At 76.9% G+C, this 55,279-nt stretch carries 59 protein-coding genes, 1 pseudogene and 1 riboswitch (2 of these 61 running past the window's edge); of the genes and pseudogenes, 31 read left to right on the forward strand and 29 right to left on the reverse strand.

Annotated features, from left to right (window positions below; translation table 11 throughout):
* On the reverse strand, positions 1-1,033 hold the 5' portion of the coding sequence (locus ACI79Z_RS06235) for an ABC transporter ATP-binding protein (protein ID WP_456902064.1). It extends 815 nt beyond the left edge of the window; 1,033 of the gene's 1,848 nt are visible here — the first part of the coding sequence; its start codon is at positions 1,031-1,033; its stop codon lies off the left edge, out of view.
* A 63-nt stretch (positions 1,034-1,096) separates the two neighbouring features.
* On the opposite strand from ACI79Z_RS06235, the gene ACI79Z_RS06240 reads away from it, so the two are divergent.
* Both ACI79Z_RS06240 and ACI79Z_RS06245 read left to right on the forward strand, forming a co-directional pair.
* Complete coding sequence (locus ACI79Z_RS06240) at positions 1,097-1,510, forward strand: MarR family winged helix-turn-helix transcriptional regulator (RefSeq protein WP_456902065.1); 414 nt, start codon at positions 1,097-1,099, stop codon at positions 1,508-1,510.
* A gap of 56 nt (positions 1,511-1,566) precedes the next feature.
* Complete coding sequence (locus ACI79Z_RS06245; protein WP_456902066.1) at positions 1,567-1,995, forward strand: DUF1707 SHOCT-like domain-containing protein; 429 nt, start codon at positions 1,567-1,569, stop codon at positions 1,993-1,995.
* A 64-nt stretch (positions 1,996-2,059) separates the two neighbouring features.
* Here the strand turns inward: ACI79Z_RS06245 and ACI79Z_RS06250 are convergent, their stop codons facing one another.
* A complete protein-coding gene (locus ACI79Z_RS06250) occupies positions 2,060-2,920 on the reverse strand; it encodes a GGDEF domain-containing protein (RefSeq protein WP_387991205.1) in 861 nt (286 codons plus the stop codon).
* Between the two features lie 255 nt (positions 2,921-3,175).
* Here ACI79Z_RS06250 and ACI79Z_RS06255 point away from each other — a divergent pair, with 255 nt between their 5' ends.
* Both ACI79Z_RS06255 and ACI79Z_RS06260 read left to right on the forward strand, forming a co-directional pair.
* On the forward strand, positions 3,176-5,251 hold the full coding sequence (locus ACI79Z_RS06255; RefSeq protein ID WP_456902067.1) for a hydantoinase/oxoprolinase family protein: 2,076 nt from the start codon (positions 3,176-3,178) through the stop codon (positions 5,249-5,251).
* The gene (locus ACI79Z_RS06260) at positions 5,248-7,125 is read left to right on the forward strand and encodes a hydantoinase B/oxoprolinase family protein (protein WP_456902068.1); all 1,878 of its coding nucleotides are present in this window, start codon (positions 5,248-5,250) and stop codon (positions 7,123-7,125) included. Before ACI79Z_RS06255 ends, ACI79Z_RS06260 begins: the two co-directional genes overlap by 4 nt.
* 47 nt (positions 7,126-7,172) lie before the next feature.
* Here ACI79Z_RS06260 and ACI79Z_RS06265 read toward each other — a convergent pair whose 3' ends face one another.
* Both ACI79Z_RS06265 and ACI79Z_RS06270 read right to left on the reverse strand, forming a co-directional pair.
* Positions 7,173-7,340 (reverse strand): hypothetical protein, encoded by a 168-nt coding sequence (locus ACI79Z_RS06265; protein ID WP_387991213.1) that lies wholly within the window; start codon positions 7,338-7,340, stop codon positions 7,173-7,175.
* Positions 7,341-7,376: 36 nt separating this feature from the next.
* Positions 7,377-8,192: a helix-turn-helix domain-containing protein gene (locus ACI79Z_RS06270; RefSeq protein WP_456902069.1), complete on the reverse strand. Its 816-nt coding sequence runs from the start codon at positions 8,190-8,192 to the stop codon at positions 7,377-7,379.
* Between the two features lie 102 nt (positions 8,193-8,294).
* Between ACI79Z_RS06270 and ACI79Z_RS06275 the strand changes: the two genes are divergently transcribed.
* Together ACI79Z_RS06275 and ACI79Z_RS06280 are read left to right on the forward strand one after the other, a co-directional pair.
* Positions 8,295-8,693 (forward strand): hypothetical protein, encoded by a 399-nt coding sequence (locus ACI79Z_RS06275; protein WP_456902070.1) that lies wholly within the window; start codon positions 8,295-8,297, stop codon positions 8,691-8,693.
* A gap of 21 nt (positions 8,694-8,714) precedes the next feature.
* Positions 8,715-9,074 (forward strand): nuclear transport factor 2 family protein, encoded by a 360-nt coding sequence (locus ACI79Z_RS06280; protein ID WP_387991221.1) that lies wholly within the window; start codon positions 8,715-8,717, stop codon positions 9,072-9,074.
* 13 nt (positions 9,075-9,087) lie between these two features.
* On the opposite strand, the gene ACI79Z_RS06285 is transcribed toward ACI79Z_RS06280, so the two are convergent.
* Entirely contained in the window at positions 9,088-9,573 is a 486-nt protein-coding gene (locus ACI79Z_RS06285; RefSeq protein WP_387991224.1) for a DnaJ family domain-containing protein, read from the reverse strand.
* A gap of 46 nt (positions 9,574-9,619) precedes the next feature.
* On the opposite strand from ACI79Z_RS06285, the gene ACI79Z_RS06290 reads away from it, so the two are divergent.
* Complete coding sequence (locus tag ACI79Z_RS06290) at positions 9,620-10,147, forward strand: NUDIX domain-containing protein (RefSeq protein WP_387991226.1); 528 nt, start codon at positions 9,620-9,622, stop codon at positions 10,145-10,147.
* 64 nt (positions 10,148-10,211) lie between these two features.
* Here ACI79Z_RS06290 and ACI79Z_RS06295 read toward each other — a convergent pair whose 3' ends face one another.
* Positions 10,212-10,784, reverse strand: coding sequence for an NADPH-dependent FMN reductase (locus tag ACI79Z_RS06295; RefSeq protein WP_456902071.1), 573 nt, complete (start codon positions 10,782-10,784; stop codon positions 10,212-10,214).
* Between the two features lie 206 nt (positions 10,785-10,990).
* On the opposite strand from ACI79Z_RS06295, the gene ACI79Z_RS06300 reads away from it, so the two are divergent.
* The 3 genes from ACI79Z_RS06300 to ACI79Z_RS06310 all read left to right on the forward strand — a co-directional run bounded on the left by ACI79Z_RS06300 (position 10,991) and on the right by ACI79Z_RS06310 (position 14,004).
* Positions 10,991-12,466, forward strand: a complete 1,476-nt coding sequence (locus tag ACI79Z_RS06300) for a SulP family inorganic anion transporter (protein ID WP_456902072.1) — start codon at positions 10,991-10,993, stop codon at positions 12,464-12,466.
* Positions 12,466-12,846: a MerR family transcriptional regulator gene (locus ACI79Z_RS06305; protein WP_456902073.1), complete on the forward strand. Its 381-nt coding sequence runs from the start codon at positions 12,466-12,468 to the stop codon at positions 12,844-12,846. The genes ACI79Z_RS06300 and ACI79Z_RS06305 overlap by 1 nt, the downstream gene beginning before the upstream one ends.
* Positions 12,847-12,990: 144 nt before the next feature.
* Positions 12,991-14,004 carry an ATP-dependent DNA ligase gene (locus ACI79Z_RS06310; RefSeq protein WP_456902074.1) on the forward strand — a complete coding sequence of 338 codons (1,014 nt, stop codon included), beginning with the start codon at positions 12,991-12,993 and terminating at the stop codon, positions 14,002-14,004.
* Here the strand turns inward: ACI79Z_RS06310 and ACI79Z_RS06315 are convergent.
* From ACI79Z_RS06315 to aceB, 5 genes are all read right to left on the reverse strand, one after another.
* The gene (locus ACI79Z_RS06315) at positions 14,001-14,504 is read right to left on the reverse strand and encodes a MarR family winged helix-turn-helix transcriptional regulator (protein ID WP_387991241.1); all 504 of its coding nucleotides are present in this window, start codon (positions 14,502-14,504) and stop codon (positions 14,001-14,003) included. The genes ACI79Z_RS06310 and ACI79Z_RS06315 overlap by 4 nt on opposite strands.
* A 32-nt stretch (positions 14,505-14,536) precedes the next feature.
* The gene (locus tag ACI79Z_RS06320) at positions 14,537-15,502 is read right to left on the reverse strand and encodes an anti-sigma factor RsbA family regulatory protein (RefSeq protein WP_387991244.1); all 966 of its coding nucleotides are present in this window, start codon (positions 15,500-15,502) and stop codon (positions 14,537-14,539) included.
* Positions 15,503-15,690: 188 nt separating this feature from the next.
* Entirely contained in the window at positions 15,691-20,739 is a 5,049-nt protein-coding gene (locus ACI79Z_RS06325) for a SpoIIE family protein phosphatase (protein ID WP_456902075.1), read from the reverse strand.
* 21 nt (positions 20,740-20,760) lie between these two features.
* Positions 20,761-21,987 (reverse strand): DUF6986 family protein, encoded by a 1,227-nt coding sequence (locus tag ACI79Z_RS06330; RefSeq protein ID WP_456902077.1) that lies wholly within the window; start codon positions 21,985-21,987, stop codon positions 20,761-20,763.
* Positions 21,988-22,063: 76 nt separating this feature from the next.
* Entirely contained in the window at positions 22,064-23,647 is a 1,584-nt protein-coding gene (gene aceB / locus ACI79Z_RS06335; protein WP_456902078.1) for a malate synthase A, read from the reverse strand.
* Between the two features lie 45 nt (positions 23,648-23,692).
* On the opposite strand from aceB, the gene uraD reads away from it, so the two are divergent.
* The 4 genes from uraD (at position 23,693) to ACI79Z_RS06355 (ending at position 26,033) form a co-directional block, all read left to right on the forward strand.
* Positions 23,693-24,190, forward strand: coding sequence for a 2-oxo-4-hydroxy-4-carboxy-5-ureidoimidazoline decarboxylase (gene uraD, locus ACI79Z_RS06340; protein ID WP_456902079.1), 498 nt, complete (start codon positions 23,693-23,695; stop codon positions 24,188-24,190).
* Positions 24,187-24,504, forward strand: coding sequence for a hydroxyisourate hydrolase (gene uraH / locus ACI79Z_RS06345; protein WP_387991258.1), 318 nt, complete (start codon positions 24,187-24,189; stop codon positions 24,502-24,504). The genes uraD and uraH overlap by 4 nt, the downstream gene beginning before the upstream one ends.
* 104 nt (positions 24,505-24,608) lie before the next feature.
* Positions 24,609-25,529, forward strand: a complete 921-nt coding sequence (pucL, locus tag ACI79Z_RS06350) for a factor-independent urate hydroxylase (protein ID WP_456902080.1) — start codon at positions 24,609-24,611, stop codon at positions 25,527-25,529.
* Positions 25,530-25,538: 9 nt separating this feature from the next.
* The gene (locus ACI79Z_RS06355) at positions 25,539-26,033 is read left to right on the forward strand and encodes a phosphoribosyltransferase (protein ID WP_387991264.1); all 495 of its coding nucleotides are present in this window, start codon (positions 25,539-25,541) and stop codon (positions 26,031-26,033) included.
* 86 nt (positions 26,034-26,119) lie between these two features.
* Here the strand turns inward: ACI79Z_RS06355 and ACI79Z_RS06360 are convergent, their stop codons facing one another.
* From ACI79Z_RS06360 to msrA, 3 genes are read right to left on the reverse strand one after another with little or no spacing between them, the layout of a single operon-like run.
* Entirely contained in the window at positions 26,120-27,229 is a 1,110-nt protein-coding gene (locus ACI79Z_RS06360) for a class I SAM-dependent methyltransferase (protein WP_456902081.1), read from the reverse strand.
* Positions 27,226-28,134 (reverse strand): haloalkane dehalogenase, encoded by a 909-nt coding sequence (locus ACI79Z_RS06365; protein WP_456902082.1) that lies wholly within the window; start codon positions 28,132-28,134, stop codon positions 27,226-27,228. The genes ACI79Z_RS06360 and ACI79Z_RS06365 overlap by 4 nt, the downstream gene beginning before the upstream one ends.
* 15 nt (positions 28,135-28,149) lie before the next feature.
* Entirely contained in the window at positions 28,150-28,803 is a 654-nt protein-coding gene (gene msrA, locus ACI79Z_RS06370) for a peptide-methionine (S)-S-oxide reductase MsrA (protein ID WP_456902083.1), read from the reverse strand.
* Positions 28,804-28,902: 99 nt separating this feature from the next.
* Between msrA and ACI79Z_RS06375 the strand changes: the two genes are divergently transcribed.
* The 6 genes from ACI79Z_RS06375 to ACI79Z_RS06400 all read left to right on the forward strand — a co-directional run bounded on the left by ACI79Z_RS06375 (position 28,903) and on the right by ACI79Z_RS06400 (position 31,849).
* On the forward strand, positions 28,903-29,925 hold the full coding sequence (locus ACI79Z_RS06375; RefSeq protein ID WP_456902084.1) for an NADP-dependent oxidoreductase: 1,023 nt from the start codon (positions 28,903-28,905) through the stop codon (positions 29,923-29,925).
* A gap of 29 nt (positions 29,926-29,954) precedes the next feature.
* On the forward strand, positions 29,955-30,161 hold the full coding sequence (locus ACI79Z_RS06380; RefSeq protein WP_387991279.1) for a hypothetical protein: 207 nt from the start codon (positions 29,955-29,957) through the stop codon (positions 30,159-30,161).
* Positions 30,158-30,856: a serine aminopeptidase domain-containing protein gene (locus tag ACI79Z_RS06385; RefSeq protein WP_387991281.1), complete on the forward strand. Its 699-nt coding sequence runs from the start codon at positions 30,158-30,160 to the stop codon at positions 30,854-30,856. Before ACI79Z_RS06380 ends, ACI79Z_RS06385 begins: the two co-directional genes overlap by 4 nt.
* 142 nt (positions 30,857-30,998) lie before the next feature.
* A complete protein-coding gene (locus tag ACI79Z_RS06390; protein WP_456902085.1) occupies positions 30,999-31,286 on the forward strand; it encodes a DUF1622 domain-containing protein in 288 nt (95 codons plus the stop codon).
* Positions 31,283-31,579 (forward strand): DUF1622 domain-containing protein, encoded by a 297-nt coding sequence (locus ACI79Z_RS06395; RefSeq protein ID WP_387991287.1) that lies wholly within the window; start codon positions 31,283-31,285, stop codon positions 31,577-31,579. The genes ACI79Z_RS06390 and ACI79Z_RS06395 overlap by 4 nt, the downstream gene beginning before the upstream one ends.
* A gap of 72 nt (positions 31,580-31,651) precedes the next feature.
* Complete coding sequence (locus ACI79Z_RS06400) at positions 31,652-31,849, forward strand: hypothetical protein (protein WP_456902086.1); 198 nt, start codon at positions 31,652-31,654, stop codon at positions 31,847-31,849.
* Here ACI79Z_RS06400 and ACI79Z_RS06405 read toward each other — a convergent pair.
* Entirely contained in the window at positions 31,821-32,843 is a 1,023-nt protein-coding gene (locus ACI79Z_RS06405) for a 1-aminocyclopropane-1-carboxylate deaminase (protein ID WP_456902087.1), read from the reverse strand. The two genes, ACI79Z_RS06400 and ACI79Z_RS06405, sit on opposite strands and share 29 nt — an antisense overlap.
* Positions 32,827-33,492, reverse strand: coding sequence for a GntR family transcriptional regulator (locus ACI79Z_RS06410; RefSeq protein WP_456902088.1), 666 nt, complete (start codon positions 33,490-33,492; stop codon positions 32,827-32,829). Before ACI79Z_RS06410 ends, ACI79Z_RS06405 begins: the two co-directional genes overlap by 17 nt.
* A 133-nt stretch (positions 33,493-33,625) precedes the next feature.
* Between ACI79Z_RS06410 and ACI79Z_RS06415 the strand changes: the two genes are divergently transcribed.
* A complete protein-coding gene (locus ACI79Z_RS06415) occupies positions 33,626-34,060 on the forward strand; it encodes a rhodanese-like domain-containing protein (protein WP_387991298.1) in 435 nt (144 codons plus the stop codon).
* Here ACI79Z_RS06415 and ACI79Z_RS06420 read toward each other — a convergent pair.
* The 3 genes from ACI79Z_RS06420 to ACI79Z_RS06430 form a co-directional block, all read right to left on the reverse strand.
* Positions 34,044-34,619: a GNAT family N-acetyltransferase gene (locus ACI79Z_RS06420; protein ID WP_387991301.1), complete on the reverse strand. Its 576-nt coding sequence runs from the start codon at positions 34,617-34,619 to the stop codon at positions 34,044-34,046. The two genes, ACI79Z_RS06415 and ACI79Z_RS06420, sit on opposite strands and share 17 nt — an antisense overlap.
* 22 nt (positions 34,620-34,641) lie before the next feature.
* Entirely contained in the window at positions 34,642-35,445 is an 804-nt protein-coding gene (locus ACI79Z_RS06425; protein WP_456902089.1) for an SDR family NAD(P)-dependent oxidoreductase, read from the reverse strand.
* Between the two features lie 75 nt (positions 35,446-35,520).
* Positions 35,521-36,033, reverse strand: coding sequence for a VOC family protein (locus ACI79Z_RS06430; protein WP_387991307.1), 513 nt, complete (start codon positions 36,031-36,033; stop codon positions 35,521-35,523).
* Positions 36,034-36,153: 120 nt separating this feature from the next.
* Here ACI79Z_RS06430 and ACI79Z_RS06435 point away from each other — a divergent pair, with 120 nt between their 5' ends.
* The 3 genes from ACI79Z_RS06435 (at position 36,154) to ACI79Z_RS06445 (ending at position 39,895) form a co-directional block, all read left to right on the forward strand.
* A complete protein-coding gene (locus tag ACI79Z_RS06435; protein WP_456902090.1) occupies positions 36,154-37,614 on the forward strand; it encodes an aminotransferase class I/II-fold pyridoxal phosphate-dependent enzyme in 1,461 nt (486 codons plus the stop codon).
* A gap of 150 nt (positions 37,615-37,764) precedes the next feature.
* Entirely contained in the window at positions 37,765-38,490 is a 726-nt protein-coding gene (locus ACI79Z_RS06440) for a Mut7-C RNAse domain-containing protein (RefSeq protein WP_387991312.1), read from the forward strand.
* A gap of 112 nt (positions 38,491-38,602) precedes the next feature.
* A complete protein-coding gene (locus ACI79Z_RS06445) occupies positions 38,603-39,895 on the forward strand; it encodes an Nramp family divalent metal transporter (protein ID WP_456902091.1) in 1,293 nt (430 codons plus the stop codon).
* A 342-nt stretch (positions 39,896-40,237) separates the two neighbouring features.
* Here the strand turns inward: ACI79Z_RS06445 and ACI79Z_RS06450 are convergent, their stop codons facing one another.
* The 7 genes from ACI79Z_RS06450 to ACI79Z_RS06480 form a co-directional block, all read right to left on the reverse strand.
* Positions 40,238-40,873, reverse strand: a complete 636-nt coding sequence (locus ACI79Z_RS06450; protein ID WP_456902092.1) for a class I SAM-dependent methyltransferase — start codon at positions 40,871-40,873, stop codon at positions 40,238-40,240.
* A 31-nt stretch (positions 40,874-40,904) separates the two neighbouring features.
* The gene (locus ACI79Z_RS06455) at positions 40,905-41,906 is read right to left on the reverse strand and encodes a GNAT family N-acetyltransferase (RefSeq protein ID WP_456902093.1); all 1,002 of its coding nucleotides are present in this window, start codon (positions 41,904-41,906) and stop codon (positions 40,905-40,907) included.
* Positions 41,907-41,955: 49 nt separating this feature from the next.
* The gene (gene thiD, locus ACI79Z_RS06460) at positions 41,956-42,762 is read right to left on the reverse strand and encodes a bifunctional hydroxymethylpyrimidine kinase/phosphomethylpyrimidine kinase (protein WP_456902094.1); all 807 of its coding nucleotides are present in this window, start codon (positions 42,760-42,762) and stop codon (positions 41,956-41,958) included.
* A gap of 20 nt (positions 42,763-42,782) precedes the next feature.
* Complete coding sequence (gene thiE, locus ACI79Z_RS06465; protein WP_456902095.1) at positions 42,783-43,418, reverse strand: thiamine phosphate synthase; 636 nt, start codon at positions 43,416-43,418, stop codon at positions 42,783-42,785.
* Complete coding sequence (thiM, locus tag ACI79Z_RS06470; RefSeq protein ID WP_456902096.1) at positions 43,415-44,200, reverse strand: hydroxyethylthiazole kinase; 786 nt, start codon at positions 44,198-44,200, stop codon at positions 43,415-43,417. The genes thiE and thiM overlap by 4 nt, the downstream gene beginning before the upstream one ends.
* Positions 44,193-44,289: riboswitch (TPP riboswitch) on the reverse strand. It overlaps the preceding gene by 8 nt.
* Positions 44,282-44,917, reverse strand: coding sequence for a TenA family protein (locus ACI79Z_RS06475; RefSeq protein WP_387991332.1), 636 nt, complete (start codon positions 44,915-44,917; stop codon positions 44,282-44,284). Its footprint overlaps the riboswitch before it by 8 nt.
* A complete protein-coding gene (locus ACI79Z_RS06480) occupies positions 44,914-45,495 on the reverse strand; it encodes a thiaminase II/PqqC family protein (protein WP_387991335.1) in 582 nt (193 codons plus the stop codon). Before ACI79Z_RS06480 ends, ACI79Z_RS06475 begins: the two co-directional genes overlap by 4 nt.
* 134 nt (positions 45,496-45,629) lie before the next feature.
* Here ACI79Z_RS06480 and ACI79Z_RS06485 point away from each other — a divergent pair, with 134 nt between their 5' ends.
* From ACI79Z_RS06485 to ACI79Z_RS06505, 5 genes are read left to right on the forward strand one after another with little or no spacing between them, the layout of a single operon-like run.
* Positions 45,630-46,961: a purine-cytosine permease family protein gene (locus tag ACI79Z_RS06485; RefSeq protein WP_387991338.1), complete on the forward strand. Its 1,332-nt coding sequence runs from the start codon at positions 45,630-45,632 to the stop codon at positions 46,959-46,961.
* Positions 46,958-48,070, forward strand: a complete 1,113-nt coding sequence (gene thiO / locus ACI79Z_RS06490) for a glycine oxidase ThiO (protein ID WP_387991340.1) — start codon at positions 46,958-46,960, stop codon at positions 48,068-48,070. The genes ACI79Z_RS06485 and thiO overlap by 4 nt, the downstream gene beginning before the upstream one ends.
* A 1-nt stretch (position 48,071) precedes the next feature.
* Positions 48,072-48,272, forward strand: a complete 201-nt coding sequence (thiS, locus tag ACI79Z_RS06495; protein ID WP_387991343.1) for a sulfur carrier protein ThiS — start codon at positions 48,072-48,074, stop codon at positions 48,270-48,272.
* Positions 48,273-49,127 (forward strand): thiazole synthase, encoded by an 855-nt coding sequence (locus ACI79Z_RS06500; protein ID WP_456902097.1) that lies wholly within the window; start codon positions 48,273-48,275, stop codon positions 49,125-49,127. It abuts the gene before it with no gap.
* On the forward strand, positions 49,124-49,705 hold the full coding sequence (locus ACI79Z_RS06505; protein ID WP_387991346.1) for a thiamine phosphate synthase: 582 nt from the start codon (positions 49,124-49,126) through the stop codon (positions 49,703-49,705). The genes ACI79Z_RS06500 and ACI79Z_RS06505 overlap by 4 nt, the downstream gene beginning before the upstream one ends.
* A 108-nt stretch (positions 49,706-49,813) precedes the next feature.
* Here ACI79Z_RS06505 and ACI79Z_RS06510 read toward each other — a convergent pair.
* Positions 49,814-50,089: pseudogene (locus tag ACI79Z_RS06510) on the reverse strand (solute carrier family 23 protein); the annotation flags it as partial.
* Between the two features lie 338 nt (positions 50,090-50,427).
* Between ACI79Z_RS06510 and ACI79Z_RS06515 the strand changes: the two are divergent.
* On the forward strand, positions 50,428-50,853 hold the full coding sequence (locus tag ACI79Z_RS06515; RefSeq protein ID WP_387991349.1) for an ATP-binding protein: 426 nt from the start codon (positions 50,428-50,430) through the stop codon (positions 50,851-50,853).
* Between the two features lie 69 nt (positions 50,854-50,922).
* Here the strand turns inward: ACI79Z_RS06515 and ACI79Z_RS06520 are convergent, their stop codons facing one another.
* Complete coding sequence (locus ACI79Z_RS06520) at positions 50,923-52,947, reverse strand: SpoIIE family protein phosphatase (protein ID WP_456902098.1); 2,025 nt, start codon at positions 52,945-52,947, stop codon at positions 50,923-50,925.
* 879 nt (positions 52,948-53,826) lie between these two features.
* Positions 53,827-54,699 (reverse strand): hypothetical protein, encoded by an 873-nt coding sequence (locus tag ACI79Z_RS06525; RefSeq protein ID WP_456902099.1) that lies wholly within the window; start codon positions 54,697-54,699, stop codon positions 53,827-53,829.
* Positions 54,700-55,048: 349 nt separating this feature from the next.
* On the opposite strand from ACI79Z_RS06525, the gene ACI79Z_RS06530 reads away from it, so the two are divergent.
* Positions 55,049-55,279 carry the beginning of an APC family permease gene (locus ACI79Z_RS06530; RefSeq protein WP_456902100.1) on the forward strand. It continues 1,122 nt past the right edge of the window, so the window shows 231 of its 1,353 coding nt (coding positions 1-231); it begins with the start codon at positions 55,049-55,051; its stop codon lies beyond the right edge, outside the window.

A 55,279-nucleotide genomic window follows, 5' to 3' on the forward strand; every position in this document is an offset into this window, starting at 1 on the left:
ACTCGAACACCCGGCTGAACAGCGCCATCGAGCTGGTGACCGAGACGCCGACGTCGAGCAGGCCCATGAGCGGGCGGAACAGCGTCCCCTGCAGCGCGGTGAAGGCGACCAGCGTGCCGATGGTCATGCCGCCCGAGGTCGCCGGCAGCCCGGCGAACAGGTAGACCAGCGCGGGGATCCCGGCGAACACGACGCTCATCGAGGCCATCCGCCAGCGGCCGGCCAGCTGCGAGCGCACCTCGAGGCCGACCAGGTCCGCCGACGTCGCGGCGAACCGGCGCGAGGCGGCGGGGCCGGCGCCGAGGGTCTTGCCCAGCAGCACGCCGCTCACGGACAGCCCCTCCTCGACCTGGCCGTGGAGGTCGGCGAGGTGCCGCTGCCGCTGGGCGGTGACCGCGCGGCGCATCCGCGCCACCTTGCGGGTCAGCGCGATCGCCGGCGGCAGCACGACCAGGGAGAGCAGGGACAGCCGCCAGGACAGCGCCACCATGGCGGCCACCGTGCCGACGACGGTGGTGGCGTTGGCCGCCAGCGACGTCGCCGTCGAGGTGACCACCGACTGCATGCCGCCGATGTCGTTCGTCAGCCGCGACTGCACCTCTCCCCCGCGGGTGCGGGTGAAGAAGCCCAGCGACTGGCGCTGCAGGTGGCTGAAGACGGCGGTGCGCAGGCCGTGCATGACCCGCTGCCCGACGGTCGTGGACAGCCACGTCTGCACGACGCCGAGGACGGCGGTCACCCCGGTGACGGCCACCATGCCGGCGACCGCCCGGACCAGCAGCCGCACGTCCTGCCGGGGCAGGGCCTCGTCGATGACCAGCCGGACGAGGAACGGCGTCGCCAGCGCGACGACCGAGGAGGCGACGATGAGCGCCACCACGGTCCCGACCTGCCAGCGGTACGGGCGGAACAGCGCCGCGACCCGGCGCAGCGAGACCGGCGCGCGCTCCAGCTGCGCCCGGTCCGCGGGATCGACGGTCCGCCCGGACCCGCCCCTCCCGCGTCCACTCCCCGTCTCCTCGATGGTGACCACCTCCGTGGTTGCTGAGGCTACCTCACGTTCCGGTAACCATACTGTCATCGGTAGCATTCCCCCGTGGACGACGAGGGCGCCGAGCTCGGCGAGCTGGTGATGCGCGCCGCCCGCACCCAGCGCCGGCGCTGGCGGGACGTCCTGGCCCCGTGGGCGCTGTCCCCTCACCAGGCGCGGGCCCTGCGCGTGGTGGTCCTCCAGGAGGGCGTGCGGCTGTCCGACCTGGCCGAGGCGCTGCACATCGCGCCCCGCTCGGCGACCGAGGTGGCCGACGCCCTGCAGGAGCGGGGCCTGGTGGAGCGCACGCCGGACCCGACCGACCGCCGCGCCGTGCTGCTGCGGGCGACCGCCGGCGGGCGCCGGGTGCAGGGCGAGGTGGACGCCGCCCGCCGCGCGGACACCCGTGAGCTGTTCGCCCGGCTGTCCGCCGCCGAGCGCGCGGAGCTGGCCCGCCTGCTGCGCGCCGTCGCGGAGTGAACCGTCCACCGCTCGACGGACCCCGCGGGGCGTCCGGCGGTGCCACGATCGGGCGCATGGGCGAGCCGGTGCGGGCCGAGGAACTGCGGGTCTCCGACGTCGAGCGGAGGGCGGTGCAGGACCGGCTGCACCGGGCGGTCGGCGCCGGCCAGCTCGACCTGCACGAGTTCGACGAGCGGGTGGCGGCGGTCTGGGCCGCCCGCACCCGCGGCGAGCTGGAGCGGACCACCCGCGACCTGCCCGAGCCGCCGCCCCCGCCGCCCCCGGCGCCGCGGCACCGGGTGTTCTCCGACACCGGCGGAGGGACGGCGATGCGGGTGCTCACCACCGTGTGGGCCGCCGCCGTGGCGGTGAACGTCGTCGTCTGGCTGCTGGTCTCCCTCGGCAACGGCGACCCCGCCTACCCCTGGTTCATCTGGTTCGCCCCGTCCGGCGCGGTCCTCGCCGTCCTCTACGCCACCGGGATCGGCCGGCCCAGGGGATAGGGCTCGTCCGGCCCCGCCCGGAGGCTCGCCGCGGGCCTGCGAGTGGCGGGAGGGACGGTGTCCCTCACCGCTCCGAGCGGCGGCGCTGGCGGGTCTTGGCGCCGTACATCGCGCGGTCGGCCCGGGCGATGACCTCGTCCGGCGCGGCGCCGGGCCGGCCCAGCGCCCCGCCGACGCTGACGCCGACCACCACCGGGCCGGCCGCGGTGGGCACCGGCGCGCCGACCCGCTCGCGCACCGCGGCGGCGAGGTCGTCGAGCGCGGTCTCGTCGCAGCCGGGGCGCAGGACCACGAACTCGTCCCCGCCGAACCGGGCGACGACCCCGTCGGGTCCGGCCTCCGCACACAGCCGGGCGGCGACCTCGACCAGCACCGCGTCGCCCACGGCGTGCCCGTGCACGTCGTTGACCACCTTGAACCCGTCGAGGTCGCAGAACAGGACCCCGCAGTCGCGGTCGGCCGCCGGCTCCAGGCGGGCGGTCAGCTCCTCGAAGAACGCGCCCCGGTTGAGGATCCCGGTGAGCCGGTCGGTGCGTGCCCGCTCCGACAGCACCGCCTCCCGCCGCCGCTGGTCGGTCACGTCGATGCCGACGCACGCGACCGCGTAGGGGCGGCCGTCGGCGCCGGTGAGCACGTTGTTCTGCATCGAGATCAGGCGGCGGGTGCCGTCCGCGGTCAGCCAGTCGCCCTCCTGCGGGAACGCCCGGCCGGTGGCGACGGCCCGCCCGACGGCGTCCACGGCCAGGGCGCGGTGCTCCGGCACCACCCACACGTCGGCGAACGAGCGTCCCACCAGCTCGTCGAGGGTCCGCCCGGTGAACCGCTGCAGCGCCGGGTTGGCGAGCAGGATGCGGCCCTCCCCGTCCACGACGCAGACGAGGGCGTCGGTGCCCTCCACGAACTCGTGCGCCAGCCGGGCGTCCACCCGGTCGCTACCGGACCCCGGAGGAGCCGTCCCCGCAGCCGCCGTGCACCCCGGGCCCCTCCCTCCCCGCGCCGGCGGGACCGGGCGCCCCGCACAGGCGATCACAGCACGACCTGCCGACAACCGTCGATCGGTACGGTCCCGGACCGTCCGGTTCCGTGACCGCCCCGGATCGCTCACCGTCCCCCGACACGGTCTCCCGACCCGCCGCGCGTCCCTTCCCGCCGAGATCCCTCAGCGCTAAGGTATCGACCCATGGCAGCGGCGCGCCGGGTGCGGATCGGGATCGACACCGGGGGCACGTTCACCGACGTCGTCGCCGTCGACGAGGAGACCGGCCGGACGACGACCACCAAGACGCCGTCCACCCCGGCCGACCCCGCCGAGGGCTTCCTGGCCGGCGTCCGCAAGGTGCTCGGCCTCATGGGCCTGGACGGCTCCGCGGTGACGGCGGTCAGCCACGGGACGACGGTCGCCACCAACCAGCTGCTCGAGGGCCGGCTCGACCGGATCGGGTTCGTCACCACCGAGGGCTACGAGTCGGTGCTCGAGATCGCCCGCCAGTCGGTGCCCGACGGCTACGGCAACAGCTACTTCTGGGTCAAGCCGCCGCGGATCGTCCCGGCCGACCTGGTGCGCACCGTGCGCGGGCGGCTGGACCACACCGGCGCCGAGGTCCGGCCGTTCGACGAGGACGACGCCCGCGCCGCCGCCCGCTTCTTCCGCGACGCCGGCATCACCACCATCGGCGTCTGCTTCCTGCACGCCTACGCGGACGACGCCCACGAGCGCCGCATGCTCGACGTGATCCGCGAGGAGCACCCGGACGCCGTCGTCAGCATCAGCTCGCAGGTGCTGCGCGAGTACCGCGAGTACGAGCGCTCGGTGACCACGCTCGTCGACGCCGCCGTGAAGCCGAGGGTCGGCGCCTACGTCACCAACATCCGCACCCGGCTCGACGAGATCGCGCCGGGCGTGCCCTTCTACGTCATGAAGAGCAACGGCGGCGTGCTGTCGGCCGGCGAGGTCGTGCACCAGCCGATCACCACGATGCTGTCCGGCCCCGCGGCCGGCGCCCTGGGTGCCGCGCTCATCGCCGGGACGGCGGGCTTCGACCGGGTGCTCACCTGCGACGGCGGCGGCACCTCCACCGACGTCACGGTGGTCGTCGACGGCGAGCCGGCGCTGACCACCGAGGGCTCGGTCGGCGACTACCCGAGCAAGATCCCGATGATCGACGTCGTCACCGTCGGCGCGGGCGGCGGCTCGATCGCCTGGCTGTCGCCCGAGGGCACGCTCAAGGTCGGGCCGAGGTCGGCCGGCGCCGACCCCGGCCCGATGTGCTACCCCGGTGGCGGTGACCAGCCGACGGTGACCGACGCCCACGTCGTCCTCGGCCGGATCCCCCCACACCTGCTCGGCGGCGAGATCCCGTTGTCGGTCGAGGCCGCGCGCGAGGGCCTCCAGCGGCTCGGCGGGAAGCTCGACATGGACCTCGAGCGCACCGCGACCGGGATCCTGGAGATCTCCGCCTGGAACCAGGCCAACGCGCTGCGCCAGGTGACCGTCGCCAGGGGCCTCGACGTCCGCGACTTCACGCTCACCACGTTCGGCGGCTCGGGCTCGCTGCTGGCCTGCCGGCTCATGGACGTCCTCAACCTGCCCCGCACGCTGGTGCCGCCGAACCCGGGCAACGTCAGCGCGTTCGGCCTGCTCACCGTCGACGTCCGCAACGACTACGTGCAGACCGTCGTCTCCAAGCACCTCGACCTGGACCTGGCGCGCGTGCTGGCGGTCTTCGGCGACCTCGAGGCGCAGGCGCGGACCGCCCTGGACGGTGAGGGCTTCGGGCGCGACCAGCAGCGGATGCAGCGGACCGCCGACCTGCGCTACGTGGGCCAGGCGTTCGAGGTCCGCGTCCCGGTGGCCGACGGCGAGCTCGACCGCGCCGCCGCGGAGGACGTCGCGCAGGCCTTCCACGCCGCGCACCGCCGGCTCTACGGCTACGACTTCGCCGACGACCCGCGCCAGGCCGTCGAGTGGGTCAACCTGCGCGTCAGCGGCATCGGGCCGATCCGCCGCCCGGACATCGTCCGGCTGCCCGAGCGGGAGGGCGGGACGGACCGGGCCGTCACGGGGTCGCGCCGCGTGTTCTTCGACGCCTGGGTGGACACCCCGACCTACGACCGCACCCGGCTGGGCGCCGGCGACGTGGTCAGCGGCCCGGCGATCGTCGAGGAGTTCGGCTCCACCGTCCCGGTCCACCCCGGCTTCGCCGCCACCGTCGACGCCTACGGCAACCTGCTGCTCACCAAGGAGTCGGACCGATGAGCCTCCAGAACGGCACGGTCGAGGCCGACCCGGTCCTCGTCGAGATCGTCGCCGGCACGCTGGCCGCGATCGAGAAGGAGGTCGAGACCTCCATCGGGCGCACGTCGCGCTCGCCGATGATCCGCGACGCCCACGACTTCCGCGCCGGCATCCACGACCGGCAGCTGCGCAAGCTCACCGGCCGCTCGTACTCGGCGCTCGTGCACCCGGTGGTGCGCGACTACCCGATCGAGACCATGAACGTCGGCGACGTCTTCTTCCACAACGACGTCTACCTGTCCGAGGGCGGGATCGGCCACCTGCCCGACCTGTGCGTGACCGTCCCGGTGTTCGCGGCCTCCCCGGAGACCGGCGAGCCCCGGGTGGTCGCCTTCATCCAGGCGTTCGGCCACCACGACGACATCGGCGGCGCGGTGCCCGGCTCCATGCCGAGCGCGGCCACCAGCGTGTACGAGGAGGGCCTGATGGTCCCCCCGATCAAGCTGTGGGACCGCGGCGTGCCGAACGAGTCGGCCCTGAAGATCATGACCCGCAACTCGCGGATGCCCGACTCGCTGGCCGCCGACCTCGACGCCGAGTGCTCCGCGTGCCTGGCCGGCGCCCGGCGCCTGGGCGAGCTGTTCGACCGGTACGGCGTGGCCGCCGTCGAGGCCTGCTTCGACGCGATCCTGGCCAACTCCACCGAGGTCTACCGGCGGGAGATCCTCTCGCAGATCCCCGACGGCACCTACGTCTGGGAGGACTACGCCGAGCACGACGGCGTCGAGGAGCCCAAGCTCCACCGCCAGCGGATCACGCTGACCATGGACTCCACGCGGGAGACCCCGCTGGTCATCGACTTCACCGGCACCGGCCCGCAGGCCAAGGGCCCGATCAACCACTGCGGCGACTACGCCGACGGCAACTTCCTCAAGAAGTGGCTGGCGCCGATCCTGCGCAACCTCGCCGAGACGCCCGAGCGGATGGCCGAGCTCGACGTCAACGAGGGCGTCGTCCCGCTGATCGAGATGCGCTTCCCCGAGAAGGGCACGCTGCTCACGCCGGTCTTCCCGGCGCCCACCAACGCGCGGACGTTCGTCATCCTGCGGCTGCTCGGCGTGCTGGCCGGCGTGCTGGCCAAGGCCACCGGCGGCCGGATGCCCGCCGACCAGGAGACGATCCGCTACACCGGCGTCTACGGCACCGACCTCGACGGCAACCCCTACCTCATGCGCGAGGTGCTCGGCGGCGGCTCGGGCGGGCGGTACTACGCCGACGGCGAGGACACCATCCACGTCGTCCCGGACTCGCGGAACCTGCCGACCGAGTTCACCGAGTCCCGCTTCCCGCTGCGGGTCGAGCGGCTGGGCCTGGCGCTGGACTCCGGCGGCCCGGGCCGGTACCGCGGCGGCTGCGGCTACGAGAAGCACATCCGGGTGCTGCGCGACGCGCACTTCATGTCGATCGCCGACCGCTCGATCCTGTCCTGCTGGGGTGTCAACGGCGGTCGCGCGGGACGGCCGTTCCAGGTGACCGTCGACCCCGGCGGCCCCGACGAGCACGACGTCGACGCGCTGGCCGACGCCGAACCGCTGCCGGCCGGCACGGTGGTGCGGATCCGCACCACCGGCGGCGGCGGCTGGGGCGACCCGCTGGACCGGCCCGTGGAGGAGGTCCTCCGCGACGTCGCCTGGCGCAAGGTGAGCGTCTCCGGCGCCCGCGAGGACTACGGCGTGGTCGTGCTCGAGGACGGGTCGGCCGACGAGGCTGCCACCGCCGTGCTGCGGGACGAGATGCGCGCGGCCCGCACCGGGGACGAGCCGTTCTTCGACCGCGGCCCCGGCTACGCGCTGCTCTCCGGCGGCGCGACGTCCAACGAGTTCGACGTCCTGTAGGCCGTGCTCCGGGGAGCGGGAACGGCCGTTCCCGCCACCCGGACCGCTCAGGTGACGGGGTCGGTGCTGCCGGCGCCCGGCTTGGCGCTGTCGCCGGTCTGGCCCTCGTCGCCCTGCGTGGAGGTGTCCTCCTCGACGCCCTCCGGCCGGATCGGCGTCTCCTCCAGCACCTGCTCCTCGGCCTGCTCGCGGTCGGTGCCCGGCACCTCGGTCATGGTCGGCCTCCCTGGTCGTCGTCGCGTGCCGGTCCCCTACCCCGCCACCGCCCGGGCAGGCGCGGGTTCGCCGCCGGTGAACGGGGCGTGCAGGGCCGCGGCGGTGGCCTCGTCGGCGGGGAGGAACGCCTCGACCGACAGCTCGGCCGCGGTGAGGTCGACGGCGGTGCCGAAGGTGGTCACCGTGCTGAGGAAGGACAGCACCGTGTCGCCGGCGCGGATCCGCAGCGGGACGGCGATGCCGTCGGGCGTCGAGCGGTCGGTGCCGCCGGGGAGCGCGGCCAGCTCGCGGTGCAGCGCGGCGAGCTGCGGATCGCCGGTCAGGTGCGCCTCGCGGCCCAGCCGGTGCAGGACGTGCGCCCGCCACTGCGGCAGGTTGGCGATCCGCAACGCCAGCCCCTCGGGGTGCAGGCTCAGCCGCAGCACGTTGACCGGCGGCTCGAGCAGGTGCGCGGCGGCGCCGTCGAGCAGCGGCGCCACGCTCGCGTTCGCGGTCACCAGCTCCCACGACCGGTCGACCACCAGCGCCGGGAAGGGCTCGTAGGCGGCGAGCACGAGGTCCAGCGCCCGGGTGACGGCGGCCATGTCCGGGGAGTCCAGGCCCCGGCGGCCGTAGGCGGGGGCGAAGCCGGCGGCCAGCAGCAGGTCGTTGCGCTCGCGCAGCGGCACCTCCAGCCGCTCGGCCAGCCGCAGCACCATCTCCCGGCTCGGCCGCGACCGGCCGGTCTCCAGGAAGCTCAGGTGCCGGGCGGAGACCCCGGCGTCGTTGGCCAGGTCCAGCTGGGACAGCCGGCGGCGCTGCCGCCAGCCGCGCAGCAGCTCCCCGACGTCCGGGCGCACCGCGGTGGTCACGGCGCGGACGCTAGCGACGACCGCGCCCCGCGTCGCCTACCCGCGAGGTAATCGACGCCCTTCCCCGGGAGCGCCACGGTCGTCGCCATGACGAACACCGCCATGACAACGACCGTTCCCACCCGCCGTCCCCTCGACCTGCTCCGCGTGGCGCTGCGCCTGGACGCCGTCGTCACCGGCGCCAACGGCCTGGCCTACCTGGCCGCCGCGCCGCTGCTGTCCGACCTGCTCGGCGTCCCCGCCGGGGCGCTGCGCGGGCTGGGCGCCTTCCTCGCCGTCTTCGCCGCCGGGGTCGCGCTCGTCGCCGCCCGCCCGCGCGTCCCGCGGGGCGCCGCGGAGGTCGTCGCCGGCGCCAACGCGCTGTGGGCCGCCGGCAGTGTCGTCGCCGTCGTCGCCGGCCGCTTCGACCTCACCGCCGCGGGGACGGTCTGGGTGCTCCTCCAGGCCGCCGTCGTCGCCGGGTTCGCCGCCCTGCAGCTCACCGCCCTCCGCACCCGCTGACCCCACGAGAAGGAGACCACCGTGACCGCCACGCCCGACCTCGCCGACCGCTACCTCGCCGCCTGGAACGCGACCGACCCCGCCGCGCGGCGGGCGCTGGTCGAGGCGCTGTTCACCGAGGACGTCACCTACACCGACCCGCTGGCCGACGTCGCCGGCCGCGACGGGCTGGACGCGACGATCGCCGCCGTCCAGGCGCAGTTCCCGGGCTTCGTCTTCCGGCTCGCCGGCCCCGCCGACGCCCACCACGGCCAGGTGCGTTTCACGTGGCACCTCGGTCCGGAGGGCGCCGAGCCGCCGGTCACCGGGTTCGACGTCGCCGTGACCGACGGGGACGGCCGCATCCGCACCGTGCTCGGCTTCCTCGACCGCGTGCCCTGATCTCGCGAGGGACTCAGCGCCGCCGCTGCCACCAGCGGCGGCGCTGCGGCGTGGGCGGCACCTGGGCGGCCGGCGGCTCGGGCGCCGGCGGCGGGCGGTCGCGGCGCCAGCCCTCGACCAGCGCGTCGACGTCGGCCAGGCCCGGCACCGGCGACCAGCGGCTCTCCGCCGGCCGCCGCCAGAAGGCCTCGACCCGGGCGTTGTAGTCCTCGGCGACGGCGCGCACGGCGTCCTCCGACGGCAGCGCGGCCACCCGCGCGGGCAGCTCGTCGCGCTCCCGGCGCAGCGCCAGGCCCGGCGGCAGCATGTCCGCCGGCGCCACGCCCTCGCGGCGGGCCTTGGCCACCGCCCAGTCGTAGGCGGTCTCGTTCGGGTCGAAGGCCGGCAGCGGCCTGCCGGCGCCGCGCAGCCCGGTGAAGTCGCCGCGGTCCTGGGCCTGGCCGATCTGCCGCTCGACCCAGGTCTCGAACGACACCCCGGGCGGCTTCCGCTGGGTCACCCCACCACCTCCGCCTCCATGCTCCGCCTCTGGGAGGCTGCCGTGCATGCGGACGACGGGCAGCCGGGAGGTCTACCGCAACCCGTGGATCCGGGTGCGCGAGGACACCGTGGAGCGGGTGGACGGCTCCACCGGCGTCTACTCCGTCGTCGAGAAACCGGACTTCGCCGTCGTCATCGCGGCCGAGCGGGACGGCTTCTGGCTGGTCGAGCAGTTCCGCCACCCGGTGGGCCGCCGGGCCTGGGAGTTCCCCCAGGGCACCTGGACGGCCGGCAGCAGCGGGACGGCCGAGGAGCTGGCCCGCGCCGAGCTGGCCGAGGAGACCGGGCTCCGGGCCGGCCGGCTCGAGCACCTGGGCCACGCGGACCTCGCGCCGGGGCTGTCCACCCAGGAGTTCGACGTCTGGCTCGCCACCGACCTCACGCCCGGCCCGACCGCCCGCGAGGTGACCGAGGCCGACATGGTGGCGGCGTTCACGCCGGAGGCCGAGCTGCGGGCGATGGTCCGCGACGGCCGGTTCACCGACGGCCCCTCGCTCGCCGCCTGGGCCCTGCTCCTGCTCCGCCGCAGCTGACCCCGGCCCCGCTGCCGGGGCCCGCCGCGGGCGTGCGAGCGGTGGGGGGCGGCGGGGTCCTCCGTCAGGCGGCGCGGAGGGAGCGCAGGGCGGGGGTGACGCGGGCGAGCTCGTCGAGCATCGCCTTGCCGCCGGCCTCGAGCTCGGCGTTGGGCACGAACTCGTCCTGGTCGTCGAGGAACTGCGCGAAGAACGGCACGGAGATCGCCTCGGGGACGGTGTGCAGCCGCAGCGCGCCGAGCACCGGCTTGACCGCCGACGACGCCCGCAGGCCCGCCGAGACGCCGCCGTAGGTGACCAGGCCGGCCGCCTTGTCGGCCCACTCGACCGACAGGTAGTCCAGGGCGTTCTTGAGCGACGCCGGGAAGGAGTGGTTGTACTCCGGGGTCACGAAGACGAACGCGTCGGCGCGGGACACCGTCGCGCTCCAGTCCTTCGTGTGCTGGTGGGTGTACCGCTGCAGCCGCGGGTGGTCGGGCTCGTCGAACACCGGCAGGCCCACCTCGGCGAGGTCGACCAGCTCGACGTCGAAGCCGCCGTGCTCCTGCGCGAGGCGCTGCACCCAGCGGGCGACGGCGATGCCCCGGCGGCCGGGACGGGTGCTGGCGGCGATGACCTGCAGGACGGGACGGGACACCGGGACCTCCGGGACGACGACGGGACCGACTCGTTGAGGACTCAACCGTTGTGGCGGTCAACCGCTTCCGCCCTCGTGGGTGACGAGCACCGCACCGACTCGACCCTCACGTCAGGGGAGGGTGCTGGCAGGATCGTTGCAGAGTGCACCGGCCCGACGACGCGCGCGCGTGCCCGCTCCAGCGCCCGCCTGCCCGAACGGACCCGATGTCCTGCCCTGCCCTGCGCCCGTCCCGTCCCGCCTGGCTGACCTCGGCCCGCGTCGCCCGCACCGAGGTGCTGGCCGGTCTCGTCGTCGCCCTGGCGCTCATCCCCGAGGCGATCAGCTTCTCGGTGCTCGCCGGCGTCGACCCGCAGGTGGGCCTGTTCGCCTCGTTCACCATGGCCGTCGTCATCGCGTTCACCGGCGGCCGGCCCGCGATGATCAGCGCGGCCACCGGGGCGGTCGCCCTCGTCGTCGCCCCGCTCGTGCACGACCACGGCCTGCCGTACCTGCTCGCCGCCGTCGTCCTGGGCGGGGTGTTCCAGGTGCTGCTGGCGGTGGCGGGCGTGGCCCGGCTCATGCGCTTCGTGCCGCGCAGCGTGATGGTCGGCTTCGTCAACGCGCTGGCGATCCTGATCTTCGCCGCGCAGGTGCCGCACCTGGTCGGCGTGCCGTGGCTGGTGTACCCGCTGGTCGCCGCCGGCCTGGCGGTCATCGTGCTGCTGCCGCGGCTGACCACGGCCGTCCCGGCGCCGCTGGTGGCGATCGTGCTGCTCACCGCGGTCACCGTGCTGGCCGGCTGGGACCTGCCCGACGTCGGGGACGAGGGCGCCCTGCCCGACAGCCTGCCCGGGTTCGCGCTGCCCGACGTGCCGCTGACCTGGGAGACGCTGCGGATCGTCGCGCCCTACGCGCTGGGCGTCGCCTTCGTCGGGCTCATGGAGTCGCTCATGACGGCGCGCCTGGTCGACGACCTCACCGACACCCGCTCGGACAAGACCCGCGAGTCGTGGGGCCAGGGCGTGGCCAACGTCGTCACCGGCCTGTTCGGCGGGATGGGCGGCTGCGCGATGATCGGCCAGACGATGATCAACGTGCGCTCCGGCGCCCGCACCCGGCTGTCGACCTTCCTGGCCGGGGCCCTGCTGCTCGTGCTGGTCGTCGTCCTCGGCGACGTCGTCGCGGTGATCCCCATGGCCGCGCTGGTCGCCGTCATGGTCTTCGTCTCCGCGGCCACCTTCGACTGGCACAGCCTCCGCACGCTGCCGCGGATGCCGCGCAGCGAGACGGCGGTCATGCTCGCGACCGTGGCCGTCGTCCTCGCCACGTCCAACCTGGCGATCGGCGTGGGCGTCGGGGTGCTCGTGGCGTGCGTGCTGTTCGCCCGCCGGGTGGCCCACCTGGTGCGGGTCACCTCGGACACCGCGCCCGACGGCACCCGGGTGTACCGCGTCTCCGGCGCGCTGTTCTTCGCCTCCAGCAACGACCTGCTCGACCAGTTCGACGTCGCCGGCGACCCGGACCGCGTCGTCGTCGACCTCTCCGCCGCCTCGGTCTGGGACGCCTCCACCGTGGCCACCCTCGACGCGCTCACCCAGCGGTACGCCGGGCACGGCAAGACCGTGGAGATCACCGGGCTGGACCCCCACTCGGCGGCCCGCTACGAGCGGCACTCGGGGCAACTGGCCGGGGCGCACTGATGGGACGGCTGCTGCAGATCGGCCAGGTGGCCGAGCGGACCGGGCTGAGCCTGCGCACCATCCGCTTCTACGAGGAGAGCGGCCTGGTGCTGCCCTCCGGCCGCACCGAGGGCGGCTTCCGGCTCTACGGCGAGGACGCCGTGGCCCGGCTGGAGGTGGTCAAGCGGATGAAGCCGCTGGGTCTCACCCTCGACGAGGTGCGCGAGCTGCTCACCCTGCTCGACGACCTCGCCGCCCGGCCCGGGGACACGGTGCTCACCGGCCGGCTGCGGGTGTTCCACGAGGGCGCCCTCGCGCGGGTGGAGGCGCTGCGGGCCGAGCTCGCCGTCGCCGAGGACTTCGCCGGCACGCTGGCCGCCCGGCGGGAGGCCACCCGGTAGGGCGTTACCCGATCGTGCCTGGACAGCGGGACCCCGGCCGTGCCGCCGCCCGGAGCCGTCGCGCAGGGTGGCGACCCACCCTGAACGGGTGAGTCCGCAGCTCAGGGGCCTGCGTCGGGGGCGCGCACCCCCGACGCTGTCCCGGTGCCGCTCTCCGCTCCCGGCCTGCCGGACCTGCCGCCGGACCTCGCCGGGCCGGTCGCCGTGGAGCTGGCCAGGCCGGTGCGGGACCTCCCGGTCGCGTCCGCGCTGCCCGGCGGCTGCCGCTACGAGCCCAAGTGGGACGGCTACCGGCTGGTGGTCGTCCGCGGCCGCGCCGGCACCCGGCTGTGGTCCAAGCAGGGCCGTGACCTCACCGACCGCTTCCCCGACCTCGCCGCGGCCGCGCTCGCCCAGGTCCCGGCCGGGACGGTCCTCGACGGCGAGGCCGTCGTCTGGAACGGCGAGCGGCTGGACTTCGGGCTGCTGCAGCGCCGGATGGTGACCGCCCCCTCCCGGATGGCCGCCCTGGCCGCCGCGCACCCCGCCTCCTACGTCGCCTTCGACCTGCTCGCCGCCGGCAGCGCCGACCAGCGCCGCCGGCCGTTCCGCAGCCGCCGCGCCGCCCTCGAGGAGCTCGCGCGGCGGTGGGCGCCGCCGATGCAGCTCTCGCCGGTCACCGCCGACCCGGAGGAGGCCCGCGGCTGGGCCGCGGACCTGCGCCCGCTCGGCGTCGAGGGCCTGGTCGCCAAGGGTGCGGCCACCCGGTACGCGGGCGGGCGCCGCGAGTGGCTGAAGGTCAAGTCCTGGGAGACGACGGAGGTGCTCGCCGGCGGCGTCATCGGGCCGGTCGACCGCCCGAGCCAGCTGGTCGCCGGCCGCTGGCGGGACGGGGAGCTGGTCGTCGTCGGCCGCACCGGTCCCCTCTCCCCCGCGCAGTCGGCGGAGCTGGCCGCCGTCCTCACCCCCGCCGGCGACGACCACCCCTGGCCCGAGCGGATCGGCACCGGCCGCTTCGGCGGCGGGCGGCTGTCGGTGGCACTCACCCGCGTGCAGCCGACGGCCGTCGTCGAGGTCAGCGCGGACGCCGCGCTCACCGCCGGGGTGTTCCGGCACCCGCTGCGCTACGTCCGGGTCCGCCCCGACCTGCGCCCCGCGGACGTGCCGCCCGCGGGCTAGGGCCGCTGCGGCACCCGGCCCAGCGTGACGAGGAACCGGCGCAGCAGGCAGGCCAGCTGCGCGAGCTCGTCCTCGGACAGCCCGGCCAGCAGGCCGCGCTCGGTCTCCAGGTGGTCGGGCAGGGCCGCGTCCAGCGCCGCCCGCCCGGCGTCGGTGAGCGTGACGACGACGGCCCGCCCGTCGGCCTCGCTGCGGGTGCGGGTGATCAGCCCCTTCTCCTCCAGCCGGTCCAGCCGCTGGGTGATCGCCCCGGAGGTGACCAGCGCGGTGCGCATCAGCGCCGTCGGCGTCAGCTGGTAGGGCTCCCCGGCCCGCCGGAGCGCGGCGAGGACGTCGAAGGACGGCGCGTCGAGGCCGTGCCGGGCGAAGGTGGCGCGCTGGGCGAGGTGGACCTCCCGCTGCAGCTGGGTGATCCGGCCGATGACCCCCATCGGCGAGCAGTCGAGGTCGGGACGCTCCCGGGCCCACTGCTCGAGGATGAGGTCGACCGCGTCCTCCACGCAGGTACCTCAGCAGTGAGAGAACGGCAGCGTCAAGCCGCGCCCCGCCGCGACACGGGGTCGGCCAGGCCGGCGGCCAGCCGGACGGTGAGCCCCGCGGGGCCGGGCACCAGGTCCACCGAGTCCCACAGCTTGCGGGCCAGCCACAGGCCCATGCCGCCGGCGGCGAGGTCGTCGCCGTGCGCCGGCACGAAGCCCGCGAGCGGGTCGGCGAAGCCGGTGCCGGAGTCGGTGATCGTGACCACCAGCGTGTCGCGGTCGGCCCACACGCGGGCCGAGATCGGCCGCCGGCCGTGCCGGAAGGCGTTGGCCGCCACCTCGCTCACGCCCAGGTGCAGGTCGGCGCGCTGGTCCTCGTCGGGGACGACCTCGCCGAACACCCGCCGCAGCTCTCCGCGCAGGCCGGCCAGTGCCGGCGCGCCGTCGACGGCGTACACGGGCTCCCCGGCCTCGACCGGGTCGCGGCGGAGCGCGAGCTCGCGCAGGAACTCCGCCGGCTGCCGGAACTCCGAGCTGCTCACCCGGACCCCGCCCATGACCAGCTCCGGATGGGTGCGGCGGGCACCGGCCACGACCTCGTCGGGCAGCCACCGCCGGTCGTAGAGGCACAGCGCCGTCAGCGGTGCCGTGGCGAGCAGGGCGTTGGCGGCCGACTCGTAGCGCTCGCCCTCGCGCCGGCTGCGGGCCGTGGTACCGAACTGCACCTCACCGAGGACGCGCAGCCGGCCCGAGCCGGTGGCGCGCGCCCGGTCCAGCAGCCGGCGGGTCACCACCATCGCGTCGGGTGTGCGGACACCGAGCAGGCAGATCCGCGCGTCCTCCTCCACCGCGCCGGCGCGCTCCCCGAGCGCGTCGCGGACCAGCGCGGCCGTCCGGGGGGACGCGGCGACGACGGGGAGGTCACCGTGGCGCAGCCCCTCCTCGAGGAAGGACGCGGCGACGGCGGTGGTCTCGTCGTCGGAGCGGACGAGGGCGGCGGTGTGCGAGTGGCGGACCACGGGCGCGGGCGACGGCGCGTCGTCCAGCTCCGCCTGCGTGGCGGAGACTCCCGTCCCAGGTTCCACTGGCCCCTCGACCGCCTCCGGTCCGGAACTGCTCCGGCCCATCTCCCCTGATTGTGGGACACGGTGCGGGGGGTCCGCTCGCGGGGTGCCCGGTACGCCCCCGTACGGGTGGGCCGGCGCCACTACGGCGCGGCCACCGGGACGGCGGGCACCCCGGCGAGGACGAGCACGCGGGCCGGCGCGGAGCCCTCCGCGGTGCGCACCTCGGGGACCGCGCGGCGCTGCTCGGCCAGCCGGAGCAGCTCGAGCACCAGCCCGACGCCGGCGCTGGCCAGGTAGGGCACCTGCCGCAGGTCCAGCACCACCCGTGTCCCGCCCGCGACGTCGCCGAGCGCCCGCAGCGCCTCGGCGCGCAGGGCCGGGGTGGCGGCCAGGTCGACGTCGCCGGCGAACTCCAGCCGCACGCCGCCGGGCCCCCGGTCCACGGTCAGGCTGGCCGGGCCCGCGTCGGTGCGGGCGGCGGCGCGCCGGGACACCGGCTCGTCCCGCCCGGGGCCGGCCGGGACGAAGCGGAAGCGCACCGTGGTGCCCGCGCCCTCCGTGCCGCTCGCGTCGACCGAGCGGCCCACCTCGACGTCGTCGGCCAGCGCCGAGATCAGCTCCAGCCCCCGGCCGCGGTACCCCCGGTCGGCCGGCGCCGGGCGCCACACGCCCTCGTCCCGCACGCAGACGTCGACGCTGCCGTCGGCGGTCCGCTCGAGCCGGTACTCGCAGCGGCCCTCGCCGGCGGTGGTGGCGTAGGCGTGCTCGACGGCGTTGGCCAGCGCCTCGCCGAGAGCCAGCTGCAGGTCGTCGAGGGAGTCCCCGCCCACCCCGGCCGCCCGGGCCCAGGCGGTGACGGTGCGCCGCACCCCGCGCAGCCGGGACGGGTCGGCCGGCAGCACCTCGTGCAGCGGCGGGGGGACCAGCCGGGCCGCGATGACCGCGACGTCGTCGGGGAGGGCGTCGGCGTCGAGCACCTCCGCCAGCAGCGCGCGGGTCAGCCGGCAGGGCTCGACGTCGGACAGCCGGGCCGCGGCGTCGGCGACCCGGCGCAGGCCGGTGTCCAGCGGCTCCCGGCGGCGCTCCACCAGGCCGTCGGTGTAGAGCAGCAGCGTCGTCCCGGGGGTGACCGGGGCGCTGCCCTCGGTGTAGGGCCGCCGGCCCGGGGCGCCGAGGACCGCGCCCGCGCCCTCCTCGAGGAAGGTCGCCGCGCCGTCGGCCACCAGCAGCGGCGGCGGGTGGCCGGCGCGGGCCCACCGCACGGTGCCGGCGGCCCAGTCGAGGACCAGGCAGGCCGCCGTCGAGGCCAGGGCGCCGGGCAGCCGCGCGGCGAACCGGTCCAGCAGCTCCAGCGCCTCGGCCGGGGAGCTGCCCTGCAGCAGCGCCGTGGACAGCGCGCTGCGCAGCTGCCCCATGACGGCGGCCGCCGCCGGGCCCTGCCCCACGACGTCGCCGACGGCGATCGCCACCCGGCCCCGGCCCAGCTCGACGACGTCGTACCAGTCGCCGCCGGCCGAGGTGCCCGCGGCGCCGGGCAGGTACTCCGCGGCCAGCGCCAGCCGCTCCAGCCGGGGCACCGCGGCGGGCAGCAGGCTGAGCTGGATCGTGGAGGAGATGTCCTGCTGGGCGCGGTAGAGCCGGGCCCGCTCCAGCGCCGAGGCGCACTGCTCGGCGACGGCCAGGAGCATGCCGCGCTCGACGGCCGGGAACCGCTGGGCGGCCGGCGCGCCAACGCCGACGACGCCGACGACGCGGCCGGCGACCAGCAGCGGCAGCGCGACCACCGCGCCGGGACCGCCGGGCGGGGGCGCGGTGTCCGGCGAGGCGGCGGTGTCCTCGATCCACACCGCCCGCCGCTCCGCGGCCGCCCGGGTGACCGCCAGCGACGCGCTGAGCGGGACCTCCGACCACTGCTGCGCGTCCTGGTCCGCGGCGTTGCTCCACAGCAGGCGCAGCGCCCGGCGGGCGTCGTCGATCTCGTAGACGCCCACGGAGCTGCCCCGGCCGGCCAGGACCTCGACGTGCCGGGCCGCCGCCTCGGCGACCTCCACCGGCGTGGTGGCGGCCGACAGCTCGGCGGTGACGCGCTGCAGCAGCCCCAGCCGGCGGGCGGTGGCCCGCTCGTCGGCCAGCAGCAGCGCGTTGTCCAGGGCCAGCGCGGACCGGGTGGCGATCTCCTCGGCCAGCGCGCGGTCGTCGTCGTGGAACGGCGGGGCGTCGTCGCGGCGGCCCATCGCCAGCACCGCGCGCACCCGGCCGCGGACGGTGAGCGGCACGACCAGCGCCGAGCGGAGGTCCAGCCGGACGCCGCCGTCCCCCACCCCGGACAGGCGCGGCCGCAGCACCGGCTCCCCGGTCTCGAGCACCTCGCGGCCCAGGCCGCCGTGCGGCTCCAGCCCGGCGAGCTCCACGCGGACGTCGCCGTCGACGCCGGCGCGCCCGGCGTAGCGCAACCGCCCGTCCTCGCCGACCACGCGGACGGTGCAGACGTCGGCCAGGCGCCGGTCGACCAGCAGCCGCGCGAGGCCCGCCAGCTGCCGCTCGGCCTCGGTCTCGCGGTCCAGCGCCGTGCCGACCTCGGCGAGCAGGGTCTGCCGCTCGGTCTCCCGGTACCGGGCGTTGATGTCGGTGCAGCTGCCCACCCAGCCGCCGGCGGTGCCGCCGATCGGCACGGCGCGCTCGAGCAGCCAGTGGTAGGCGCCGTCGGCGCGGCGGAGCCGGAACTCGACCTCCCAGCCCTCCCCGGCGGCGACCGCGGCGGCCACGGTGCCGGCGTACCGCTGCGCGTCCTGCGGGTGCAGCCCGGACCGCCAGCCCTCGCCGAGCTCCTCCTCGACCGCGCGGCCGGTGAACGCCGTCCACCCGGCGTTGAGGAACTGCCGCCGGCCGTCGTCGCCGGCGACCCAGATCAGCGCCGGCGCGAGGTCGGCCATCGTGGTGAACCGCTCCTCCGCCTCCCGGCGGGCGCGGCCGAGCTGCAGGTGGGCGTCGACGCGGGCGAGCAGCTCCTGCGCGGAGAACGGCTTGACCAGGTAGTCGTCGGCGCCGGCGGCCAGGCCCTCGACGGCGGCCTCCTGTCCGGCGCGGGCGGAGAGCAGGACCACCGGCACGCGGGAGGTGCGGGCGTCGGCGCGCAGCGCGGCCAGCAGCTGCATGCCGTCCAGCCGCGGCATCATCACGTCGCTGACGACGAGGTCCGGCGGGTCGGCCAGGGCCGCCTCCAGCGCCGCCTGCCCGTCGCCGACCGCGCGGACCTCGTGCAGCGGCGCGAGCAGCCGCACGACGTAGTCGCGCATGTCGGCGTTGTCGTCGGCGACCAGGACCCGGCCGGCGCGGCCGCCCTGCGCGCCGGGTGCCGCCGCGGGGGCGTCGTCGGACTCCCCCGGCAGCCAGCGCAGCGCCTCGGCGACGAACGGGGTGGCGCCGGGCGAGATCGCCGGCGCCTCGGCCGCCGCGGGGGCGAGGCGGTCGGCGGGCAGGTGCGCGGTGCCCAGCGGCACGCGGACGGTGAAGACGGTGCCGACGTCGGGCGCGCTCTCCACCTCGATCGACCCGCCGTGCAGGCCGACCAGCTCGCGGACCATCGCCAGCCCGATGCCGCTGCCCTCCCCGGACCGGCTGCGCGCCCCGGAGACGCGGGAGAACCGCTCGAACAGCCGCGGCAGCTCCGCGGCGGGGATGCCGGTGCCGGTGTCGGCGACGGTGAGGACGGCGGTGCCGTCGTCCTCCCGCAGCCGCACGGTGATGCCGCCCGCGAAGGTGAACTTCAGCGCGTTGGAGAGCAGGTTGAGGACGACCTTCTCCCACATGTCCCGGTCCACGTGCACCGGCTGGGACAGCGGCGGGGTGTCGACGGTGAGCCGCAGGCCGGCCCGGTCGACGGCGGAGCGGAAGACGCTGGCCAGCTCCGCGGTGGTCGCGGCGAGGTCGACCGGCTCGAACCGGGCGTCGATGCGGCCGGCCTGGATGCGGGAGAAGTCGAGCAGGGTGTTGACCAGCTTCTGCAACCGCAGCGCGTTGCGCTCCACGACCTCGAGCTCCTCGGCGACCCGCGGGTCGGCCGTGAGCACCGGGGAGGACCGCAGCTCGGCGACCGGGCCCATGATCAGCGTCAGCGGCGTGCGGAACTCGTGGCTGACGTTGCTGAAGAAGTCGGTCTTGGCGCGGTCCAGCTCGGCGAGGGCCTCCGCGCGCCGCCGCTCGGCCGCGTGGCTGCCCGCGTTGGCCAGGCCCGAGGCGATCTGGCCGGCGACCAGCTCGAGGAATCCGGTGTAGGCCCCGTCGAGGACGCGGTGCGGGTTGAGGCCGACGACCAGGAAGCCGGCGACGCCGGCGGCGTCGGGCAGCGGGGAGGAGATCGGCACGGCCAGCGCCTGCACCGGCGGGCGGTCCCAGGCGCCGGTCGGCAGGCCGGGGAGGCGGTCCAGGCCGTCGACGACGACCTGCTCGCCCGCGCGCAGCCGGGACAGCGGCCACACCGCGTCGTCGGCGAGCGTCCCCGGCGCCGCGGCCGAGCCCGGCGTCAGCCCGGTGGCGGTGCCCAGGCGGGCGGTGCCGTCCTCGTCGACCAGGTAGGTGGCGGAGAAGGGCAGGTCGGCGTCGTTGCGGGCGAGCTGCTCGCCGACGGCGGCCAGCACGTCGGCCTCGGTGCGCGTGGCGGCCACCGCCGTCGCGAGGTCGCGCAGGCTGGCCATCCGCCGCTCGGCCAGCACCCGGTCGGTGTTCTCGGTGACGACGCAGAGCATCCCGGCCGTGCGGCCGTCGTCGTCGGCGACCGGGCTGTAGGAGAAGGTGTGGTAGGTCTCCTCCCGGTAGCCGCTGCGCTCGAGGAACAGCAGCAGGTCCTCGTCCCAGGTGGCGATCCCGGTCTCGAGGACCGACCCGATCCGGGGGCCGATGTCGTCCCAGATCTCCGCCCACACCTCGGACGCCGGGCGGCCCAGCGCCCACGGGTGCTTCCCCTGCAGGGTGTCCCGCTGGTAGGCGTCGTTGTAGAGGAACGAGAGCTCGGGACCCCAGGCGGCCCACATGGAGAACCGCGACGTGAGGACGATCCGGACGAGGTTGCGCAGCGCCGACGGCCACCGCTCGGGCGGTCCGAACGGCGTGCCGGACCAGTCGCGAGCGGCCATCTCCCGGCCCACCTCGCCACCGCCGGAGAAGAGCGAGGCGAGCGCGTCCTCGGTCACCGCGCCACCACGGAGGGCAGCCTAGGCGCTGCTCCCGGGACCCGCCGCGCCCCGCCCGGCCAGGGCGTCGAGGGCGGCGCGGTCCAGCCCCGTCGCGGCGGCGGCCTCGGCCGGGTCGACGGCGCCGCAGTCCAGGCCGCGCAGCACCACGCCGGCCAGCGCGCGGGCGGTGGCCGGCTCGTCGAGGACCCCGCCGTCGACCCGCTCGACGTAGGCCGTCAGCCGCGCGGCCGCGGCCGGCAGGGCGCCGCGAAAGAAGGCGTAGGTGGCCGCGTACCGGGTGACCAGTTGCGCGGGGTGCAGGTCCCAGCCCTGGTGGAGGCCGCGCTCCAGCGCCCGGCGGACCAGCCCGGCGTGCACCCGCCAGCCGGCGTGGACCTGCTCGCGGGAGCCGACGGGGAGGACGTTGGTGGAGCCGTCGACCGCCCGGGCGCCGGTCCCGGCGACGGCGACCTGCATGAGCTGCTTGGCGAGGTCGAGCGCCGGGTGGTCGGAGGACTGGTGCGCCGCCGCGATGCCCAGCGCCGCGCTGTAGTCGTAGGTGCCGTGGTGCAGGCCGGTCAGCCGCGGGCCGGCGGCGTGCACCATCCGCGCGAGGGTCACCGCGCCGTCGGCGCCGAGCACCGCCTGTGGGGTCTCCACCTGCAGCTCGAGGTCCAGGGCGACGCCGTGCGCGGCCTCCAGCGCGTCGAGGACGGGCAGGAAGGCCCGCACCTGCTCGACGTCGGTCACCTTCGGGAGGGTGACGGTGGCCCGCGGAGCGCTGACGGCGGAGAGGAACAGGTCGAGGGAGCGGACGCCGCGGCGGCGGGTGGGTCCCTCCAGCGACTTGGCCCGGATGCCCACCGACGGCGGCGCCGTCCCGGCGTCGAGGTCGCCGGCCACGGCCTCGGCCGCGCGCAGGACGTCGCCGTCCTCGGCGTCGGGCCGGCCGCGGTAACCGTCCTCGGCGTCGACCCGCAGGTCCTCGACCGGCTCGGCGACGAGCTTGGCGCGCACCCGGGGCAGCACCTGCTCGAGCAGCGCGGCGTCGTAACCGAGGTCGGGCAGGCCGTGCTCGTCGAGCGCGGCCAGCGCCGCGGCGCCCCAGGCGGCGGCCAGGCCCGGGACGACGGCGTCGGCGGGCACGTAGCAGGTGTGCACCGGCTGCCTCCCCGGCCGCTCGCCGGGGTACGCGGCCGTGCGGGCGGCGTCGACGGGTGCCAGGCGGCGGTCCAGCTCGGCGTAGACGTCCTCGCCCAGGGTCACGGCGCAGCTCGGATCGGTTCGGCCGCCGTGCAGGGGCCCGTCGCGAGCTCGCGAGTGTCGGGGGGCACGGGGGTCTTCAATCGATGAGCTCGTAGGCGGGGAGGGTGAGGAAGTCGGGGAACTCGTCGGCCAGCGCGACCTGCTCGAACAGCCGCCGCGCGTCGTCGAGGCGCGGCAGCTCGCCGATCCCCTCGACCTCCTCGGCGACGACGCGGCGCACCAGCTCCCCGGTCACCGTCTCGCCGGTGTCGAGCTCCACCCCGGCGTGCACCCACTGCCACACCTGCGAGCGGCTGATCTCGGCGGTGGCGGCGTCCTCCATGAGCCCGTGGATGCCGACGGCGCCGTTGCCGCCCAGCCACGCGGCCAGGTAGCGGATCGCCACCTCGACGTCGGCCCGCAGCCCGGCCATCGTGCGCCCGCCGGGGACGCCGGCGACGTCGAGCAGCTGCGCCGCGGTCACCGACACCTCGGGGCGCTGCCGGTCGAGCTGGTTCGGGCGGTCGCCGAGGACGGCGTCGAAGGCCTCGCGGCAGACCGGCACCAGGTCGGGGTGGGCCACCCAGGACCCGTCGAAGCCGTCGCCGGCCTCGCGGGTCTTGTCCTCGCGGACCTTCGCCAGCGCCCGCTCGTTGGCCTCGGCGTCGCGCCGCGAGGGGATGGCCGCGGCCATGCCGCCGATGGCCACGGCGCCGCGGCGGTGGCAGACGGCGACGAGCTGGTCGGTGTAGGCGCGCATCATCGGCGCGGTCATGGTGACGGCGCCCCGGTCGGGCAGCACGAAGTCCGGACCGGCCTCCCGGAAGACCTTGATGACGCTGAACAGGTAGTCCCAGCGCCCGGCGTTGAGGCCGGTGGCGTGACTGCCCAGCGCGTGCAGCATCTCCTCCATCTCGAAGGCCGCCGGGATGGTCTCGATCAGCATCGTGGCGCGGATCGAGCCCTCGGGGATCCCGAGCACCTGCTCGGCGTGGTCGAACACGAGCCTCCACAGCCCGGCCTCGAGCCGGCCCTCCATCTTCGGGAGGTAGAGGTACGGCCCGCTGCCGCGGGACAGCTGCTCGGCGGCGTTGTGGAACAGGTACAGCCCGGCGTCGACCAGCGCGCCGACGGCGGGCTGCCCGTCGACGAGCAGGTGCCGCTCGGGCAGGTGCCAGCCGCGCGGGCGGGGCACGATCGTCGGCAGGTCGCCGTCCTCGCGCAGCCGGTACTCCCGGCCCTCGGGCGTGGTGAACGCCAGCTGCCGGCGGACGGCGTCGCGGAGCACCAGCTGGCCGCCGACGACGTTGCGCCAGTGCGGGGTGTTGGCGTCCTCGAGGTCGGCCAGCCACACGTTCGCGCCGCAGTTGAGCGCGTTGACCGCCATCTTCGGCTCGGTCGGGCCGGTGATCTCGACGCGGCGGTCGACCAGGCCGGGCGGCGGCGGGGGCACCCGCCAGTCGCCGTCGCGGATCTCCGCGGTCTCCGGGCGGAAGTCCAGCCAGCGGGCGGCGGCGATCTCGGCGCGGCGGGTGGCGCGGGCGGCGAGCAGCGCGTCGCGCTGCGGGCCGAACCGGCGCTGGAGGTCGGCGACGAACTCCAGCGCCTCGGGTGTCAGCACCTCCCCGGACCGCTCGACGTCGGGGCCCTCCACGCGCACTCCGCTGGTGTCGAGGCTCACCGCTGGTCCCCTCTGCCGGCCGGGATGGGCTGCCATCCTGTCACCGTGTCCTGCCTCGACGAGTTCAACAGCGAGCCCGCCGACGCCGCCGTCGAGCAGCTGCGCGGCTGCAACGCCGCGCCGCGCTTCGCCGCCGAGCTGGTCGCCGGCCGCCCGTTCCCCGACGCCGACACCCTCGTCCGCCGGGCCGGGGAGGTGGCCCGGTCGCTGCCGTGGGACGAGGTGCAGCTGGCGCTGGCCGCGCACCCGCGCATCGGCGACCGGGTGGAGGGCTCCTCGGCCGAGGCGGCGGCCTCCCGCCGGGAGCAGGGCTCGATGGGCGGGGCCGACGACGACACCCGCGCGGCGATCGTCGAGGGCAACCGCGCCTACGAGGAGCGGTTCGGGCACGTCTACCTGATCCGCGCGGCCGGGCGCTCGCCGGAGGAGATGCTCGGCGAACTGCGCCGCCGGCTCGGCAACGACGACGACGCCGAGCAGGCCGAGGTGGTCGAGCAGCTCGCCCAGATCACCGAGCTGCGGGTGCGGGAGCTCGTGTCGTGAGCGTCTCCACCCACGTGCTCGACGCCGTCGCCGGGCGGCCGGCCGCCGGCGTCGCCGTCCGGCTGTTCGCGGGCGACGACCTGCTCGCCGAGGGCACCACGGACGCCGACGGCCGCTGCCGGCTCACCGAGGACGCCACCGTCGCCGGCCCGCACCGGCTGGTGTTCGCCACCGGCCCCTGGTTCGCCGGGCGCGGGGTGGACGCCTTCTGGCCGGAGGTGACGCTGACCTTCGCCGTCACCGCGCCCGCCGAGCACCACCACGTGCCGCTGCTGCTCTCGCCGTTCGCCTACTCCACCTACCGGGGCAGCTGAGGCGCGCCGGTTCCACGTGCAACACCGGCGCAGTGCAACACCGGCGCAGTGCAACACCGGCGCAGTGCAACACCGGCGCAACGGGTGTGCGGCAGGCTGCGCGCATGGCGATCGTGCTCGGACCCAACCAGTACGGGAAGGCGGAGGTCCGCGTCGTCGCGGTCGACCGCAGCTCCCCCCGGCACGAGCTCGTCGACCTCAACGTGAGCACCAGCCTGCGCGGGGACTTCACCGCCGCGCACACGCGGGGCGACAACGCGCACGTGCTGACCACCGACGCGCAGAAGAACACCGTCTTCGCCTTCGCCCGCGACGGCGTCGGCTCCCCGGAGGCGTTCGGGCTGCGGCTGGCCCGCCACCTGGCCGGGTCCTACGACTGGATCACCGGCGCCCGCGTGGCCGTGGAGTCCTACGGCTGGGAGCGGATCGCCGTCGGCGGGCAGCCGCACGACCACGCCTTCCGCCGGCCCGGCGGCGAGGTCCGGACGGCGGTGGCCACCGTGGACGGCGACGACGTGCACGTGCTGGCCGGCCTGTCCGACCTCGTCGTCCTCAAGACGACCGGCTCGGAGTTCTGGGGCTTCCCCCGCGACCGGTACACGACGCTGGCCGAGACCCGCGACCGCGTCCTCGCCACCGCGGTCACCGCGCGCTGGCGGTACACCCCGGCCGACGGCGCACCCGACGGCAGGGACTGGTCGGGCCTGCACGCCGGCGTCCGGACGGTGCTGCTCGAGGCGTTCGCCGCCACGCACTCCCTCGCGCTGCAGCAGACGCTGTACCGGATGGGCGAGGCGGTGCTCGAGGCCTTCCCCGACGTCGCCGAGGTGCGGTTGTCGATGCCCAACAGGCACCACTTCCTGCAGGACCTCTCGGCGTACGGCCTGGACAACACCCCCGGCTCGGACCACCCCGTCGTCTACCACGCCGACGACCGCCCCTACGGGCTCATCGAGGGCAGCGTGCTCCGCGACGACGTCCCGCCGGCCGAGGTCGCGTGGCTGGGCACGCCGGGCTTCTGCTGAGGTGGGGCCGTGAGCGACGAGCGCGAGGTCCTGACCTACGAGCTGTTCGGCACCGCGGCGCGGGAGCTGGCGCAGCAGGTCGCCGACGACGGCTTCGAGCCCGACCTGGTCCTGTCGATCGCCCGCGGCGGGCTGTTCCTCGGCGGGGCGCTGGGCTACGCGCTCGACGTCAAGAACCTGTTCGTGATGAACGTGGAGTTCTACACCGGCGTCGACGAGCGGCTGGACCTGCCGGTGGTGCTCCCGCCGACGCTGGACGCCGTCGACCTGACCGGCGCGAACGTGCTGGTCGCCGACGACGTCGCGGACACGGGCAAGACGCTGGAGCTGGTCCGCGACTTCTGCGCGGGCTACGTCTCCGACGTGCGGACGGCGGTCGTCTACGAGAAGCCGCGCTCGGTGGTCAGCTGCGACTACGTGTGGAAGCGCACCGACCGGTGGATCGACTTCCCGTGGTCGTCGCTGCCGCCGGTGCGCACCCGCAGCACCCGCCCGCCGCACTGACGGCCGTCGAGCCCGAACCGGTGACGCCGGAGAACGTGCGGGCGGTGTGCGAGCTCCTGGCCCCGGCGCTCTGACGGGCCCGGCGGTCAGCGCCGGGTGGAGACGGTGACGGTGAACCGGCGGTCGTGGGCGGCCGGGCGGGTCGGGCCGACCAGCCGCCGCAGCGCCGCCCGGTGCGGCAGCCGGTTGTTGTAGACCGCCCACAGCTCCCCGCCCGGCCGCAGCACCCGCGCCGCGGCGGCGAGCAGGCGGTCGGCGGCGGCGGTGACGACGGCGGCGCCGAGGTGGAACGGCGGGTTGCAGACGACGAGGTCCACGCTCGCGTCGGACACGGTCGCGGCGGCGTCGTCGCGCAGGACCCGCACCCGCTCCAGCCCGGCGCGGGCGAGCGTGGCCCGCGCGGAGGCGACCGCGGCGGCCGACTGGTCGGTGGCGGCCACCTCCAGGTCCGGCCGGGAGCGGGCGAGGACGGCGGCCAGCACGCCGGTGCCGCAGCCGAGGTCCAGGGCGGTGCGCGCCTCCGGGGCGGCGGCGTCGAGCGCGGCGACGAGCAGCCGGGTGCCCTCGTCGACCCGGGCCCCGGCGAACGCGGCGCCGTGCGCGCAGACCTCGAGGTCCAGGACGTCGTCGTGCCGGCAGCGGGGGAAGGACGGCGCGACGCCGGGTCGCGGCCCGCGGGCGACCAGCACCCGCGACTTCTGCCGGGCGAGGGTGGCCGAGACCTCGGCGAACCCGGTGCGCAGCACGTCGTTCATGCCGAGCGTCATGTGCTTGACCCGCCCGCCGACCAGCACGGTGACGTCCGGGGCGGCCGCCGCCGCGGCCAGCTCGGTCAGCTCCCGGAGCGCGTCGAGGGCCTTGGGCGCGCGGGCCAGCACGAGCGTCGCGCCGTCGAACAGGGCGGCGTCCAGGCTCCCCGGGCGGTGCGTGCCGCTCAGGCCGGTGCGCTCGGCGTTGAGGGCCAGGGCCCGCTCGCCGACCAGCAGGTCCTGGGCCACCCGGACGTCGCGCGCTCCGGCCGCGACCGCGCCGAGGGTGAGCGCGCCGTACGCGTCGTCGACGACGACCACCCGCTGCCCGGTCAGGTCCCCGGCGGTGTCGAGCAGCAGCCGGTCGGTGGCGTCGACGGCGACCAGGTCCGGCGCCTCGACGTCGGGCTCCCGCCGCAGCTGCGCGAGCACCTCGTCGGGGGTCACGTGGCGGCGACGAAGGAGGCGACGACGCGGCCCAGCTCCGGGCCGACGTCCTCCTGGAGGAAGTGCCCGCCGCCGCGCAGGGTCGTGTGCGGCACGCCCCGGGCGCCGGGCACCAGCCGCTGGAAGACGCGGTCGCCGCCGCCGGTGATCGGGTCGGAGTCGGAGAAGGCGGTGAGCAGCGGTTTCTCCCAGCGGGTGAGGACCTCCCACGCGGCCCGGTTGGCGGCCGCGGCGGGGTCGTCGGGCGCCGTCGGCACGAGGCTCGGGAAGACGCGGGCGCCGGCCTTGGACGCCTCGTCGGGGAACGGCGCGTCGTAGGCGGCGACCACCTCGGGCGGCAGGTCGGTGACCGTGCCGTTGGCGACGACCCGGCCGACGTCGAACGCCCGCGCGGTGGCGGCGAACCGCTGCCAGGCGAGGAAGGCCTCGCTCATCGGGGCGTCGCCGGTGGGCAGGCCGGTGTTGGCGACGACGACCCGCGCGAACCGGTCGGGGTGCTCCGCCACCAGGCGCAGGCCGACCAGCCCGCCCCAGTCCTGGCCGACCAGCGTGACGCCGGCCAGGCCGAGACCCTCGAACAGCGTCTGCCGCATCCACTCGACGTGCGCCGCGTAGCTGTAGGCGGCCGGGTCGGTGGGCTTGTCGGAGCGGCCGAAGCCGACCAGGTCGGGGGCGACGACGCGCAGGCCGGCGGCCGTGAGCTCCGGGATGACGTGCCGCCAGAGGAAGGACCAGGACGGCTCGCCGTGCAGCAGGACGACGACCTCGCCGGAGGCCGGGCCGACGTCGACCACCGCGACCCGCAGCGGCGTGCCGTCCCCGCCGTCGACGGTGACGTACGTGGGCGGGTACGGGAAGTCCGGCAGCGCGGCGAACCGCTCCTCCGGCGTGCGGACGACGTCCACGTGACCCTCCGGGGCTCAGACGCCGGGGAGGCCGACCGGGCAGCTCACGCCGGTCGAGTGCACCGGGCAGTACCCGTTCGGCACCTTGTGCAGGTACTGCTGGTGGTGGTCCTCCGCGTAGAAGAAGTCGCCGAGCGGGGCGATCTCGGTGGTGATGTCGCCGTAGCCGGCCTCGTGCAGCCGGGCCTGGAACCGGTCGCGGCTGGCGCGGGCGGCGGCCTCCTGCTCCGGCGTCGCGACGTAGACCGCCGAGCGGTACTGCGTGCCGACGTCGTTGCCCTGCCGCATGCCCTGGGTGGGGTCGTGGTCCTCCCAGAACACCGTGAGCAGCTGCTCGTAGCTGACGACGGCGGGGTCGAACACGACGAGCACGACCTCGGTGTGGCCGGTCCGCGCGGAGCAGACCTCCTCGTAGGTCGGGTTGGGCGTGTAGCCGCCCGCGTAGCCCGCGGCCGTGGACCAGACGCCCGGCACCTGCCAGAAGACCTTCTCGACGCCCCAGAAGCAGCCCGCGCCGAAGGCGGCGGTCCGCATCCCCCCGGGGAACGGCGGCCGGATGCGGTTGCCGTTCACCGCGTGGGTCTCCGGGACGTGCGGCAGCGGGTCGGGACGACCCGGCAGCGCGTCCTCCGGCGACACCGGCTGGGTCTTGTACCGGGAGAACGACATGATCCGAGCCTAGGACCGCCGCACCACCCGGCGGCGCGACCGCGTCCCGACGGCGGCAGGATCAGCCGCGGACCCGGATCGACGACGCAGGGAGCGACCGTGCCGATCACCGCCCGCGAGTGGCACCTGGCCGCCCGTCCCCACGGCGAGCCCACCCCCGACGACTTCCGGCTGGTCGAGGTCGAGCACCCGGACCCGGCCGAGGGCCAGGTGGTGGTGCGGATGGTCGCCATGTCGGTGGACCCGTACATGCGCGGGCGGATGCGGCTGGGCCCCTCGTACGCGGCGCCGTGGGAGGTCGGCGAGGTGATGAAGGGCGGCGCCGTCGGCCGCGTCGTCGAGTCCCGCTCCCCCGACGTGCCCGAGGGCGCGCTGGTGCTCACCGACGCCGCCTGGCGCGACGTCGCCGTCCTCGACGCCCGCGCGGTCCGGCAGCTGCCGGCCACCGAGGACCTGCCCCTGACCTACTCCCTCGGCGTCCTCGGGATGCCGGGGCTGACCGCCTGGGCCGGGCTGTTCCGGGTGGCCGCCTTCCGGGAGGGCGACGCCGTGTTCGTCTCCGGCGCGGCCGGGGCGGTGGGCAGCGCGGTCGGGCAGTTCGCGAGGCTGCGCGGCGCCTCGGCGGTGGTCGGCAGCGCGGGCAGCCCGGACAAGGTGGCGTGGCTGCGCGAGATCGGCTTCACCGCCGCCTTCGACTACCACGACGGGCGGGTGAAGGACCTGCTCGCGCAGGCCGCGCCCGACGGCGTCGACGTCTACTTCGACAACGTCGGCGGCGAGCACCTCGACGCCGCGCTGGGTGCGCTGCACGTGCACGGCCGGGTGGCGATCTGCGGCGCCATCTCGGGCTACAACGCCACCGAGTCGGTGCCCGGGCCGAAGAACTTCAGCTCGCTGATGATCGCCAAGCGGCTCGCGGTCACCGGGCTGCTCGTCGGCGACCACACCGACCTGCACGGCGAGTTCACCGAGACGGTGTCCGGCTGGATCCGGTCGGGACAGCTCGCCGTCCGCGAGACCGTCTACGAGGGCCTGGAGAACGCCGTGCCGGCCTTCCTCGACCTGCTCAAGGGGGCCAACACCGGGAAGATGGTCGTCCGGCTGGGGCCCGACCCGGATTGAGGCGGGACGGCACCGGGAAGGGGCCGGACATGTGGCTGCTCCTCACCCGCCGGCTGCGGGTCTGGTTCATCGTGACCGTCCTCGTCCCGCTGGGCACCGGGCTGCTCCGGCGTGCCGGGCTCGCCCTCGAGCGGCGGACCGGGCCGACCCAGCTCAGCCGCGGGCTGCTGCGGGCCGGCGACCTCGGCGACCGGGCGCGGGCGCGGCTGCGCGGCGGTGGCCGACGGCGCCGGTGACCACCGCGGAGCGGGTCCCGGCACTCGACCACCTGCCGGCGACCGCGCCCACCCGCGCGGTCGCCGTCTTCGCGCACGGGGGCACGGTGGCCAGCATCGAGCCGCCGCGGGAGCGCGCGCTGTCCCTGGTGCGGATGCGGGCGATCCAGGAGGCGGTGTCCCGCGCCGCGGCCGGGCGGGGCGTGGAGACCTACCTGGTCCGCTACCGCGTGGCGGGCTGGAACGGAGCCGCCGCCGACGCGCACGCCGACGTCCGCTGGGCGCTGGACCGCGTGCGTGAGCGGCACGGCGACGTCCCGGTGGTGCTGGTGGGGCACTCGATGGGCGGCCGGGCGGTGCTGCGCGCCGGCGACGACCCGTCGGTGACCGCGGTCTGCGGGCTCGCGCCGTGGACGCCGCCGGGGGAGCCGGTCGGCCACCTGCGCGGCCGCACCGTCGTCCTCGCCCACGGCCGCGGCGACCGCTGGGTGCCGGCGCGGCTGTCGGCGGACTTCGCCGTGCGCGCGCACCGGGCCGGCGCGCGGGTCGCGCGGTTCACCCTGCCCGGGGGGCACGGCATGGTGCGCCGGGTCGGCCGGTGGCACGCGCTGGTCCGCGACGTCGTCCTGGCCGGGGCCGGTCTGGCCCCGTGGCGCGCCGACCTGGAGGACGCGCTGGGCGCCCCGGACGGGGAGGGGCTCGCCGTCCCGCTGTGAGACCCGCGGCGGCACCGGGTAGGGGCCGCCGGTGGAGGAAGTGCTGGCCGACGTCGTCGGCGTCATGGTCGCCGTCGTCGAGGCGTGCGGGGCCGTGGTCATCGTCGTCGGCGCGCTGTGGGCCTTCGCCCGCTTCCTGTAGGTGGGGCTGCGCCGCGGCGGGTCGTCGGCCTTCGTGCCGGTCCGTCTCACCCTGGGCCGGTTCCTCGCCCTGGGCCTGGAGTTCCAGCTGGCCAGCGACGTGCTGCGGACGGCGGTCGCGCCGAGCTTCCGCGAGCTCGGGCAGCTGGCGGCGGTCGCGGCGATCCGCACGGCGCTGAACTGGTTCCTGTCGAAGGAGATCGCCGAGGAGCGGCGGCAGGTGGCCGAGGAGACCGGTGCGCCGGCGCCCGACCCGGCGTCGGCGGAGCACCGCGGGCGCGGGGTGTGACCTCGCTCGGCCCCGTTCCCGGGCTGCTGGCCCTCGGCGTCAGCGGGCTCGCCCTGGTCGCGGGGGTGGTGGCGCTCGCGAGCACCCGGCGCCCGCGCCTCGCCCTCGCGGTGTTCCTGGACCTGCTGCTCGCGGCGGGGCTGCTGCGCCTGGCCACCGAGCCGACGTGGTCGTCGGTGGGCACCGCGGCCGCCGTCGTCGCGCTGCGCCGGGTGATCGGCGCGGGCCTGCGGGCGGGCGGCCGGGCCCTGTCCCCGCCCCCGTCCCGCACGACCCCGGACAGGACCCGATGACCCATCCCCTCGGCGCCGGGCTGCGCCGCGTGCACCGCCCACCACACCGGCGAGGACGCCGGCGCCGTCCCGGTGCTGGCCCGGCGGTTCCCGGAGCTGCAGCCGGTGCTCGACGAGATGGCCGAGGACCACGTGGGGATCTCCGGCGTCCTCGCCCGCGTCGAGGAGCTGGCCGGCGAGCTGGCCGCGACCGGCTCCCCGGATCGGCGGCCGGCCTCCTGGGGGACCGGCCGCCGTCTCCTCAGGAGAACAGCGCGCTGTAGCCGTTGAGCGCGGGCTGGCCGCCGAGGTGGGCGTAGAGCACGGTCGACGACGGGTCGATCTCGCGGCGGCCGACCAGGTCGAGCAGCGCGGCCATCGACTTCCCCTCGTACACGGGGTCGGTGACCATGCCCTCGGTGCGGGCGGCGGTCTCCATGGCGCGGATCGTCGCCGCGTCGGGGATGCCGTAGACGCCGCCGTGGTAGCGCTCGTCGAGCTCGACGTCGTCGAGGGTCAGCTCGCGCTGCACGCCGATCGCCCGCGCCGTCCGCTGGGCGATGCGCAGCACCTGGTCGCGGGTCTCGGCGGGCTTGGCGGAGGCGTCGACGCCGAGCACCCGCCGCGGCCGGCCGCCCTGCTCCTCGAGCAGCGCGAACCCGGCGACCATCCCGGCCTGCGTGGACCCGGTGACCGAGCAGACGACGACGGTGTCGAAGAAGACGCCGAGCTCGGCCTCCTGCTGCGCCACCTCCAGCGCCCAGTTGGCGAACCCGTGCCCGCCGAGCGGGTGGTCGCTGGCGCCGGCCGGGATGGCGTAGGGCCTGCCGCCGCGCGCCTCGATCTCGGCGAGCGCGGCCTCCCAGCTCTCCTTGAACCCGATGCCGAACCCGGCCCTGACCAGCCGCACGTCCGCCCCGGCGAGCCGGCTGACCAGGATGTTGCCGACCTTGTCGTACACGGCGTCGGGCCAGTCGACCCAGCTCTCCTGCACCAGCACGCACGACAGCCCGGCGTGCGCGGCGACGGCGGCCACCTGCCGGGTGTGGTTGCTCTGCACGCCGCCGATCGAGACGAGGGTGTCGCAGCCCCGGGCGAGCGCGTCGGCGACGAGGTACTCGAGCTTGCGGGTCTTGTTGCCGCCGTAGGCGATGCCGGAGTTGCAGTCCTCCCGCTTGGCCCAGACCCCGGCGCCGCCGAGGTGCGCGGTGAGCCGGTCCAGCCGGTGCACCGGCGAGGGGCCGAACAGCAGCGGGGTGCGGGGGAAGTCAGCGAGGGTCGTCATGGGGGTCCTCCAGTTCGGACAGCAGGGCCGTCCAGATCTCGGTGGTGGTGGCGACGGCGGCGTCGACGTCAGCGGCCTCGCAGGCGGCGATCAGGCGCTCGTGCAGGGCGACGGACCCGCGGCCGTGCGCCGCGGCGAACCGGGCCCGCTCCAGGCGGCGGACGGCGGGGGTGAGCCGCTCGACGGTCGCGGTCAGCGCGGTGTTGCCGGCCCGGTCGAGCAGCACGCCGTGCAGCTCGTCGTCGGCGGCCAGCGCCGCGTCGAGGTCCCCGGCGTCCACGGCCGCGGCGAAGCGCTCGTTGGCCGCGCGCATCGCGGCGACGTCGTCGCCGGTCACCCGGCCGGCCGCCTCCCGGGCGGCCAGCTCGTGCATCGCCCGGACGACGACGGCGGCGTCGTGCACCTGCCGCGGCCGCAGCGGGGTGACCCGCGTGTGGCTCTGCGGCTTGGCCTCGACCAGCCCCTCGTCGACGAGCTTGGCCAGCGCGGCACGCACCGGCGCCACCGACAGGCCGAGGCGGGTGGCCAGCTCGGTGTCCTTGACGACGGCGCCGGGCGCGAGGTCGCCGCTGACGATCGCGGACCGGATGCGGGCCAGCGCCTGGTCGCGCAGCAGCACCCGTCCGACGGGCACGAGCGGAGCGGTCACAACTGACATCTCAGATGTCAGATGTCGTGGCGTCAACCCCCGGGCGCCTTCCGCGCGCGGAAGGCGGGAAACCGGCGCCCGGTGGCAGGCGCGGGCCTCGTCGGGGCGGGGGCCGGGCCGCACGATCCCGGACATGGACTGGAACACCGAACCCGCCGACGCGGCTGCGCACTTCGCCCGCCGGCTGACCGTGGAGACCGACGTGTCCGACGTCCACGCCGCGCTGCGCTCGGGTGAGCCGGGCTTCGTGCTGCTGGACAGCCGCAGCGGGGAGGCGTGGGACCAGGGGCACGTGCCCGGCGCCGTCCACCTGCCCGGCCGCGAGGTCGCCGCGCGCGCGGAGGCCGAGCTGGACCGGTCCGTCCCGGTGGTCACCTACTGCTGGGGCCCCGGCTGCAACGGGGCCACCCGCGCGGCGCTGGCGCTGGCGCTGCTCGGCTACCGGGTGCGGGAGATGATCGGCGGCTTCGAGTACTGGGCGCGGGAGGGGCTGCCGGTCGAGACCGCGGACGGCCTCACCCGCCCGGACGTCGACCCGCTGACCGCGCCGGTCAGCTGCGGGTGCTGAGGTCGGGGACGTCGTCGTCGGCCAGGCGGGCCCACAGCAGCTCGTCGTGCTTGACGCCGTCGCCGTAGCGGAACGAGCGGCGCAGCCGGCCCTCGAAGGTGAACCCGGCCTTCTCCGCCACCCGGCCCGACGCCGGGTTCTCCACCGCGTGCACCAGCTCGACCCGGTCGACCGGCAGCGCGGCGAAGCCCCAGCGCAGCGCGGCGTCGACGGCGCGGGGGGCCACCCCGCGGCCGCGCGCCGCCGGCACCGTCCAGTAGCCCACCTCGGCGTCGCCCTGGTCGAGGTCGATCGAGTGCAGGTTGACCGAGCCGAGCAGCTCGCCGCCGGCGGCGTCGACGACGGCCCAGGCGGCGATCCGCCCGCTGCTCCAGTCGGCGCGGCGGGCCACCCAGATCCGCGCGTCCTCGAGCGTTGCCACCCGGCCCGGGTTGCTCCACACGGTCGTGGCCGGGTCGGTGAGCGCGGCGTGGACGGTCCCGGCGTCGCCGGCCCGCCACGGGCGCAGGCGCAGCGGGCCGGCGGGCACCTCGACGGGGGCGGGGACGACGTCGGTCACGCCCCCGATCGTGCCGGAGGGCTCAGTCCTCCCCGGAGCCCGGCTCGGCCATCTTCCGGTTGAGCTTGGCCGCCACGTTGCCCGGCGTGATCGCCGACAGCCGGCCCATCGCCTTGCTGGCCAGCGACCCGGCGAACACCGACGCCTCGCCCTTCATCAGGCCCTCGAAGCCCTGCCGGGCGACCTGCGCCGGGTCGTCCTTGGCGTCGGTGGCGCCCAGCCGGGTGTCGGTGAGGTCGCCGCGGTCGAAGAACTCGGTGTCGGTGGGCCCGGGCAGCAGGGCGGTCACGCTGACGCCGCGGTCGGACAGCTCCTCGCGCAGCGACAGCGCCAGGTGCTGGGTGAACGCCTTGCTGGCCCCGTAGACGGCCTGGAAGGGCTGGGGCGCCTGCGAGGCCACCGACGAGGTGATGAGGATCCGGCCCTCACCACGGGCGGCCATGTCCTGCGCGACGGCCTTGCCGACGTGCACCGTCGACCCGCAGTTGAGCGCGACGATCTCCAGCTCCCGCGACAGGTCGGTGTCGGTGAACGCCCCGCCGACGCCGACCCCGGCGTTCAGCGCGGCGGCGGCCAGCGGACGACCGGCGCCGCGGACGGCCGCCACCAGCAGCTCGCAGCCCTCGTACCGCGACAGGTCGGCGCGGACCGGCGAGACGTGCGCCCCCAGGCCGCGCAGCGTCTCGGCGGCGGCGTCCAGCTCGTCGTCCTCGGCCGCGACGATCAGGTCGAAGCCGTTCTCGGCGAACTGTCTGGCCAGCTCCAGGCCGATGCCGCTGGAGGCTCCGGTGACGAGGGCGAGGGGGCGGTCGGTGGGCAGGGTCACGGGGACTCCCGGGGGTCGGTCGCGGGCTGCGGTCGCCCCGGTCATGCCCGGTCCGGCGGGGACCGACCCATCCGCTCAGACCGCGACGGAGACCCCGATCCCGCCGCGGGTGTCGGCGCCGTGGCGGGCGATCTCGGCGTCGAGGTCCAGCGGGCGGGTCGTCATGGCCTGCGCGCGGACGTCGTCGGTGACCCGGTCGGCGGGGAGCAGCCAGGAGACCTCGAACTCCAGGCCGTCGGGGTCCTGGGCGTAGAGGGCCTTGGTGGTGGCGTGGTCGGAGGCGCCGACCAGGGCCCCGGCGGCGGCCAGGGCGTCGCGGACCCGGGCCAGCTCGGCGAGCGTGTCCACCTCCCAGGCCAGGTGGTACAGCCCGACGGTCGAGCGGCCGGCCTGCGACGGCCCGGCGCCGGCCCCGGCGGCGAACAGGCCGAGGTCGTGGTCGTTGGTCGACGCCTCGGCCTGCAGGAACACCGCCCGGCCGGGGATCTCCGCCTTGACCCGGAAGCCGAGCACGTCGCGGTAGAAGGCGGTGCTGCGCTCGACGTCGCGGACGTGGAGGACGGCGTGGTTGAGGCGCTGGACCGGCATCGCGGGCTCCTGGTGCGGGGAGGACGGGTGCACCTCCGCGGAGGTGCGCACCCAGTGTGCGCGGGGATCGATGAACGTTCAAGCAGTTGCGCGGCGGGACGACGGGGTAGGGGGCCCGGCATGGACCACTCACGCGCACCCGTCCTCGAGGCCCTGCAGGAGTTCCGCCGACGCGGCGACGTCGTCTACGGCCCGCCGGGGCACAAGCAGGGCCGCGGCGTGGACCCGCGGGTGCTGGAGGTCGTCGGTGCCGACGTCTTCCGCAGCGACGTCCTGTCGCTCAACGGGCTCGACGACCGGCGGGAGTCGCAGGGCGTGGTCACCCAGGCCGAGGACCTCATGGCTGACGCCGTCGACGCCGACCGGGCGTTCTTCTCCACCTGCGGCAGCTCGCTGTCGGTCAAGAGCGCGATGATCTCCGTGGCCGGGCCGGGCGAGACCATGCTGGTCAGCCGCAACGCGCACAAGTCGGTGGTCGCGGGGCTGATCATCAGCGGCATCCGGCCGGTCTGGGTGCACCCGCACTTCGACGCCGAGCGGCAGCTGGCCCACCCGCCGGAGCCCGAGGACGTCCGGCGCGCGCTCGACGCCCACCCCGAGGCCAAGGGCATGCTGCTGATCACCCCGACCGACTGGGGCACCTGCGCCGACGTCGCCGGCGTCGCCGAGGTGCTGCACGGGCGGGACCTGCCGCTGATCGTGGACGAGGCCTGGGGCGCCCACCTGCCCTTCCACCCCGACCTGCCGGCCTGGGGCATGGACGCCGGCGCCGACGTCGTGGTCACGAGCGTGCACAAGATGGGCGGGGCGGTCGAGCAGTCGTCGGTCTTCCACCTCCGCGGCGACCGGGTGGACCCCGACGTGCTCAAGCAGCGCGAGGACCTGCTGGGGACGACGAGCTCCTCGGCGCTGGTCTACCTGACCCTCGACGGCTGGCGGCGGCAGATGGTCGAGCACGGCCGCGAGCTGCTGGGCGCGGCGATCGAGCGGGCCGGCCGGGTCGCGGAGGCGGTCCGGGGCACGGCGGGCCTCCGCCTCATGGGCCGCGAGGTTGTCGGCCCCGGGATGGCCTTCGACCTCGACCCGCTGGTGCTCACGATCGACGTCCGGGAGCTGGGGATCACCGGCTACCAGGCCGGGGACTGGCTGCGCGCCGAGCGGCACGTCGACATCGGCTCGGCCGACGCCTGCCGGATCAGCGCCCGCCTCACCCACGCCGACGACGACGCGACGGAGGCGACGCTGGTCGAGGCGCTGCGCGCGCTCGTCGACGGCGCGGGCTCGATGGAGCGCCCGCCGCGGGTCGACCTGCCCGAGCCGCGCGCCCTGGAGCTGGAGAACGCCATGACCCCGCGGGACGCCTTCTTCGGCCGCGTCGAGCAGGTGCCGATCGCGGAGGCGGCCGGCCGCGTCGTCGCGGAGATGATCAGCCCCTACCCGCCGGGCGTGCCGGTGCTCGCACCGGGCGAGCGGGTCAGCCAGGAGGCGCTGGACTACCTGACCAGCGGGGTCGAGGCCGGGATGCTCGTCCCCGACGCGGCCGACCCGACGATGAAGAGCCTGCGGGTCGTCATCGAGTGAGTGGGCACCGCAGCGAGCGCCGGCGAGCGAGGAGCGGAGCGAACGGGCCGCGGAGCGGCGGGATGAGCACCGAGTGAGTGAGCATCGCAGCGAGCGCCGGCGAGCGAGGAGCGGAGCGAACGGGCCGCGGAGCGGCGGGATGAGCACCGAGTGACGGTCACGGTCGCGGTCGACGACGCCCTGCGCCCGCTGCTGCCGGCGCGGGACCGGGCGTCGGGCCGGCGGGTGCTCGCCGCCGACCCCGACGCGACCGCGGGCCACCTGGTGCAGGCCGCCGGCGTCCCGCTGACCGAGGTGGGCGAGCTGCTCGTCGACGGCGTCCCCCTGTCCCGGGACGCGCGGCCGCCGCCGGGCGCGACCGTCGTCGTCCGTCCCGTCCCCCGGCCCCAGCCGGTGCCGCCCGGGGGCTTCCTGCTCGACGTCGGGCTGGGCGCCCTGGCCCGGCGGATGCGGCTGCTGGGCCTGGACGCCGCGTGGTCGCCGGAGGCCCGCGCCCCGGACGCCGACGACGCCGAGCTGGTCGCGGCCGCCGTCGCCGAGGACCGGGTGCTGCTCACCCAGGACCGCGGGCTGCTCATGCGCCGCGCGCTGGCGGCGGGCGCCTGGGTGCGCGGCGCGGCGCCCGACGAGCAGCTCGCCGACGTCCTCGACCGCTTCCGCCCGCCGCTCGCACCGCTCACCCGCTGCCCGGCCTGCAACGGCGTGCCGGTCGCCGTCGACGCCGCCGCGGTGGCCGGCGAGCTGGAGCCGGGCACCCGGCGCACCGCGACCGACTTCTCCCGCTGCCCGGACTGCGGCCGCGTCTACTGGCGCGGAGCGCACGCCCGCCGGATCGACGCCCTCGTCGAGCGCGCGCGGCGGCTCACCGCCGGCTGACCCAGGACAGCCTCACCTCGGCCCGCGGGGGCCACGTCCTGGCCCCACCGTGACACCCGGGGCGGGCAGAGCGGGGGGCAGGAACCCCCGTCCCGTCCCCTGCGAGGCCCCCGTGTACCTGTCGAAGACCGAGGCCGCCGTCCTGCCGACGACGCTCGTCGGCACCCCCAGGACGCCCCCGCCGGCCGCCACCGGGCGCCGGCGCGTCTGGCCGCTGCTCGGCCCGGCCTTCGTCGCCGCCGTCGCCTACGTCGACCCGGGCAACTTCGCCACCAACTTCTCCGGCGGCGCCTCGTTCGGCTACACGCTGCTGTGGGTGATCGTCGCGGCCAACCTCATGGCGATGCTCATCCAGAGCCTCACCGCCAAGCTGGGCCTGGCCACCGGCCGCGACCTCGCCACCAACTGCCGGGAGCGGCTGCCGAGGCCGGTCACCTGGGGGCTGTGGCTGCAGGCCGAGGCGGTCGCCATCGCCACCGACCTCGCCGAGATCGTCGGCGGCGCGGTGGCGCTGAACCTGCTGTTCGGCGTGCCGCTGCCGATCGGCGGGGTCATCACCGCCGTCGTCGCCTTCGTCCTGCTCGGCGCCCAGTCGCGGGGGCACCGGCCGTTCGAGCGGGTCATCACCGGGCTGCTGCTGGTCATCGGCGCCGGGTTCGCCTACACGCTGGTCGGGTCGGGGATCGACGTCGGCGGGCTGGCCGGCGGCATGGTGCCCTCCTTCGACGGCCCGGAGAGCCTGGTGCTGGCCGCGGGCATCCTCGGCGCCACGGTCATGCCGCACGTCATCTACGTGCACTCCGCGCTGACCCCGGGCCGCTACGGCGACGTCGTCACCGCGGGCCGGACCGAGCAGGGACGGCGCCGGCTGCTGCGGGCCCAGCGGATCGACGTCCTGGTGGCCATGGGGCTGGCCGGGCTGGTCAACGCGGCGATGCTGGTCATCGCCGCGCAGCTGTTCACCGCCGACGACGGCATCGCGTCGCTGGAGAGCGTGCACGCGGGCCTGGGCGACCAGCTCGGCGCCGGCGCGGCGCTGGCCTTCGCCGTCGCGCTGCTGGCCAGCGGGTTCGCCTCCTCCTCGGTCGGCACGCACGCCGGGCAGGTCGTGATGGCCGGGTTCCTCAAGCGGCACGTCCCGGTGCTCGTCCGCCGGCTGGTCACCCTCGCCCCGGCGCTGGCCGTGCTCGTCCTCGGCGGCGACCCCACCACCGCGCTGGTCTGGTCGCAGGTCGTGCTCAGCTTCGGGATCCCGTTCGCGCTGGTGCCGCTGCTGTGGCTGACCAGCCGCCGCGACCTCATGGGCGGCTGGGTGAACCGGCGCGTGACCACGGTGGCGGGTTCGGTGGTCGCCCTGCTGATCATCGGCCTCAACGCCCACCTGCTGGTGGGCCTGGTCCTCTGAGCCGGCCGCGGGCCTCAGGCGGGTTCCGGGACCCCGCCGGGGTCACCGCCGGGATCGTCCGGCGTCGGCTCGACCGGCGCCGGCGGCAGGGGCTCCGGCGCGTCGGGGAGCAGCTCGCCCGGGTCGTCGGGGACCGGCTCCGTCGGGTCGATGACCGGTTCCGGTTCTGGGATCGGCGAGACCATCCGCCGAGTCAACCAGCGGGTCCGGTCAGGCGCGACGGGTCAGGAGCGGGCGGCGGCGAGGTCGGCGGTGGCCCGGACGTCGTCGGCGGTCGGGGACGCCCTGGCCGTCGTCGGCCACCGGCTGGACCGGCTGTCCGGCCCGCGCGCCGGGGACTGATCAGGCGACCGCCGTCCCCAGCACGTGCGGGCTGGCCGGCACCCGGACGCGCGCGGGCGGGAAGTCGAAGCGCCGCACCCGCCGCACCGTGAAGCCTGCGCGCTCGATGTCGGCGACCTGGTCGGTGGCGGTGTGGCAGCCCCCCGCGAACAGCGGCCAGACGGTGGCGTCGACCAGGCGCTGCACCCGCCGCAGCCGCCGGTCCTCGGCGACGGTGTGCTCGAGGAACCGCAGCTCCCCGCCGGCACCCAGCACCCGGCGCAGCTCGCCGAGCGCCCCCGCCCGCTCCCGGATGCTGCACAACACCAGGCACAGCACCGCGGCATCGGCCGCGCCGTCGGGCAGCGGCAGCGCGTCGGCCGTGCCGGCGTGCACCTCGACGGCGACACCGGCCGTCCCCGCCGCCCGCTCGGCCGCGGCCCGCAGCCGCGGCTCGGGCTCCACCGCGACGACGCGGGTGACCGCCGGCGGGTAGTGGCGGAAGTTCAGCCCGTTGCCGCACCCGACCTCGACCACCACGCCGGTCAGCCCGGCGAGCAGCTCGCGGCGCAGGTCGGCCATGCCGGCCTCCTCGAGGCGCCGGCTCACCCGGTTGTAGCAGCGGCTGAAGACGGGGCGGGGGCGATCGGTCGCCATGCGGCACGGTCCCGGCGACGCCGGGACCGCGTCAAGCGGGCAGGCGCGTCGACCAGGTGGACAGCCCGCCGGCGCGCACGAAGCCGAGCGCCTCGTTGACCGCGACCATCGGCCGGTTGGTGTCGGAGTTGTACGTGCTGATCCGCCGGACCTCGGGCAGCGTCGCGGCGAGCTCGCGCAGGACCGCGGTCTTCACGCGGGCGCCGAGGCGGTGGCCGCGGTGCTCGCGCAGGACCAGGGTGGCGCCTTGGTGGGCGCGCTCGGGCTGCGCGAGCGGCACGTGCAGCTCGGTGAAGGCGACCAGCCGGCCGTCCCGAACCGCGCCGGCGGACAGGACGGTGCGGCCGCGGTCCAGGACGACGGTCTCCTGCTCCCGGACCCGGGCGGCGTCCCAGTCCTCCTCGCCGACCGGCACGTCCCCGCTCGGTGCGTCCGTCGACATCCGGCGGCCGAGCAGCGCCCGGTCCTCGAGCAGCCTGTCCGGCGTCCGGTCCCGCCAGGTGAGCACCTCGTAGCCGGCGCTCGCGGCGGCCGCCCCGGCCTCCAGGGCCGCCAGCCGGTCCTCGTCCACGGGCAGCAGCAGGTCGCGGCGGATCTCCTGCAGGCCGCAGGTCCACCCGTGCGCCTGCGCGAAGGCGCGGCCGGCCGTGCCCGGCCCGGGCTCGTCGACCTCGGCCACCAGCGACGAGCGCCCGGCCGCCGCGGCCAGCCGCGCCGCCTCCGCCAGCAGCGCGGTGCCGACGCCGCGCCGGCGGGCGGCGGGATGCACGGCGACGTCGACGTACGCCACCGAGGTGTTGTCGCGCACCGGCAGCAGCAGGCGCAGGGCGCCGACGACGGCGCCGTCGGCGACCGCGGCCCGGTGGGTGCCCCGCAGCGCGCCGCCCGGGGTGGTCAGCCGCCGGCCCAGCGCGACGTGGTCGCTCGCCGGCCGCGGGGCCTCGCCGGGACGGTCGGCGCGCTGCGCCGCCGCCCAGACCCCGCACCAGGCGGCGAACCGGGCGTCGTCGGGGCCGGTCCGCACGATCTCCACCCGTCCGTCCTATCGGGGGGCGCAACGGGATTCCCGCGGGCGGCGGGGCTCAGGCGGGCCAGGTACCGGCGAAGTGGTGCACCGGGCCGTGGCCGGAGCCGATGCCCAGCGACTCCCCCGCCTGCAGCGCCCGCTGCAGGAAGTCGCGGGCCTGCTCGACCACCGGCTCCCAGCGCCCCGGCCCGCCGACGCCGCGGGCCACCAGCGCCGCGATCGCCGAGGACAGCGTGCAGCCGGTGCCGTGGGTGGCGGTGGTGTCGACCCGCGGCCGCCGGGTGACGACGACGCCGTCGGCGGTGGCCAGGACGTCGACGCTCTCCGCCCCGCCGAGGTGCCCGCCCTTGGCCAGCACCGCGCCGGGCCCGAGCTCCAGCAGCGCCTCCGCCTGGGCGGCGAGCTCGTCAACCGAGGTCGCGGGCGCGGTGTCCAGCAGCGCGGCCGCCTCGGGCACGTTCGGGGTGACCAGCTCGGCCACCGGCAGCAGCTCCGTGCGGACGGCGGCGATCGCGTCGTCGTCGACCAGCCGGTCGCCGCTGGTGGCGACCATGACCGGGTCGACGACGAGCGGCCCGGCGGCGCGACCGGCCAGGGCCGCGGCGACCGCCCGGACGACGTCGGCGGTGCCGAGCATGCCGGTCTTGGCCGCGTGCACGGTCACGTCGTCGAGCAGGGTGCGGACCTGCTCGCCCACGAACGCGCCGGGCACGGGGTGCACGCCGGTGACGCCGCGGGTGTTCTGCGCGGTCAGCGCGGTGAGGACGGCGGTGCCGTAGACGCCGAGCGCGCTGAACGTCTTGAGGTCGGCCTGGATGCCGGCGCCGCCGCTGGGGTCGCTGCCGGCGACGGTCAGCGCCACGGGCACCCCCGCCCGGCCGGTCACCGGGCCGCCCGCAGGGCCCGCGCCGCGGCGGCCGGGTCGGGCGCGGCGCACACCGCCGAGACGACGCAGATCCCGTCGACGCCGGTGACCAGCGGCGCCCGCTCGACGTCGATGCCGCCGATCGCCACCGACCGGAGCCCGCCGGCCGCCGCCTCCGCCGCCAGCGCCGCCACCCGCTCCGGCCCCAGGCCGGTGCCCGCGTCCGGCTTGGTGGGGGTGGACCACACCGGCCCGATGCCGACGACGTCGACGGTGCCCGGCGGCAGCGCCAGCGCGACGGCGAGCTCCTCGCCGGACCCGGCCGAGAGCCCGAGCAGCCGGTCGGGGCCGATCCGCGCGCGGACCTCGGCGGCCGGCGTGTCGTCCTGCCCGACGTGCACGCCGTCGGCGCCGGCCATCAGCGCGACCTCGACGTCGTCGTTGACGAACAGCGCCACGCCCGTGCCGGCCAGGACCTCCTTGACCGACAGCGTCAGCGCGTACAGCTGCCGGCACGACGCCGTCTTGTCCCGGACCTGCACCGCGGTCACCCCGCCGGCCACCGCCGCCCGGACGACGTCGGGCACGCCCCGGGGCCCGGCCAGCGCCGTGTCGGTGACCAGGTAGAGCGTGGGGTCGAACGCCGGCCTCACGGGTCCACCCGCGCGGCGGACAGGTCGGTGACCGCGTCGAGCGCGTCGAGCCACAGCGGCGCGAAGGTCCCCGGCCCGCCGGCGACGGCGGCCGCGGCCTCGGCGGCGAGCGCCACGTGCGCGTGCCCGGCGACCGCGCCGGTCAGCGGGTCGCCGGTCGCCGCGACGTAGGCGGCGACCACCGCGCCCAGCGCGCAGCCGGCGCCGGTGGTGCGGGTGAGCAGCACCGAGCCGCCGCCCACCCGGACGGTCCGGGTCCCGTCGGTGACGACGTCGACCTCGCCGCTGACGGCGACCACTCCCCCGGTGCGCCCGGCCAGCGCGACGGCGGCGTCGAGCGCCTCGTCGGCCTCGTTCGTGGAGTCGACGCCGCGGCCGCCGCTTCCGGCGCCGGCCAGCGCCATGACCTCGGAGGCGTTGCCGCGGACGACGGCCGGGCGCGCCTCCAGCAGCTCGGCGGCGAGCTCGGTGCGGTAGGGCAGCGCGCCGACGGCGACCGGGTCGAGCACCCACGGCGTGCCGGCGGCCGCGGCCGAGCGGGCCGCCAGCCGCATCGCCTGCGCGGTGCGCTGGTTCACGGTGCCGACGTTCACCAGCACCGCCGAGGCCACCGCGGCGAAGCCCTCGGCCTCCAGCGGCTCGTCGACCATCGCCGGGGCCGCGCCGACGGCGAGCAGCGCGTTCGCCGTCAGCGTCTGCACGACGGTGTTGGTCAGGCAGTGCACCAGCGGTGCGGCGCCCGTCAGGGCCTGACGGGCAGCGGTCAGAGCAGCGGCATCCACGCCGTGACATCCCTTCGCCAGCATGACCTGGACAGGTTCGACGGGTGTGTTCTCAGCCCGCCGGACGGCGGACACCCCGAGTCACTGCCCGCCGACGCTACCCCCGGGCCGCCAGGCGCTGTCGAAGAAGGCCACCTCGAGCTCCATCGCCCGCCGGTAGGCCCGGCGCACGGCCGGGGTGCCGGCGGCCAGCCGGTCCAGCAGCGCCTCGAGCGTGGCGGCGAGCTCCTCGAAGCCGGGGTCGGCGTAGGTGTCGACCCACTCCCGGTACGGCCCTGTTGCACGTGGAACCAGCGCCTGGCCGAGGTGCGCGTAGAGCCGCATGCACGGCGTCATCGCCGCAGCCACCTCGCCGACGTCGCCGAGCGCGGCCGTGGCCAGCAGGAACTCGGTGTAGGCGAGCGTCGCCGGGGCGGGCCGCACGGCGGCCAGGTCGATGCCCCAGCGGGCGGCGTAGCCGTCGTGCAGCCGCAGCTCCTCGCGGACGCCGGCCAGCAGGTCGGCGAAGGACTCCAGCGTCGCCCGGTCGCGGCTGTGCGCCACCCCGAGCGCGTACGCGCGGGCGAAGGCCTCGAGGAAGAACGCGTCCTGGGCGACGTACCCGGCGAACCGCTCGCGCGGCAGCGTGCCGTCGGCGATCCCGGTGACGAACGGGTGCTCCCGCGCGGCGGCGGCGAGGTCGGCGCTGCCCGCCCAGAGGTCCGCCGCGAGGGTCACGCGTCCAGCGCCATCTGCCAGAACGCGGTCTCCGCCGCGACCACCTCGAGGAAGACGGAGTCGGGCGCCCCGCCGGCCACCGCCTCCAGCCCGGCCACGTACTCGGCGAAGCCCGGCGCCGTCCAGTGCTCGACGAACTCCCGGTACGGCTCCGCGCCGGGCCGGGCGGCCGACCACGCGTCGAGGTAGGTCCGCTCGACGGTCCACAGCGCGGTGAGCGCGGTGGGCAGGTCGGCGGCGTCGAGCCGGTACAGCAGGTCCCCGTAGGCGATGGTGGCCGGCAGCTGCGGGGCGTCGAGGTCCAGCCCGCGGGCGGTGGCCTGCTCGCCGAACCAGTCCAGCTCCGCGACCAGCGCGACGCAACCGGCGGCGAGCACCCCCTGCGCCGCGCGGGGCGCCCGGGCGAGCAGCCGCGCCTGGAAGCGCAGCAGGTCGGCGACGAAGTACGCGTCCTGCACCAGCCAGGTGTCGAAGGCGGCGGGTGGCAGCGTGCCGTCGCGGACGGCGTCGAGGAACGGGTGGCGGGTGGCTCGGCCCCAGGCGTCGGCGTGGCGGACGAGCAGGTCGGCGACCGGCACGGCGCCCGACCCTACGGGGTGGCTATGGTGGCGCCGCCATGTGCGGGAGCTCGGGGCAACCGGGCTGAGAGGGCGGCTGAGCGCGCCGCCGACCGCTGGAACCTGACCGGGTAATGCCGGCGTAGGGAGCGGCCGTGAGCACCTCGGACCCTGTCCGTACCGACGCTGTCCGTACCTCGGACGCACCCCTGACCCTCGACCAGGCGCCGCCGCGCACGCTGGGCCCGGCCGCCAACCTCGGCCTGTGGGCGAACCTCGGCGTCAGCCTGCTGCTGCCGGTGGCGGCGGTGTTCGTCGTCCTGCCGGGGCGGTCGCTGGCGGTCACGCTCGCCGCGGTCGTCGTCGGCGCGGTGCTCGGGTCGGCGCTGCTCGGGCTGGTGGCCGCCGCCGGCGCGCGGGAGGGCGTGCCCGGGATGGTGTTGCTGCGCGGGCTGCTCGGCCGGCGCACCTCCTGGCTGCCGACGGCGTTCAACCTCGTGCAGTGCGTCGGCTGGGCGACGTTCGAGATCGTGGTCATCGCCGAGGCCGCCGCTCGGGTGCTGGACGCGCCGCGCTGGCCGTTCGTCGTCGCCGCCGGGGTGCTGGCCACCGCGATGGCGCTGCGGCCCCTCGGTGTCGTGCGGGTGCTCGCCCGGTACGCCGTCTGGGCCGCGCTGGCCGCCGTCGCCTACCTGTTCGTCCAGGTGCTGGCCGAGCCGCTGCCGCCGCTGGAGGGCGGCGGGGCGACGTCGTTCTGGACCGCCGCGGACATCGTCATCGCGCTGCCGGTGTCCTGGCTGCCGCTGGCCGCCGACTACACCCGCCACGCCCGCAGCGCCCGCGCCGCCGGTGTCGGGTCGGCGGTGGGCTACGGCGCCGCCACCGTCGTCATGTTCACCCTCGGCGTGCTGGCGCTGGCCGCCTACGGCAGCGCGGGCATCGACGTCATCGGCGCGCTGCTGGCCGTCCCGCTGGGCGCCGTCGCGGTGCTCGTGCTGGTCGCGGTCGAGCTCGACGAGGCGTTCGCCAACCTCTACTCGACGGCGGTGTCGGCGCAGAACGTCGTCGCGCGGCTGGACCGGCGGGTGCTCGCCGTCGCCGTGGGTGCGGTCGCGACGCTGCTCGCGCTGACCTTCGACGTCGCCGCCTACGAGCCGTTCCTCTTCCTCATCGGCGCGGTGTTCGTGCCGCTGGCCGGGGTGCTGATCGTGGCCTACTGGCTCACCCCGCGCGGGCGCTGGGACACCTCCGACACCGCGCCCGCCCGGCCGCTGTTCCTGCTGCCGTGGGCCGCGGGGTTCGTCGCCTACCAGCTGACCCTGCCCACGTACTTCCCCGGCCCGGGGGCGGGCTGGACGGCGTGGTGGAGCGCGCGGCAGGCCGACCTCGGCATCGACCCGGCCAACGGCTGGTCGGCGTCGCTGGTCGGGCTCGCCGTGGCCGTCGTCCTCACCGCGCCGCTCGTCCTGGCGGGCCACCGGCGGTGACCGACGTCGCCGTCGCGGGAGGCGGCCTGGTCGGGCTCGCGGTGGCCTGGCGGGCCGCCCGCCGCGGGCTGTCGGTGACCGTCGTCGACGACGCCCCGGGCACCGGCGCCTCCGCCGCGGCGGCCGGGATGCTCGCGCCGGTCACCGAGGCCGGCTACCGCGAGGAGCCGCTGCTGCGGCTGGGCCTGGACTCCCTCGCCCGCTGGCCGGCGTTCGCCGCGGAGCTCGAGGCCGCCGCCGGGACGCCGGTCGGGCTGCGCACCGCCGGCACGCTGGTGGTCGGGTTCGACGAGGACGACGTCCGCGAGCTCGACGCGCTGCACGCCTTCCAGGACGAGCTCGGCCTGGCCGCGCGGCGGCTGACCCCGCGCGAGGCCCGCCGCCGCGAGCCGGCGCTGGCGACCCGCGTGCGCGGCGGGCTGCTGGTCGAGGGCGACCACTCGGTGGACGGGCGGGCGGTGCACGCCGCGCTGCTGGCCGCGGCGGCGTCGGCCGGGGTGACCCTGCTGCGCGACCGGGTGGCGGCGGTCGTCGTCGACGGCGGACGGGCGGCCGGCCTGCGGCTGGCGACGGGGGACCTGCTGGCCGCCGGCGCCACGGTGCTCGCGCTCGGCGCGCGCAGCGGGCAGGTCCCGGGCGTCCCGCCGCTGCCGGTCCGCCCGGTCAAGGGCCAGGTCCTGCGGCTGGCCGGCGCGGCCGGGCTGCTCGAGGGCACCGTGCGCGCCCTGGTCCGCGGCCGGCCCGTCTACCTCGTCCCCTACGCCGGCGACCGGCTGGTCGTGGGCGCCACCAGCGAGGACCGCGGGTTCGACGCCCGGGTCACCGCCGGCGGCGTGCACGACCTGCTGCACGACGCGATCGACGTCGTCCCGGAGGTATCGGAGCTGGAGCTCACCGAGACGCTGGCCCGCTGGCGGCCGGGGACGCCGGACAACGCGCCGCTGCTCGGCCCGTCGTCGCTGCCCGGGCTGGTGCTGGCCACCGGGCACCACCGCAACGGCGTCCTGCTCACCCCGGTGACCGCCGAGGCCACCGCCGAGCTGCTGGTCACCGGCGCCCTGCCCGCGGTGGCTGCCCCGTTCACCGCCGACCGCTTCCGGAGGGACTGACGTGCAGCTGACCGTCAACGGCGCCCCGGCCGACCTGGCCGACGACGCCACCGTGGCCGACCTCGTGGCCCAGCGCGCCGCGGGTCACGACCGCGTGGCCGTCGCCCGCAACGGCGACGTCGTGCCCCGCAGCAGCTGGGCGGCGACCCGGCTGGCCCCCGGCGACGCCGTCGAGGTGCTCGCCCCGACCGCAGGAGGATGAGTGAAGGACCCCCTTCCCCCGCACCACTCGCAGGCTCGCGGTGGGACCCTGCACGGAGGCCCGGACGACGCCGCCGACCCGTTCGAGCTGGGCGGTGAGACGTTCGGCTCCCGGCTGCTGCTCGGCACCGGCGGGGTGCCCAGCCTGGAGGCGCTCGAGGCCGCGGTGCGCGCCTCGGGCACCCAGGTCGTGACCGTGGCGCTGCGGCGGGTCGAGGCGGTCGCCGGGGCAGGAGGGGCAGCCGGCTCGATGGTGCAGGTGCTCGACCGGGCCGGCGTCCGGCTGCTGCCCAACACCGCCGGCTGCAGGACCGCCCGCGAGGCGGTGCGCACCGCCCGGCTGGGCCGCGAGGCGTTCGGCACCGACTGGGTGAAGCTCGAGGTCATCGGCGACGACGTCACCCTGCTCCCCGACGCCGTCGAGCTGCTGGACGCCGCCGAGCAGCTGGTCGCCGAGGGCTTCACCGTGCTCGCCTACACGACCGACGACCCGGTGCTGGGCCGCCGCCTGGCCGACGCCGGCTGCGCCGCGGTCATGCCGCTGGGCTCGCCGATCGGCAGCGGCCTGGGCATCCGCAACCCGCACGCCATCGCGCTGCTGCGGGAGGCCGTCGACGTGCCGCTGGTCCTCGACGCCGGCATCGGCACCGCCTCGGACGCCGCGCTGGCCATGGAGCTGGGCTGCGACGCGGTGCTGCTGGCCACCGCGGTCACCCGCGCCCGCGACCCCGAGCGGATGGCGCTGGCGATGCGGCAGGCGGTGGAGGCCGGCCGGCTGGCGAAGCTGGCCGGGCGCATCCCGCGCCGCTGGCACGCCGAGGCGTCGACGCCATTCGAGGGGCTGCCCGCGCTGTGACCGTCCCCCGCCTGCTCGTCGTCACGGACCGGACGCAGGCGCGCGGCCCGCTCCCCGAGGTGGTCGCGGACGCCGTGGCGGCCGGTGCCCGGGCGGTGCTGCTGCGGGACAAGGACCTGCCACTGCCCGAGCGGGCGGAGCTGGCCCGCGAACTGCGGGCGGTGCTCGACCCGGTGGGCGGGCTGCTCGTGTGGGGCGGCGCGACCGGGGCGCCGGCGGGGGTGGCGGTGCACCTGTCCGCCGCCGACCCGGTCCCCGCCGCCCGCCCGCCGCTGCTGGGCCGCTCCTGCCACTCGGCGGCGGAGCTCGGGCGGGCGGCGGCCGAGGGCTGCGACTGGGTGACCCTGTCCCCCGTCGCGCCCACCGCCTCCAAGCCCGGCTACGGGCCGGCGCTGGGCACCGCCGGCCTCGCGGCGCTGGCCCCCGGCGCCCCGCCGGTGCTGGCGCTGGGCGGCGTGCGCCCCGGCGACGTGGCGGGCTGCCTCGCCGCCGGGGCGTCCGGCGTGGCGGTGATGGGGCCGGTGATGCGCGACCCCGCCGTCGTCGCCGCCTACTGCGCCGCGCTCGCCGCCGCCTGACGTGCCCCCGGCCGGCCGGGGAGCACCGACGGCCCCGACGACGATGCGCGAGTCGAACAGCGCGCCCCACTGCCCGGTGACCCGGTCCAGCGCCCCGGGCACCGAGGCGATGCCGCGGCCGAGCGCGAGCGACAGCGCGACCACGAGCAGCGAGCGGGTGTCCAGGCCGTCCCTGGCCAGCATCTGGACGCCGATCGCGCAGACCATGCCGAACAGGACGAGCACCCCGCCGCCGAGCACCGCGGGCGGGACGGCGGCGAGGACGGCGGCGACCTGCGGCAGCAGCGAGCGGCCGACCAGCACCAGCGCCAGGTTCGAGGTGGACATGGCCAGGACGTGCTGCAGTCCCAGCGGGACGGCGACGTTCCACGGCGGCCGGGCCATCGGGGTCGGCGGGCGCGGGGGGGGGGGGGGGGGGGGGGGGGGGGGGGGGGGGGGGGGGGGGGGGGGGGGGGGGGGGGGGGGGGGGGGGGGGGGGGGGGGGGGGGCCCCCCCCCCGGGGAGGGGAGGGCCAGCCGGGTGCTCCTCGGCCGGGTTCGTCGGTACGCCGGAGGGACTCCCGGCCCCGTGTTCCGGAGCCGTGTCGGCGACGTGGCGGTGCCGTTCCGCACTCCGCGCCTGTGACGCTGGTCGCAGCCGGGTTTACGGGACCGTCGCGCGAGCCATACGCAGGTGTTCGACTTCGCGTCCACGACCGGGCGCCGACACGAGGAGCGCACGGGGTGACACGCGGAACGGCCGGTCCTGCCTGGCCGTCGGCGTCACCCCCGCCCGCCGGGGACGGCCTGTCCTGGGAGCTGTCCGACGTCGCCGAGCTGCCCCGGGTGCGCGACGAGCTACGGCGGTCGCACGTGGCGCCCGGCTCCCCGGACGTGCGCGACCGGCTGGTCCTCGTGCTCGACGAGATGGCCTCCAACGCGCTGCGCCACGGCGGCGGCGCGGTCGAGGCGGTGGTGCGCCACACCGGGGACGCCTTCCTGGTCGCGGTGTCCGACGGCGCCGCCGGCACTCCGCCCACCCCGGCGGTCGACCGCGACCCCTCCGAGGGCGGCCTGGGGCTCTACCTCATCGCCGAGCTGTCGACGGCGCACGGCTGGTACGCGGACGACGGCACCAAGACCGTCTGGGCGGTGCTCCCTCCCAGGTGAGGTGACGGAACGGCCCTCCTGCAGGGGCCCGCCGCGGGCCTGCGAGCGGTAGGGCGCAGGAGGGTCCTCCTACTGGGGGTGCAGGCGCATGGCGACCAGGGCGACGTCGTCCTGGAGGCCCTCCGGGCGCAGCCGGGCGAGCAGCGCGTCGCCGAGCCGCTCGAGCGGGAGGTCGGCGAGGCGGGCCAGCGCGGTCCCCAGCAGGCCGATCCCGTCGTCGAGCAGCAGGTCGCGGCCCTCGACCAGCCCGTCGGTGTAGAGCAGCAGCGTCGAACCGCGGGGGACCTCCACCGCGGCCGAGCTGCGCCGGGCGCCCGGGTCGACGCCGAGCATGAGCTGGCCGCGCTCGGTGCCCAGGGTGTGCACCTCGCCGTCGGGGGTGAGCAGCAGCGGCGGCGGGTGCCCGGCGTTGGACCAGCGCAGCGTCGTCGTCCCGGCGGCACGCTGCTCCGGTGTCTGCTCGACGCGGGCGACCACCGCGGTGGCCATCGTCCGCATGCCCAGCGCGTCGACGGCGGCGTCGAGCTCGGCCAGGACGGCGTCGGGCGGGACGTCGCCGCGGTAGGCGATGCCGCGCAGCATGCCGCGCAGCTGGCCCATCGTCGCCGCGGCCTCGGTGTCGTGCCCGACGACGTCGCCGATGACCAGCACGGTCGCCCCGTCGGGCTGGAGGAACGCGTCGTACCAGTCGCCGCCGACCTGGGCGGCCTCCACCGCCGGCTGGTAGCGGACGACGATCTCGGCGTGGTCGGGCTGCGGCGGCGCGGTGAGCATGCTGCGCTGCAGGGCCTCGGCCAGCCGCCGCTGCTGGTCGAACAGCCGGGCGTTGTCCAGCGCCAGGGCGACGCGGTCGGCGACCTCGCGGGCGGCGGCGACCTCCTCGGCGCGGGCGGCCGGCCGGTCGGCGCCGCGGTAGACGCTCAGCGCGCCGAGCGTGCGCCCGCGGGCCAGCAGCGGCAGGGTGACCGCCGTCCGCGGGGCGAGGGCGTCGAAGACCTCGCGCACCTCGCCCTCGGGCAGCGTGGGGCGGATGGCCGCCGGGACGTCGTCGACGGTGAGCAGCCGGCCGGAGTGCAGCGCCCGCAGCACGGGCGCGTCGGGGGGGATCGACGCCAGCCGCAGGTCGGCGTAGGCCGACGCGGCCGCCCGCAGCGCCGGGTCGCGGTGCCAGCTCGCCACGTCGCGCATCCGGCCGTCCTCGCCGGCGGACAGCGTGAGGATCGCCCAGTCGCCGAGCACGGGGACGACGGCCTCGGCGACCCGCTGCAGCGCCGGCTCCTGGGCGCCGCCGGAGCCCAGCCACGCCGACATGAGCGCGCTGACCTCGGCGACCAGCGACAGCCGGGCGGCGCTGTCCCGGGCCCGCTGCTCGGCGGCGCGGCGCTCGGTGACGTCGAGGAAGTAGACCGACAGCCCGTCGGGACCGGGCCAGGCGCGGACCTCGTACCAGGCGTCCAGCGGCGGCGGGTAGTAGGCCTCGAAGACCCGCTCCTCGCCACCCTCCATGGCCGCCCGGTAGCTGACCTCGAAGTCGCTGCCGACGGCGGCGGGGAACAGCTCCCAGATGTCCCCGCCGAGGAGCTCGTCGCGGCCGCGGTGCAGCACCCGCTCGGCCTCGGCGTTGACGTAGGTGAAGCGCCACTCGCGGTCGAGGGCGAAGAACGCCGACCGCATCGTCTCGAGGACCCGGGACACCCGGGCGTCGCCCTCGTGCCGGTCGGTGGTGTCGATGCCGGCGCCGAGCAGCCGCACCGCCCGCCCGCGGTCGTCGGCCAGCGCGCGGCCGCGGCCCTGCACCCACCGGGTCTCCCCGGAGGGCAGCACGACGCGGAACTCGGCGTCGTAGGCGCCGACGGTGTCGATCGCCTCCTGCAGCGCGGCGAGGGTGCGGTCCCGGTCGTCGGGGTGCAGGCGCTCGGCGAAGGACTCGATCGTCCCGCCGAAGCCGTCGGCCTCGAGGCCGAAGATCGCCACCAGCTGGTCGTCCCAGGCGAGCCGGCCGGTCTCGAGGTCCCAGTCGAAGCTGCCGATGCCGGCGGCGTCGATGGCCAGCTCGAAGCGCAGCCGGGCGAAGTCGGGGTCGTCGGGCAGCACGGACAGCGGGCGGTCTGTCGCTCCCGATGGCCCCGGACGCTGCTCGGGGACGGTCACGGGAAGCGGGAGTCCATTCGGTGGGGGAGCGGTGGTCCCCGTCCTTTCTCCCATGCCGGGGCGGGGAGGACAACCGGTGTGCCAAAGTCGACACCGCGTGCCGACGCGCGGGACGGGCGCTCCCGGCGGCGCGGGCCGGCGGCGGTGCCGGTCCGGGCCGCCCGGGAGCGCCCGTCGTGTCGTCTCGTCGCGGCGCGCCCCGAGCGGGGCCGCGTCCACCGTCCTCCTCGCGGCGCCGGGCCGTGACCGTGACCGGGTCCCGCGGGCGTCCACCTCCTCCGGCGGGCCGGGCGCCTGCCTGGCCGGGTCGCGCTCGGTCAGAGACCCGGGGGGACGACGGGGCGGGTCGTCCCCCGCCGGGTACCGGCGGGACCCGGTCCTCCCGCCGCGGCGACCGTCGCCGGACAGGCCGCGCCGCGCTCGTCCGGGCCTCCCGGGAGGGTCCGCGCGCTGCACCGGGTCGGTGGGTCGGCGGGCGGTCGAGGCCGGATCGTCGTGCGGGAGCGTCTGTCGGGCGGCGGGTGGACTCCCGCTGCCGGGCGCCGCTCGCGGTGCGGTCCGGGGCCTCCCTGGAGGGTCCGCGCGCTGCACCCGGTGGGTGAGTCGGCGGGGGGTCGAGGCCGGATCGTCGTGCGGAGGGGTCTGCCCGGCGGCGGGGTGCCGCGGTGGAGGCCAGGGGCGGCCGTGGTCGGCCGGGGGTGGATCTGCTCGGGGAGCGGGCCGGCGGTCCGGCCACCCGCGGGGGGGAAGGGGGCGGCCGGGCCCGTCGAGCACGTCGACGAGGGGCGGACGCGCGTCCCCGGGGAGGGGGCGCGCTGCGGATCAGCCGGGAGCCGGTGGGGGTGGCCGGGGCGAACCCCGCGCCGGGTGCCCGCCCGGGTCGCCCCGGGTGCGCACCGCACCGGCGGTGCGCGGCGGGTCGGGCGCCCGCGCCGTCGGCCGCCCGGTGGCGGGCCGCGCCGGCCAGCCGGCCGGGGCCAGCGCCGGACCCGCGGAGCGGGGGGCGGCGGGACGGGGCGGGACCGGCCGGCCGGCGCCGGCCGGGAGCGACGCCGCGGCGGGGGAAGACGCCGCGGGCCGGATCGTGGGGGTGCTCGGCAGCTCGGTGAGCACCACGGGACCGTCCGGGACGCGAGGCCGCGGGACGGCCGGGACGGCCGGGCGGGGCCGGCCCCAGGCCAGGTGCGCGCCGTCGGGGCCGGCGCCCCAGAGCGCCAGCCGCCGGACCAGGCCGGGACCGGCCGGCGGGACGACGACGGGCGCGGTCGGCCAGGCGGCGTGGGCGCCGTCCGGGCCGGCACCCCACATGGCCAGCCGCCGGACCGAGGCCCGAAGCCGCGCGCGCCAGCGGGGGCCGGCCGCGGGGGCCGGGGTCACCGGGGCCGGGGTCACCAGGGCCGGGGTCACCAGGGCCGGGGTCACCGGGGCCGGGGCCGCCTCGGCCGCCGGGGCCGCCTCGGCCGCCGGGGCCGCGGCCGGCGGGACGGGGCGAGGCCGGGGCACGGGCACCGGGCGGGCCACCGGCAGCGGGCGCAGCGCGCGGGGGGCGCCCGGCGAGCGGGTCGTCACCGCGCGGCGCGGCCGGGACCGCCGCGGCAGCTCGTGCGCCCGGTCGAGCAGGCCGAACAGGCCGGCCAGGGACAGGTCGTCCGGCAGGGTCGCCGACGACGGGGCGGGTGCCCGGTCGATCGCCATGCCGTCCTCCTGAGGGGTCTTGGTCCGCAGCCGGGGAAGGTGCTGCGGACAGGGAGAACCGTAGGGACGGCGGGCCTCGCGGACGGCTCGTCGGGACACGTCCTGGAGACCCCGTGACGCAACCGTTGTGACGCCCTGACCAGCGCGTTGGTCACCCGGCGCTGCCGACGATCACTTGTCGACCCGTCGACGGCCCGCGAGCGTGGAGAGCCCCTGCGGGGCCTCCGGTCACGCCGGGACACGCCCCGGCGCGCCCGGCGTGTCGGGGCGTGTCCCCGGCCCGTCCCCCGCGTCCCCGGACGGTGTGGTCCGGTTGCCGGTGGGGTGCGGCCCTGCCGAGACTCGACCGGTGAGCGAGCGGGCCGCGACGGCGGCACCCGACCGGACGCCGGGCAGCACGGACGAGCCGGACACGAGGCTGCGCCGCGCCGTCACCGGGCCGCTGCTCTACCTGTTCATCCTCGGGGACGTCCTGGGCGCCGGTGTCTACGCGCTGGTCGGCGAGGTGTCCGCGGAGGTCGGCGGCGCGATCTGGGTGCCGCTGCTGGTCGCCCTGCTGCTGGCACTGCTCACCGCGGGG

The sequence above is a fragment of the Geodermatophilus sp. SYSU D00663 genome (assembly GCF_054050655.1).

Bases quoted from the DNA above. Each gene is read 5' to 3' on its own strand.
- ACI79Z_RS06245 (WP_456902066.1), top strand. From the start codon at position 1,567: ATGGGCGAGCCGGTGCGGGCCGAGGAACTGCGGGTCTCCGACGTCGAG.
- ACI79Z_RS06255 (WP_456902067.1), top strand. From the start codon at position 3,176: ATGGCAGCGGCGCGCCGGGTGCGGATCGGGATCGACACCGGGGGCACG.
- ACI79Z_RS06260 (WP_456902068.1), top strand. From the start codon at position 5,248: ATGAGCCTCCAGAACGGCACGGTCGAGGCCGACCCGGTCCTCGTCGAG.
- ACI79Z_RS06265 (WP_387991213.1), bottom strand. From the start codon at position 7,340: ATGACCGAGGTGCCGGGCACCGACCGCGAGCAGGCCGAGGAGCAGGTG.
- ACI79Z_RS06275 (WP_456902070.1), top strand. From the start codon at position 8,295: ATGACAACGACCGTTCCCACCCGCCGTCCCCTCGACCTGCTCCGCGTG.
- ACI79Z_RS06290 (WP_387991226.1), top strand. From the start codon at position 9,620: ATGCGGACGACGGGCAGCCGGGAGGTCTACCGCAACCCGTGGATCCGG.
- ACI79Z_RS06300 (WP_456902072.1), top strand. From the start codon at position 10,991: ATGTCCTGCCCTGCCCTGCGCCCGTCCCGTCCCGCCTGGCTGACCTCG.
- ACI79Z_RS06305 (WP_456902073.1), top strand. From the start codon at position 12,466: ATGGGACGGCTGCTGCAGATCGGCCAGGTGGCCGAGCGGACCGGGCTG.
- pucL (WP_456902080.1), top strand. From the start codon at position 24,609: ATGGCGATCGTGCTCGGACCCAACCAGTACGGGAAGGCGGAGGTCCGC.
- msrA (WP_456902083.1), bottom strand. From the start codon at position 28,803: ATGTCGTTCTCCCGGTACAAGACCCAGCCGGTGTCGCCGGAGGACGCG.
- ACI79Z_RS06380 (WP_387991279.1), top strand. From the start codon at position 29,955: ATGTGGCTGCTCCTCACCCGCCGGCTGCGGGTCTGGTTCATCGTGACC.
- ACI79Z_RS06405 (WP_456902087.1), bottom strand. From the start codon at position 32,843: ATGACGACCCTCGCTGACTTCCCCCGCACCCCGCTGCTGTTCGGCCCC.
- ACI79Z_RS06415 (WP_387991298.1), top strand. From the start codon at position 33,626: ATGGACTGGAACACCGAACCCGCCGACGCGGCTGCGCACTTCGCCCGC.
- ACI79Z_RS06430 (WP_387991307.1), bottom strand. From the start codon at position 36,033: ATGCCGGTCCAGCGCCTCAACCACGCCGTCCTCCACGTCCGCGACGTC.
- ACI79Z_RS06435 (WP_456902090.1), top strand. From the start codon at position 36,154: ATGGACCACTCACGCGCACCCGTCCTCGAGGCCCTGCAGGAGTTCCGC.
- ACI79Z_RS06450 (WP_456902092.1), bottom strand. From the start codon at position 40,873: ATGGCGACCGATCGCCCCCGCCCCGTCTTCAGCCGCTGCTACAACCGG.
- ACI79Z_RS06525 (WP_456902099.1), bottom strand. From the start codon at position 54,699: ATGGCGATCGACCGGGCACCCGCCCCGTCGTCGGCGACCCTGCCGGAC.